The organism is Coleofasciculus sp., from assembly GCF_046565525.1.
GTDB lineage: Bacteria > Cyanobacteriota > Cyanobacteriia > Cyanobacteriales > Coleofasciculaceae > Coleofasciculus.
Genome location: NZ_JBKHUP010000040.1, coordinates 1 through 57,671 on the forward strand (window position 1 = coordinate 1; position 57,671 = coordinate 57,671).

The following is a 57,671-nucleotide window of genomic DNA, read 5'->3' on the forward strand; positions in this document are numbered from 1 at the left end:
AACGGTTCGACGCTATATTGAAAACCAGAGGAAATGACGGCGAATGAATTCGCCGTGTCGGACTTCATCCCCGATTTAAAAATACGGGGCTTCCGTCCTCCCGCTTTTTCTCTGTGATAGGGATAACAATTAAGCGTGAATGAGGGGAGAAACAAACTGATGTCGCAATCCTAAATGAGTTAGGAAATCTTCTGTTGCCAGTTAAGAGTTCGTTTGACTCACCGAAATGCTTCCGACTCCAGTCGAATCGCTATAGGTTATTGTTGGGATAAGCGTTTAACAGTTGCACCTCCTAAGCGCTGATCCGCATCTTCGAGTAAAGTAGGAATTGTATCAGCATGGGGACTCCGGTGTAAACATGGCTGAAGATCAAATTTTCCGATTTTATCGGCTTTAGCACCCGGAAACCAGTGTCCCGCATTGGTTAAGAGGTTGTAACGCATTTTAGCGTATTCAACCATATCATAGGCGAACGCTAAATTTCTCAGCCACAAAATTACCGGGATATTCACTCCACCAGGGGTTTCCTCGTGGCTGGGTAAACCGATGTGCCAGGTTTTGAACCAGTCTTCACCGAGTCGTGCGATCGCGGCTTCTTCTAATCGTGCGACAATGGGGGGTAATAGTTCATCAACCTGATCCAATAATTCAACCGCTTTCAGGTGTTCATCAAAATCACTGGGGCGGGATGCACCTAAACTTAAGGTATGTACTTGGGGATGGGAAAGGCAAAATAAGTCATTAAATACCATTGGACTCAACGGTTGACACAGTTCAACTAACCGTTGCGGCGGTTTATACAGCATTCCTCCTTTATCCGACGGACTAATAATAAAAACACCCATATCGTGACGGGTGGCGGCTTCAATCGCCGACCAATTAAACTGATTGATGTAGTACCAGTGCAGATTTACATAATCAAATTGATCCGTTTCAATCGTTTTGATAATTAAATCAGTAGCGCCGTGGGTAGAAAAGCCAATAAACCGCACTTTTCCTTGGGCTTGCAACTGACGAGCCACATCCAGACAGCCCCCAGGACGAATGCTATCATGGAGCAATTGAGGCGTGTTTATTCCATGAAGTCCGAGTAAATCAACATAGTCCAGTTTCAGGAATTTCAATGATTGTTCAAACTGACGCCGAAATTCTTTGGGGTCTGATTTAGGACTAACTTTTGTCTGGACAATTAATTGGTCACGGAGAAATGTAGGCAAAATCTTGCCTAACTGCATTTCTGACGTGCCGTAACCCCGCGCCGTCTCAATATGATTAATGCCGACTTCAATCCCTCGACGAATCGTTGCGTCTAAGTTGTGTTGATTATCTTGAGGAATTAACCAGGCGGGCATATCTTTCCATTTAAATTGATACCGCATTCCGCCGCAGGAGAGTACTGGCATTTGTAGTTCGGTACGCCCAAATCGTCTGTACTGCATCATAAGTGTGATTAGAAGTCGCTGAAGTCCAGATTCTGTGAACTAAATCCGGGTTGACTAACCCCTTTATCATCCAGTCCGCGCAGGCGGACTTGGTTTGTGTAACCGCGATTAAAATCGCCCGATCTCAAGGGGGGCTTAGGACAAAGGGAGAATCCTACCAAATCCCCCCTTTGTTAATCAATAATGCCCAAACCTCTAGGCTTTGAAAATTAAACGTTATTCAGTTGAATAATTTCCAAAATAAACGCCATAACCGGGAACTTCTACAACGCCATCATACCGTCGGTTAGTAAAATCAGACTCATCGGCTCTCAAACAATTGGGGTAGGGCGATAAATCAAAATGAACAGGTAGTGGACTCAAATTAAACAGACAAAGGAGGTTTTGTTCCTCACATTGGCGGGTAAATCCCACTAGCGGTTCATCTGTATCCAGCAGCGTTAAATTCCCTTTAAGTAAAGCCGGTTGTTGCTTGCGCCAATGAATCAAACGGCGATATTTATTCAAAAGAGACATGGCTTCATGATCCTGCTGGTCAATCGCCTGATCGCGATGTTCCTCTGCAATGGGTAGCCAGGGTTCTGCTGCTGCGGTAAAGCCAGCATTAGGCGCATCTTTGAGCCAGGGTAGGGGGGTGCGTGAGCCATCTCGACCTACAATTGATGGATACCCGGCTAGTCCAAAGGGGTCTTGCATTTTTTCAAAGGGAATCGTGGCTTGGGTTAAACCCAGTTCATCCCCTTGATAAATACAGCAACTTCCTCGTAGCGAAAGCTGTAGCGCGATAAATAAATGGTCAAAGATGGCATGAGTGAATTTATCATCAATGAGAAACTTCAGCCAGCGGCTTTTGAGTCGGGGAAAATCATGAGTACCCCCTGTCCAGCAGATCACCCCCTCTTGAAAATGAGCTTCTACCTGCTCGATCATGTCGCGCACTCGCTCATAACTCAACGGTTCATCATGCATCAAGACTGAGTTATAGGCTGTATGTAAACGTTTCTCGCCTTTAACATATTCACTGGAGGTGAGAATCGCATCTTCCGCCGAACTAATTTCCGCTAACGTCATTGTTCCGGGATATTGATCCATCAATTCCCGAATTGGTTCAAGAAATTCCAAGGTTTCCGGTTGGCAAAAGTTATATTTATTCCACTTTGAGAAAAATGGATCGTAGGGATCTGCTCCAGCCGGTCGCTTCATATTTTTGGGTCGGGGTGGATTATCCCGTAGTTGGCGATCATGGGTAAAGAAATTCACCACATCTAGGCGGAAACCATCGACACCCAAATCTAGCCAAAACTTTGCCACATCCAGAATGGCTTGTCTAACCTCTGGGTTATACCAGTTTAAATCGGGCTGTTCGGCTAGGAAATTGTGCAGGTAATACTGTTCCCGTTGAGAGTCCCATGTCCAAGCACTCCCACCAAAGGTTGAAAGCCAGTTGTTTGGCGGTGTCCCATCTGGCTTTGCATCCGCCCAAATATACCAGTCAGCTTTGGGATTATCATGACTACTGCGACTCTCTAGAAACCAGGGATGTTCGTTTGATGTGTGGTTCCATACCTGATCAATGAGTACCTTTAAGCCCAACTCATCTGCCTTCTTCAGGAGACGCTTGAAGTCTTCCATTGTGCCAAAAATGGGTTCTATCGCACAATAGTCGGAAATATCATAGCCAAAGTCCTTCATCGGGGACTTGAAAAATGGTGAAACCCAAACCGCATCAACGCCCAGGGAGGCGATATAGTCCAGTTTTTGCGTGATCCCCTTCAGATCACCGATGCCATCCCCATTACTATCCATGAAGCTGCGGGGATACACCTGATAAATAACGGCACTACGCCACCACTCATTGGATTTTTGATTTGGGTTGGGTTTTTCAACCTTGTCTAAGGTGGTAGATTTGGGATTGAGGGTAGATTGTTCAATCATACGCGATTAAATTTATTTGTTGTTACCTCTTGTGGCTTTACTCTCTAAGCCTCTAAGTACAGCGTGACTTGAAGAACTAAAACTAAGCTAACGCTATAGTTTTAGATTCGGGAAGCAGGTTTCACCTTGTTTCCCATTCGGTTTTCAGGTTAAACAAATCAAATTGAACATATTTAACCTTATATTTAACCTTAGATGACGGATTCCTAGGACTCACGAGCAACCCCAATGACTCCCTCTTTTTTGGAGAACCTGTTATTTCAGGTTTAGGCGTGACTTTCCGATTGACCAACGGTAGAGAAACTATTCCAAGCTTTTCTTTTGCACGATTAGCTATCACTATTGCAGCATCTATATCCGCGCCTGCATAGTGACCGCAACATTCGCATACAAATTTTTCTTTATCCCTATTTTTCGGAGAAGTAAACCCGCATTCTGAGCATTCTTGAGATGATTTACGCGGATTTACATTTATGTATGTTTCAATATCAGACCTTAATGTTGTAACCCAGTATGTTTGTTTGTTGTAAAGAGAGCAATAATCACCTAAAATAAAGCGAGACTGACAAGTAAATTCTCTGTCACCTATCATTCGATTTTTAACATACCGGATGTTAAGCCTATCTTGCTCGAAGGCTTTTTCTTGGTGCTTGTTTGGTTTCAACTTAAACTTGTAAGTAATTTGCATACGCTCTCGACCTCAGCGAATGTCTATAGTAAAATTCTAACGTATTCGCTTAGCCCTGTCAATGAAAAAGCTTAGTGGAGGGACTGTTTACTCGATCTCAATCCATTTAGTCCTAGTTACTAAATACAGACAGAAAGTAATAACAAGTGTAAATTCAGTAAACAGTGTTCAGTGAACAGTTATCAATAGCAGTGCTAAGTCGGTGATAACTGATAACTGACAACTGATAACTGATGAGGAAACTAAGATAAATTTAATTCCCCAAAAAAGACGCCATAAGCGGGAATTTTTAGCCGATCGCCTGATCGGTCTGTGGTAAACCCAGAACCCTTGACTTCCTGGCAATCTGGATAAGCTGACAAATCATACTGTTCTGGTGTATCACTGAGATTGAAAATACACAGTAAACGCTGTTCCTCTGATTCCCGAATAAAGGCAAATAGAGGTTCGTCTGTATCCAGTACTTTAGCATTAGTCATTCCCTGGATTAAAGCGGGTTGATCTTGACGCCAATGCGTCAGACGTCGCCAGGTATTTAATAGAGAGTTGGGATCAGGTTCTTGGACATTTACGGCTAGACCCAAATGAGACTCGGAAACAGGTAACCAGGCGCGTTGGGCGACAGTAAATCCGGCATTGGCGGCATAAGATTTCCAAGGCATCGGTGTGCGGGAACCATCGCGCCCAGGAACTTCTGGATACAGGGCTTTACCAAAGGGATCTTTAATTTCTTCGGGGGGAATATCCTCTGGAATTCGGGCTTCGGGTAAGCCTAACTCGTCTCCTTGATAGAGACAAAACGCTCCGGGTAGGGAGAGTAACATTGCCGCGATCGCATGATAAAATTCCTCTGGATAGGGATTCCCTTCAGCATCTTTTCCTGTCCAACAGGATTTGAGACGACCATAATCATGATTTCCGACAATCCAGCAATTACCCCCTTCGCTGAAATACTGTTGCACTTTCTTCAGGGTATCGCGCATTAATTTAGCGCTAATCGGTTCATCAACCAGCAGAACCATCGTCTTTGGCGTCTGCCCAAACATACCAATCGGCTTTGGGATTATCCCGACTTTTTTTACTTTCCTGGAACCAATGATGCTGATCTGAGGTGTGATTCCAAACCTGATCAATCATCACTTTCAGACCCAGGGTATGGGATAGGTTCAGTAATCGCTCAAAGTCTTCCAGCGTCCCAAACATTAGATCAACCTTACGCATGTCGGTAATATCATAAGCTAGATCGTTCATCGGGGATTGAAAGATGGGCGTTAACCAAATGGCATCGACGCCAAGGGCAGCTATATAATCGAGTTTCTCAATAATCCCTTCTAAGTCTCCTTTGCCATTTTCTATGGTGTCTTTAAAACTCCACGGCGAAATCTGATAAATGACAGCGTTTTTCCACCATTGCTGGCGTTGCATGAAACCTCCTTTTTTTCACAGAAACAGCACAATAAATCTCAGGTTGAATTAACCCGATTTCAGGTGGAATGCCAAATAGTATGGCGTTGTTCTCGCTTAGCCTCTCTAGGCGATTGCCTCTTGAATCTACACAGCTAACATTTCAGCAGCAGCCTTGTGCCATTCCTGCGGCGATAGTATCAGGATTGTCTCGTTAACTGGTAGCCACCATGTCTACAGGAATATCCTGACAGGGGGTAAGCTGATGATTCATCCTTCTAGGGTAGGAATCAATGATGAACGTTTTTCCCAGATTCAGCTCATCTCACGCTTTGATGTCGTGGGTTTCCAGCCGCCTTTTCTGTATAAACTTGGATAGGAGCCTTATGAGAATGCCCTGTTGCCTAAACCATGACCCATTCCTTCGATCGCACACAAGCCTGGTATCCCGTTCATTACCTTAAGGATTTAGATCACTCCCAACCCACTCAATTCACTCTGCTGGGTCGAGATCTAGTCATCTGGTGGGATAAAGTTGCCGATTGCTGGCGTGTTTTTGACGATCAATGTCCCCATCGACTTGCTCCCCTGTCACAAGGTAGAATTGCTGAAGATGGGCTGCTGGAATGCCCCTATCATGGTTGGGCATTTACAGGAGAAGGAACGTGCGATCGCATTCCTCAACAAACTGAAGACAGTACCGCCCAAACCTCCAAACGCGCCTGCGTTACCGCCTTACCCACCACTGAACGTCAGGGTCTATTATTCGTTTATCCCGGCAACCCAGAAAACGCGCCCAATGTCAAGGTTCCCATCGTCGAACCCTGGGACGATTCCTCAGAGGAATGGGTATGCATTGACACGTTTAGGGATTTGCCCTACGATGCGTTGACATTATTGGAAAACGTGCTAGATGTGAGCCACGTTCCCTTTACCCATCATCGCTCCGTCAGCGATCGCGCCTATGCCAGTCCAGTTGAGCTAGAAGTTACCGAATCCGGGAAACAGGGGTTTAAAGGAGTTTGGGAACAAGGACCCCGCAAAGGAACTCTCGGACGCCAAGACACCACATTTATTGCCCCCACATTAATGTGGCATGACCTCACCTCGAAACAATTTGGCAGAACCATGACGGTGGTGTATGCTACGCCGATTCGCAAGGGAGAATGTCGCCTATTTGCTCGCTTCCCCTTTAAATTTGCGGCTAAACTCCCCGGTTTCTTCATTAAACTCACTCCCCGTTGGTACTCTCACATTGGGCAGAATGGGGTTTTGGAAGATGATCAAATTTTTCTCCATTATCAGGAACGTTACCTCGATGCTAAAGGCGGGAGTTCCAATTTCAGCAAAGCGTTTTATCTACCCACAAAAGCCGATCGTTTTGTGTTCGAGTTCCGCCAGTGGGTGAATCAATATAATGCAGATTCATTCCCTGACGAACCCCTACCTCCCCGATTATCACAAGAAACGCTACTGGATCGGTATCACTCCCATACGATAAAGTGTAAAAGTTGCAGCACCGCCTTAGCTAAAATTCGGCAGATTCGTCGTGGTGTTGCTGTCGTGGGGGCAATTGCTTGGGCGATTATCCCGTTACTGACGCTGTTTTTTGACAAAACGGCAACCATCTCAGCCATTTTCTCCAGTGGGGTTGCGTTAATTGCTAGCATCGGCTGGTTTGGATTGGGTAGGTTGGAACGACGATTCTATGAAGGGCGAACGGTTCCACCACGTAATCTTCCCTAGGGTAGGGGTGGGTTTTACCAATAACGTTTTGGCACTGATCCCGCCCTTCTTAGGCAGCCGGGAGATAAAAATTCCCCGATAATATACTGAGAAGCAAATTGTCGCTCAATTAGTTAGTCGAACGTGTGAGGGAAAAGAGTTGATTAGCCCAATCATCTGTTTTGTTCTGGCATTTGTCCTCGCTTCTTTCGTGGAATACTGGATGCATCGCTTGATGCACGCTAATGCCCGCATTGGTGAACGTCATCGTGATCATCACCGCCGCAATGAAGGACAGGGGGTGCTGTGGGAGTTCCGGGATTATGTGCGGGGTAGCTTTATTGTCATGTGCCTCCTATTCTTCTATTCTTGGCAAGTTGGACTCGGTTGGTTCCTGGGTGGACTTTTTTATGCTGCCTTTTGTGCCTATGCCCATCAGCTACAGCACGAAAATCCAAGACGGTGCTTCTGGATGAAAATGCCTGTTCACTATGTCCACCACAAATATAAAATGTGGCATCACAATTTTGGTTTAGCTGTAGATTGGTGGGATCGGGTTTTCGGGACGTATAAGCCTGTAGAATGGCTAACCGATGAGGAATTGAAGCAACCCGAACGCGGGTATTTACAATTGCGATGGTGGTAGATGGGGCAGATGAGGAAGATGGGGGAGCATAATTATAGAGACGTAGCAGGCTACGTCTCTACAGCTAACCTTATCGTCGTCGCAACACCATCACCGATCGCGCGGTGACAGAGATCGGCTTATCCTCGGTATAGCTGATCTCCTCCTCGATAAAGCGAGGCTTATCGGTGTCAATCAAAACCAGCCATTCCCGGTCTTGCAATCCTGGGGGGAGCGTAAATTCAATCATCTCATAGTGAGCATTGAAGCAGAGGAAGAAACTATCATCCATGACTCGTTCTCCCTCATCCCCCCGCGCGGCAATTTCTTCACCGTTTAAGAAAATACCGATCGCTTTGGTATATCCTGCCAGCCATTGATCCTCTGTCATATCACCGCCATCGGGGTTGAACCAAGCAATATCCTTAACGCTAGAACCGTAGATAGCGCGACCGAGGAACCACTTGCGTCGCCGGAAAATCGGATGCTGGCGGCGGAAGTAAATCAGTTGACGGGTAAAGTTGAGAAGTGAGGCATTTCCCTCCGGTAAATCCCAATCAAACCAGGAGATTTCACTATCCTGACAGTATGCATTATTATTCCCGTCTTGGGTTCGCCCAATTTCATCGCCGCCTAAGAGCATGGGGACGCCTTGGGATAGCATCAGCGTCACCAGAAAGTTGCGCCGCTGTCTATTCCTTAACTGGAGAATCTCTGGATCATCAGTTTCTCCTTCCGCCCCACAATTCCAGGAACGGTTATGGCTTTCCCCATCCCGGTTTTCTTCCCCATTGGTGTCGTTATGCTTGTCGTTGTAGCTTACAAGGTCATTCAGGGTAAATCCATCATGGGCGGTAATGAAGTTAATGCTAGCACTAGGTCGGCGTCCGTTGGACTCATACAAGTCAGAACTTCCGGTGAAGCGATAGGCAAATTCAGCTAAACTGCTATCTTCACCTCGCCAAAAGTCTCGCACGGTATCTCGATATTGCCCATTCCACTCTGACCACAGCAGGGGAAATTTACCCACTTGATAGCCTCCCATGCCCACATCCCAGGGTTCAGCAATCAGCTTCACATTTGAGAGGACAGGGTCTTGGTGAATAATATCAAAGAATGCCGCCAGACTATCCACCTCATAGAGTTCTCGTGCTAATGCCGAGGCTAAGTCAAAGCGAAAACCATCCACATGCATCTCTAGCACCCAATACCGCAGGCTATCCATAATTAGCTTCAGGACTTGGGGATGACGCACGTTCAGGGAATTACCACACCCGGTAAAATCCATGTAATAGCGGAGGTCATCTTCTACAAGGCGGTAGTATGCCACATTGTCAATTCCGCGCAGTGAAAGGGTAGGACCGAGATGATTTCCTTCGCCGGTATGATTGTAAACGACATCCAGAATCACCTCAATGCCCGCTTTATGCAGCGCCTTGACCATTTCCTTAAACTCACTCACCTGTTGCCCTTGAGTCCCACTGGCACTGTAGTTGGCATGGGGCGCCATATAGGCAATTGAATCGTAACCCCAGTAATTCTTTAACCCTTTATCCACTAAATGTCCCGGTTGGGACAAGAAGTGATGTACGGGGAGCAATTCCACCGCCGTAATCCCCAAAGTCTGAAGATACGCGATCGCGGCAGGATGCGCCAGTCCAGCATAGGTGCCGCGTAAGGGTTCAGGGATGTCTGGGTGTAGCTGAGTGAAGCCTCTAACATGGGTTTCGTAAACAATAGTTTCGTGAGCCTGTCGTTGCAGAAATTCGTCATCTTCCCAGTCAAAAGACTCATCAACAACGACGGCTTTGGGAATGAGGTGAGAATCATCAATTTCAGACAATATCAAGTCTTTCTCTGGATCATCCCACGGATAGCCAAAGATTTCCTCTCCATAGCCAATCTCGCCATCCAATGCCTTAGCATAAGGGTCAATTAGCAGTTTATTCGGATTGAAACGATGACCCTCCTCCGGTGCATAGGGACCATGGACTCGGAAACCGTACCGTTGTCCCGGACTAATCCCCGGTAAATAACCATGCCAGACGAAGTTGCTGACTTCCGTCAACTCCAAGCGTGTCTCCTGATTCTCATCATCAAATAAACAAAGCTCGACAGCCTCTGCGTTCTCACTGAACAAAGCAAAGTTTGTGCCTTTGCCATCCCAAGTTGCCCCTAAAGGGTAACTTTTACCGGGCCAAACGGGTACGTACATACATGAACCTCCTTATCCATCAATATAAAATACTCAAGCTCAAGGCAACCTTTCTCCTAAGCCGTAAGATGGATCTAATTACTTATCGCATTTGCACCTGATCAGGATTAACCAACAATGAAAGCAGATTATTCCCTCCCCCCAGCAATGAATGCCCTTGATTGGTAATAGGTAGATCAGCAAATCAATGGTTTGGGGGATTGCCAAGGTCAACTACTGTTTTTAGAAGTGAACTGGGATAAGTCAAACATCCAACAGAATTGGTAAGCGGTAATTTTGAAACTTTTATTGCACCCAATGGTATACATTTAACCTATCCCATCTCCAATCTCCAACGTTTAAGTAATTTTAACCGAACATGAATGTCCAAGACCATTATGTCGCATTGATGATTGGTAACTCTCGGCTGCACTGGGCTTGGTTTGCGGGAGATACTCTCCAAGATGCTTGGGATACCCAGCATTTTCCAGCAGCAGAGGTGGAATGGCTCCTCCAACACTGGACATCTGGTCTTCTACCTACCACCGTTTTCGGTGAACCCTTCGTTTCCTGGTATTCCTCCAATCAATACCTACCCCTTTATATCGCTTCAGTCATTCCTGAGCAAACCCCATTGTGGCAAACCTATCCTGCTGCCCACGTCATTACTCTAGAGGATGTACCGCTTTTAGGCGTCTATCCCACCTTGGGCATTGATCGCGCCCTCGCTGTGTTAGGGGCAGGGGAAACCTATAATTATCCAGTGCTGGTGATTGATGCGGGGACAGCACTAACCTTTACGGGTGTCGATGATCATCGCCATCTCGTGGGTGGTGCTATTTTACCAGGACTCAAATTACAACTAGAATCATTAGCCCACAAAACAGCCGCCTTACCTTCTATCTCACCTAAGTGCCAATTACCCAACCGTTGGGCAGTGGACACGTCTGAGGCGATTGAAAGTGGCGTTATTTATACTCTACTAGCAGGAATTCGAGAGTTTATTGCCGACTGGTTGCATCGATTCCCTAACAGCCCGATTGCCTTAACTGGCGGAGACTCTGACTTGTTGCTAAACTATTTACAGATTCAGTATCCTCAAATTTCCACTTATGTTTTTGCCGATTATCACTTAATCTTTTGGGGAATTAAAGTTGTTGCTTCAAAGGGAGAATAAAGGAGGCAATATGTATAGTCACAAAGACATAAATTTTGGGAAAATTAATTATAAGAAGCATTGAGGTAGATATAAGAGCGCAATTTGAGAATATTTTATCCACCAAAAAATCGTTTTATATATGTTAAGCACCTAAAAAAACCAGATTAATTCGTTCTCTGGCAAAAAATGGATTAGATTGACCCGCCCTTGACCCTAGTCTAATTACGACTTATTTTTTAATTTTTCTCGACATATTTTTATGAAAAAAACCTCTTGAATAATTTTCATCAGAAGAGTATTAGCTTTACCATTTTTTAGCAACAACTTCATCAAAAAATTATAAGTAATACACGGAATTTAGCTTTGTACTTGGAATACTAGAACTAGGTAAAAGTAAACCATTCAGACCCTAAATAAATGTCCTTTTCCAACCCAATCCAGCTATTTGAACTCAAAGATATGGAAGAAAATCTGGCAGAACTCCTGTCTAGATGTCGTCAATTACAAAAGAGTTTAGTCGATGACCAAGACACCGAGGTGCAAAATCAGACGGCTTCTCCTGACCAAGAGCCGGACTCAGATGATACATTCTGGAGTTGAGCATTTCGCTAACCCTACCTAAATCAAGATACCATCTAGGGACTGCGCTCAACTTTCGTTCAAAAGCGCGATCGCATTATTGGATAACCTTGACCAGGAGGTGTATAGAGCGGCAAGATTAATTGTCGATTATAGTATTCAGTCCTAATCGGCAGGTAGACGAAAACTAAGGGAAGGGGGAGTTTCGCCCTGTTGTATTTACCACGTTTTTCTAGAAAAAACCCTCAACGCGAAGGAGAAATAAGCGCTGAGGGGAGTCATCAGGGTGCATCTACTTTTTCCTCATTCTCTATCTGCCTAAGAGCATCCGGAAAAAATTGAATTCAATGTGCCAATTGCCACTCATCCCAGAAAACCTAATTACCTCCTGCTAGCCACGAGAAAGTTTAACCAAGAACGGCAATCAGACCGGAATTTAGGGGAATCAATTAAATTTAGGTTATATTAAATGAGGCAAAATCGGCTCATGAAAATTTTCAATTTTTATGAAAATTGCATCACTCGTGTCTCCCGCGATCGCAGCTAGTGTGATCCTGTTCCTCAACCCCGCATTGGCAGCCGTACTCAACGCTTCTGCTCGCTTGGCGGGATTCTCCCCTGATAATCGTCATTATATTTACTTAGAAAGTTATCGGGATTCAGTGACAGAGGTTCCCACGGCTCATCTCCAAATTATCAATATCCCCAATAACTCTTGTGTTAGAAATGGTTGTCTGCGAACAGACTATGATCGCGATGCCTATAGTCTCAGTAATCAAGCGGCTGAAAATGACTTGCTGCAAGATACATTAACACTCCGACAAGATTTGGGACTGAATCAGCTAAAAGTAGGCATTAAACTCCCTGTCATTGATAGCACCCGTCAGTCAGATGATATCGAAACCGTTACATTTCGCCTCAAAAACCAGCCGTTACAAATTCGTCTAGAGCAAAGGCGTATCCCCTCCCTGTTATCTGGAGGCACTTCTCCAGTCGCACGGGCGTCCATGCGCTTAATCATAAATTATCAGAATCAGCGCTTGACTCTGGGTAATCTGAACAACTACCGGGATGCCGTGAAAGGCTATGGGATTCGAGAGGTGCGGCTATCTCCTAACGGAAATAACATCGTGGTGCTGCTGGATATGCTCCAACCCACTCATGAGGATATCGTCAAAACCACATTAGTGCAAAGCTTTTCCCTGGAGCCGTTTGGGGATTAGTCACAGAAGTTATACTCTTGATTTAGACTAGAGCAGGTACTCTCATCAGTTTAAAGTTAAATTTCGATAGGTTATGGATTGAAAAGAAAAGTAAAATAAAATTTCAATTGCTTGTACTTTGCACAGAGAGTAGTAAAGTAGAAATTGAAGCTAATCAGAAAGCTTCACTGACAGATATTAACGTTACTTGCAAAACCGAGAAAGGAGGAAAGGCGAAGAACCTGTTAAATCTAATATCTGTCTTGCCAAAGACGCAACTTCTAACAGCAACACTCAACGCGAAGACTGATACATCCTCTAACTAGAAATGTAGGGAGCAATGCATCTGAATTATCGAATTTAGAGCAACTCTATTTAGGATTGATTACGGAGAGGAAGTCACTCAGAGAGCAGTTTGAGTGTTGTTGTCATATTATGCATAGATGTCCTGTCCTATCGTTCCCAGGCTCAGCTGTACCTCGTTCCCAGGCTCAGCCGTACCTCGTTCCCAGGCTCAGCCTGGGAATGCCACTTGGGAGGCTCTGCCTCCCCCTCACCCGACACTCCAGAGGTTCCACCTCCTCAAATCAAATCCACTGATAGCAATCCCGGTTGACCGATATAATTGCGGTAACTCGAATAGCGCCAATGAGCTGGATCATCAATATAGCCACGCTTCACAGGATTATGATGAATATACTCTAGCTTTTGCTTTAACATCTGTTCATTTACAATCATTTGCGGATGAAATCCTTCCTGCCAAACCTGATAATTTTGATCATGTTTATGGGCAAGTTTAGCACTTTTGAGTTGAGTCAGAAGAAAATGACTCTGGTGTTCAATCAACCAATCTATAATTGTTCGAGCTGTGAAGGATTTGAACGTCCTGATTTCTTTAGATAAGTTATCAGCAGAGGCGAGCAAATGCAGGTGATTTTCCATGAGAACGTAACCGTGTAGAGCAATTCGCTGCTGACTTTGTAGAAAGCGGAGAGAGTCGAGAACAATTTGCGCTAATTCTGGCTTGCTGAAAAGGGGAATCCAATTAACACTCGTGCAGGTGAGGAAGTGAGGTTGTTTGGCTATAACGCGGTAGCGCGATCGTCCCATCGTGACGGTGAGTGATAGCAGGTATAGGCTCGATTTTACCATTCAGGCGGAGTCAGGGGATAGAGCTTTAGAAAAGCGCGATCGCAACTTGAGGAAGAGGGAGGCAGAGCCTCCGGGGTGGCATTCCCAGGCTCAGCCTGGGAACGAGGGGGCGAGAGGGCGAGGGGAGGAGGGGAGAGAGTACAATAAATAAGCATTGCGATCGCACCCCTAAGTCCCTCATGCCTCAACCTCAACCCCAATGGCAGGTTCAACCATCTCCTGATGTTCCTCAATGGTTTCTTGACGCGATTAAATCCTACACCCCAGCCTCAGAAGGATACTACGCCGCGCAGGTATTATGGCAACGTGGAATTCGCGAGTTAAACCAATTAGCCGCATTTATTAATCCTGATCTATATCAACCCGCTAGTCCCTTTGAATTTGGTCAGGAAATGAAGCGAGCCGTGCAGCGATTGCAGCAAGCGCGGGATAAGGGAGAAAATGTGGCGATTTGGGGTGACTTTGACGCCGATGGGATTACGGCAACCAGTGTTTTATGGGAAGGATTGGGACAGTTTTTGCCTCAGAATCAACAACTCACCTATTACATTCCTAATCGTATCACGGAATCTCACGGGTTAAATTGTTCGGGAATTGACCAACTGGCACGATGGAAGACCCAACTGATCGTAACCTGCGATACGGGAAGCACGAATCTCAGCGAAATTGATTATGCTCAACAATTGGGGATAGACATAATTATTACCGATCACCATACATTACCAGATGATCGCCCTAAGGTAGTTTCTATTATTAACCCCCGCTATTTTGCCGGAACCCATCCCCTGTTTCATCTATCTGGTGTGGCGGTGGCGTATAAGTTAGTTGAGGCACTTTATCAAACATTACCCGATATTCCCCAACAACCTCTAGAGGACTTATTGGATTTAGTGGCGATTGGTTTAATTGCCGATTTAGTCCAGCTTAGTGGTGATTGTCGCTATTTAGCCCAACGGGGAATTCAAACGCTACAGCAACAATTGAAAACCCGCACCCGTCCCGGTGTAGCCAAGCTTTTAGAACTCTGTCAGCGCAGTGGTGATCGCCCCACGGATATTTCTTTTGGCTTAGGTCCAAGAATTAATGCGGTGAGTCGCATTCAAGGTGATGCTTCGTTTTGTGTGGAGTTATTAACCCGTCGCGATGAAGCCTATACTCAAACCTTAGCCCTAGAAACAGAATTAGCCAATAGTCGCCGCAAATCCTTACAGAAAGATATTACGGAACAGGTTAAACAGAAACTAGCACAACTTGACCTTTCGACAACTTATGTTATTGTCCTAAACGATCCCCAATGGTCAGCGGGAGTTTTAGGCTTAGTCGCCGGTCAAATTGCTCAAGAATATGGACGCCCGACAATTTTATTAAGTACAGGTGAGGATGGGGTAGCACAGCAGCAATGTAGAGACGTGCCATGGCACGTCTGGGAGCAGAGGAGCGAAGAAAACAAGGGAGAGTTTTTCCAATCAACCATCAACCATCAACCCTTAACCATCAACCATCAACCATCAACAATCGCCCGAGGTTCTGCCCGTTCGGTTAATGGAATTGATCTGTATGAATTAGTCCAATCCCAAGAACACCTATTACACCGATTCGGCGGACATCCCTTTGCTGCTGGGTTAAGTTTGCCTGTGGAAAATATTCCCTTATTTACCGAAGCGATCAATCAAAAGTTACGCCAACAATTAGCCGCCCAAGACGCCTTATTAGCCCCTGTCGTTACCGCTGATATTGTCGTGACAGTTGCTGCTTTGGGAAAAGCTTTATTCCAAGAACTTAAACTATTGGAACCTTGTGGAATGGGCAATCCGGTTCCTAAGCTGCTGATTGAAAACTGTTGGTTTGAATCGGTTTGGAATCGCAATACTCAGGATTTGAAGGGGAAAAAGGTACAATATATTAAAACCGAATTGGAAATCTGGGATGATTCTACAAGTATGGGCTTTCCGGGTATCTGGTGGGGACATTATCGAGATGAAGTTCCCAAAGGTCGATGTAATGCGATTGTGGAACTGGACTATAATAACTTTAAAAAACGTTTTGAAGTGCGCTTAGTGGCGGTTCAATCGGGGGATAGAATTTCCTCGTTTAATCTTCCCAGTCAACTGGATTGGATTTTAGATTGGCGCGATGGGATGCAGGAGGATAGAGGTGTAGGGGTGGGGTTTACCGATAACGTTCTGTCAATGTCCGATCATTTGACTAAACCAGCCCTGGTTGGGGAACAGGAGGAAACGCTCACGCCTGAATCAACTGATCCGTTAACCGTTCTCGAATGTCCCACCAGTTGGGATGAATTGCAACTCTGGTTTAGACGGGCGATGCAAAGCGAACGAAAATTAGCGATCGCGTATCCGCCACCGCCTCAACTCCCACCCCGCCAGGTTTGGGAGAAATTAGTCGGACTGGCTAAATTCCTCAGTCGCACCGGGAAATCCGCTACCCTAGGGCAATTGCAAGAAAAGTTAGAATTAAGCGATCGCACCTTACATTTGGGACTAGCCGCCCTTTCGGGTTTGGGGTTTCAGGTGAAACACCAAGGCGGATCAATCCAAATCAGTGGCTCGATTGGGGAATTGGATGGGGACGCGATCGATCCGATGACAAAGGAAAAGATTCAAGTCTTTTTATCTGCTGTAGAAGAAGAGCAGTTTTTGCGTCACTATTTTTATCAGGTTCCCTTGTCCACAATTCATGGAATGTTGGCGCTAACAACCAATACTACCATTTTTCCTTGATCCCAACAAAACCGTCAAATTTGACGAAAACGCAGCATCTGCAAAAGTTCATCGGTATCCATTTCTAACGCTTCAGCGATATCCTCTAATTCAGCATCTGTTGGTCTTGCGCCATCTTTGATTTCCTGGAGTCGTTCATCTGAAATGGGTGGATTATCTTTATACTCTTCAGTCCATTCCACTCCTGCTACTAAGTCGCTCAGTAGTGGCTTACCCAAGGCATCAACATGGCGTTGAATCCGCTGATTTATCGCCTTTTGCAGAGTCCGCAGTTCATCCATCCTTAAATTGTCCAAGCCATCAAGGATTTTTTGCAGCGTTAGTGGTTGTTTATCTGAATCAGTCATGGGATTTGTAATTACCCCTTCAGAAATAAGGGGTGCAGGGGTGCAGGGGTGCAGGTTTGTCGGGGCGGATTTGACAGATAACGTGATTTAAAAAACTGATAACTTGACTAAATCCGCCCTCTTTAAGGTGCAGGGAAGCCAAGGATAGTTGAGCCGCTCAGTCAGTAGTGTGAGCATCTGACTCACATTTAGAAGTACGCGATCTAAATGTTTGCGCTTCGCTTTCCACACGACTTTTGCTGATATGGAGATGCTCCCTACTGGCTTTACCCTTATGCCAAAATCTTACCATTTTTTATTTGAATCGTTGACAAAGGACAAATGACAAATCACGAATAACACTTAAAGCGATTTCAAATACTCAATCAACGCCTGCTTATCCTCAGCCACCAACTCTGTACCATAACTATGACCTTGATTGCTATTTGCCGTCACCATCGTATCATATCTAAACCCCTCTTTCTTCGCCTCTACTCCTTCAGCAATAAACCCTACTTTTTCCGGATCATACACATCATATCCTCGATAAAACACTTTCGTCCGCTTCTGTGGGATCTCCAATAAATCTGTTAAATACGGGACTGAACCATTATGCAAATAGGGCGCTCTTAACCACAAACCATCTAACGCCACCGCCACATATCCATTAGTTTTGCGAAGCTGATCAAAATCCCAATCATATCCTTCGGCAAACTCGTTATACGCATCAGCCGCTTCTTGCGTCCACATATCTAAACGATAGCGGTCAGTACCAATCTCATCAATAGGAATAACAGTTCCAATTCGTTCGCCGCCTAACCCATGACAAGAGGCACAGTTATTTTCAAAAATTTGACTCCCTTGTGCAGCTAAAGCTTGATCAATGTTATATGGATATTTTGGCGCGGGTAATTGACGAATATAATCCTCCACCCGCTGTAATCCCTCAATATTAATTGACTCCTTCGTCGCACCATCACCAATCGCTCCAGTATTCACAGTTTCTGTGAGTGATGTTTCTAACCCATCCCAATGTAAGGCAAATCCTTCATGTTGATTTTGATTCCAAATCGACATCATATCGGAATTGCCAATTGTATCATCTAGGGGTAGTCCTAAAACTCGAAACTTCACCGGATTAAACGGAGCAATGCGTCCCGATCCTTGATCCGGTCGTTCTTCCATCCAGGCAAAGGATTCTTTAAGATCTAATAACTCTTTCCGGGTGCGGGGAATAATAATAAACCGATAGAGTAGCTTATCAAACCAAGACAGGTCATAATTATATCTAATTTCATCTAAAATATAGTCCGGATTAAATCGGGGATCAGTGGCACAATCACTGAGAAAGCGAATATAACCTTGCAAATTAAATTTATTCGAGGGTCCCCCTAGAACAATGGTTGGTTTATCTTTTGGGGTTTGGCGATAGGTTGCACTATGACACAGCGCACAGGTTATTCCTTGGCGGGGAAAGCCGATAATTTTTTTAGAAAAGCCAACAGGTAATTCTTGTCCTTCTTCCCAGGTAATTCCTAGGGAGGTATAGCCACCAGGTTTTGGGAGTTTATCCGGGAAAACCCGGGGTAATACTAGCCAAATCCAATAGGGAACGCCTTCGGCATTTTCGGTACCTATTGAACCGTATTTAAAATGATCTTCGACTGATTCGTAATAGGTGTCTACTTCGCGAAAAAGGTTATACCATGCCAGATATCCTACACTACCAATTAGCAGAATTATAATAATTACAATCGCTGTAATTGTTTGTCCAATTTTTGAGGTTTTACTTTCCATAAAATTCTCCTTTTGTTTAGTTTAATCCTATTGCTTTTAATGAAAAAAGCCCTAGAGAGACGTGATAGTCTAGGGCAACCCACTCCAATTGAGTGGGCTCCCAGGTTAATTGGTGCAAGTGGGTCACTGCTACCCGTCTAATTTCTCCGAAAATGACCGATTTAGGAAAATTACTGGGCTGTTTCTGGCATTTCAGGCTGTTGATTCCGCATGGCTAAGAATAACAGAATCCCTTGCACAATCATGAAAAATACATCCACTAAAGCAATCGTGAGAAATCCTAACTCTTGCCCAAAGAACAAAACAGCACTTAGGAAAAAAGTAGCGCCCGCGCCCCGTGTAAGGAATACTGACATCCAAGCCGTTGCTTTGTAGCGATAAGGATCAATTGCTCCCGGAATATACAAAATACTAAGTTCCAGTAGCAATAGTCCAGCCGCCCTTACCCAGATAATTGGCACGGGTATTCGCATCTTTAATAGCGAAAGTAGAACTTCTGGAAAAAAGCAGAGGGGAATTATAAAAAACATATTCACCACAATGCCTAGCCAGACAACACGACAAAACCATTTTGCATAAGAATTCATGATTTTTTCTCTTGATTCTAAAAAATGGGGGACATAGGGGAGATAGGGAGACAGGGGGGATAAGGATGTTAATTCAAAACTCGGTCGAGGCGGGTTCAGCCGCATCTGGGTAAAAAAAGGTGATAGTAGTGAACCCTGTCTATACACAAAACTATCGCACTTCTCCAATATCCAAAAATTAAAGCGTTTTCAAATACTCAACCAATGCAGCTTTATCCTCCGCAGCAAGTTCGATGCCATACAAATGACCCTTGTTACTATTGCCAGGTACGGTAGTGTCAAACTTAAAATACTGCTTTCCCTTCTCCTGGGCAACCGTTGAGACAAAACCGACATTCTCTTGATCAAATACATCATACCCGCGATAGAATACCTGAGGACGGTTTCCTGAATCCTCTAACAAGTCTCGTAGCGTCGGTACAGACCCATTGTGCAAATAAGGCGCTCGCAACCAGATTCCATCTAATGGCATATTGGCATAACCATCAGTCTTACGGAAATTCTTGAACCGTTCCGGCGTCCCCGCAAACAGGGTATTTTGATTAGACAGTAACTTGTAGGTATAAGAATCCAACCGATGCGGGTCAGTACCAATTTCCCCAATCGGCGTCACCTTACCCAGCTTCGCCCCACCAAAGGCATGACAACTGGCACAATTATTTTGATAAATTGGCTGACCCTTAGCCGCTAATTCCCGATTAATCGGGTACGGATAAGTCGGTGGAGGAAGTTCCCATAACCAATCCTCAATCCGCTTAATCCGTTCCAAATCCGCCGTAACCGGAGTCACTCCTGCACCCAACGCTGCACTTAAATTACGTTCATGAACTGATTTGTTATCCCCATCCCAATGCAGTTGCAATCCTTCACGGGGTTTTTGATTCCAGATAGAGGGTAAATCAGCCGTACCAATTTTTTCATCTTCTTCTAACTCATCCATCGGGAAGTGAAACTGAATCGATTTATAGGGATTAAACGTATCCACCCGTCCTGGACCCCAATCCGGTTGTTCGTTTAAAAAAGCCAGTTGACTCCCTTGAGTAATCAACGCATCCCTCGTTTGGGGAATAACCAGATAGCGATAAATTAACGTCTGAATCGGATTAAAGTTTCCCCCTTGGGCATCAATTTCGGCTAAAATTCGGTTGGGTGTGAATCGTTCATCCAAAGCCGTTTTTCCCAGAAACTGAATATACCCTTGCAGATTCACTGTATTTGATGGCATCGTGGGGATAATTTGAGACTCACTCTCAGGCGTATCCCGCAGCGAACCGACATGACAAATCGCACAATTCAAGCCAACGCGGTCAATCAAAACGCGACGCTGAGAAAACCCAATGGGGCGGTCTTTTCCCGTCTCGTAAAGAAAACCTAGGGACTGATACCCTTCACCGGGCAATTTGTCAGGAAATACGGCGGGTAGAACTTTCCAAATCCAATAGGGTACTCCATTTTCTGGTTCACTGCCAATTGACCCATATTTAAAATGGTCATTAATATCAGCATAATCCACAGGATTATTCAAAAATAGGGGAGAAATTAAAGCAATAATTGCAGCGATTATAACTCCTGCAATCACAATCCATAATTTCTTAAAAGCCTTCGCCGTTGACTTCAATGGCGTTGAGTTTTCCATAATTGTTCATTGATGATTGATGATTGGTGATTCTGGAAGACCCTTCGCTTCGCTCAAGGAACCTGGTTTCTGTCGGGGAGGTTTCACTGTTGTTGTTTATCAACTCACTCAGATGGGACTAAACCTACCCCGGTAGAGACTTAGCCGCCTACACCTGGAACCCCCATATCCCGGTTTACTGAAACGGTGCAGGATCAAACACAGTCATAATTTCTGCAATCATTTCATCCGAGTTATTATAGCGGTGTAACTCATAACAACCGAGGGGATTTTCTAAGGCATTGAGTAAACATTTGTTGCAGTAAGTACAAGGACGTTCTGGCAAGTCTTTTCCTGCCTTAAACTGGTGAACTAAGTCATTATTTGCGACTAAGGGACGGGCAATACTAACCGCATCGCAGAATCCCTCCTGAATTGCCCGACGAATATAGGACGCCTGTTGAAACCCTCCCGTACAAATAACTGGAATATTCACCTGCTTTTTAATCTCAGCCGCGTGATTAATGCTAACCCCCTGATACTTCTGCAACAATTCCTGCATCTGTTGGGAATTCACGAACGTCTGGAACGACTCATTCAATGCTTGCGCCTTTACCTCTAATCCCTGAATCGGTTGATCCTGGGTCTGTTTCTGAACTCGATTCCATAAGAATAAGAAGATTGGATACAACAGGGGAACCCGAAACAGTAAATAGTTGCGAAAGGTATGAATCCCACTGGATAACATCAAATCATACCAGCGCATTGCCTCCATTCTGGGAAATTCACCGGGAGGGTTCAAGGGATGAGGAAATAGACTCCCCGTGGAAACATGAATCCCATCAACTCCAGCCGCTTCCATCCACTTACAAACTTGAATCGAATCGTCTAGGGTATTCCCCGGCTTTTCCCACGGAATCACGGCATTATTATAGTCCACCGCACTAATCTTAGCTTGTAGGTGAAAATCATCACCCACTTCTTGACGAATTGCTGTAATAATCTCCAATAAAAAGCGAGCGCGATTTTCTAAGGAACCCCCATATTCATCATTGCGGTCATTAATCCCAGAACTGAGAAATTGGGTAATTAAATAACCATTGGCGCTGTGCAGTTCCACACCATCCAATCCCGCCTCTCGCGCCCGTCTCGCTCCCGCCGCAAACGCCTGAATTATTTCTTTAATCTCAGCCTTTGTCATGGCTTGACATTCAAAACCATGAAACGATTCCGTGATACTGGTTGAACTGAGGGCTTTTGAGTAAAGGTTTTCCACGCCACTCACATCCTGCTGACGCCCTGAATGGCTCAGTTGCATGATAAATTTGCAGTCATACTCATGCACAACCTCGCCAATTTTACGCCAGAAGGGAATGCGGTCATCTCGGTCAATCGTGGCATAGTTTGGCAGGATTCGTCCCCGAATTTGCACGGGCGTAAACGATGAAATAATTGCACCTACGCCTCCTCTGGCAAACTTCTGTTCCCAATTGATTCGGGCTTGGTTACCGGAACCATCATAATTATCGAATCTGCCGGAAATATTCGAGCGAAAAATGCGATTGTTGACAGTGAGGTTCCGGAATGTTATTGGTTGAAAAATGATATCGTTGTCATTTGTCATTTGTCATTCGTTATTGGCGGCAAGGGACGTTTATATAAGATAATGATAAAAATCCAGAATATTCTAATTTTTCAATTATGGCAACTCCTGGGACAACTGAATTTATTTTAAGATTTGTTAAAAGTATCCGGGTTTTGTGGCGAACAGGCTGAGGCTGGTTATCATCAATGGAACAAACAGAGGCGGTTTGAACCAACTCAATCGCCTCTGTCGTTGCTCAGACTCTCTATTACTGGTTTCAAAATGTCTTCCCTCAATCCCCATCACCCCCAAACTGCTCTGATTACTGGCGCATCCAGTGGTATTGGTTATGAGTTGACGAAACTATTGGCTCGCGATCGCTATAATTTAGTCTTAGTTGCCCGAAGTGCCGATAAGTTGCAGCAGATGGCTGACTCATTCACCGATAAATTCGGGATCACGGTAAAAACAATAGTCAAAGATTTGTCTGACCCGAACAGCCCTCAGGAAATCTTTGCCGAACTTCAACAAGAAACCATGACTGTTGATGTTTTGGTAAATAATGCTGGCTTTGCCACCTACGGATTTTTTGAGCAAACTGACCTGATGACGGAACTTTCGATGATGCAGGTTAATATGGTTGCTTTAACCCATCTGACCAAGCTATTTATACCTCAAATGATCCAAAATAAGCAAGGAAAAATATTAAATATTGCCTCCACTGCTGCCTTTCAACCCGGACCTATGATGGCAGTTTACTACGCCACCAAAGCTTATGTCCTGTCCTTCTCAGAAGCCCTCGCCAATGAAGTCAAGAAATCCGGAGTAACCGTGACAGCCCTTTGTCCTGGACCAACAGAATCGGGATTTCAAAAACGGGCAAATATGGAACAATCAAAATTGGTCAAGGGACGCCAGATTATGGATGCGAAAACGGTTGCTAAGATTGGCTATCAAAGCATGGTGGAAGGCAAACCAGTCGTTATTCCTGGTGTGAAAAACAAACTGCTGGCTTTATCGGTTCGCTTTCTTCCCCGAACAATGGTGACTCAAGTTGTCAGAAGTATGCAAGAGTGATGAGAGAGAGTTGTTAATTATTGTATCTAAATAATAAGGAATTTAAATCATGGCTAAATCATCCAAATCGGCTCAAGGTCGGCAAAAACCTTGGCATCAATTACCCGTTCCACTGGCATTAGTAAAATTATTCCAGTTCCGGAACCGAATGCGGCAAGAAAACCTACATGATACAGCAAAATTACCTAGCCAAGGTGATGGAACACAACCTACACCCAGTCCAGATGGTCACCATCTCAAGATTCGTACAGCCGACGGGAGTTTTAATAGCCTAGAACAGCCAGAAATGGGTCAGGCGGGTTCCCGTTTTGGACGCAACGTTCCCCTACAATACACTCATCCTGACCAAAAGAATTTACTCGAACCCAATCCGCGTACAATTAGCCGCAAATTACTGACACGGGATAAATTTGTACCCGCTAGCACCTTAAACTTACACGCCGCATCTTGGATTCAATTTCAAACCCATGACTGGTTCGCCCATGGGGGTACGTTAGAGAAGAAATTTGAGATTCCTCTAGAAGCAGATGATCCGTGGCCCCAAGAATATCGACCTCTAGAAGTGGGCGCGACTTTACCCGACTCCACTCGTCCCGACGGAGATACAAAAAATCCCCCCACCTTTCTGAACCGAGTCACTCATTGGTGGGATGCGTCACAAATTTATGGTAGCGATCAGGATACCATTGATAAGCTGCGGACTCATGTCGATGGTAAGCTAATTATCGGTGACGATAACTTATTACCCATCAACCCAGACAATGGCATCGACCTAGTGGGTTTTGATGAGAACTGGTGGGTAGGCTTGAGTATGTTACATACTCTATTCGTCAAAGAACACAATACTATTTGCGATCATCTCAAAAACGAATATCCCGATTGGAAAGAGGATGATCTGTTTAATCACGCCCGACTAATTAACGCCGCCTTACTCGCCAAAATCCATACCGTTGAATGGACGCCTGCAATCCTGGGACATCCCGCCTTAGAAATCGCCATGAACGCCAACTGGTGGGGATTTTTAGGTCAACATGTCAAAGGATTATTTGGGCGTATCGGAGAGGGAGAAGTCCTCAGTGGTATTATCGGATCACCGACAGATCATCATACTGCCCCCTACTATCTCACCGAAGAATTTGTCTCGGTCTATCGGATGCATCCCTTAATGCCAGATGAGTTTGAATTTTACTCTCTCAACAATGGGGAATTACGGTTAACTCAAAATCTATTTGAAGTATCAGGGAATCGTAGCCGGACGCTAGTCGATAAAGTAGGTATGCCCGATTTATTCTACTCATTTGGGATCACTCATCCTGGGGCAATTACCTTACATAATTACCCGCGTTTTCTACAGCAATTAGTCCGGGATAACGGCGAAGTCTTCGATCTAGCCGCTGTTGATATATTACGCGATCGCGAACGCGGCGTTCCCCGTTATAATCAATTCCGTGAACTCATTGGTCGTGAACGGGTCAAAACCTTTGAGGACATCACCGAAGACCCGCAATGGGCAAAGGAACTACGGGAAGTTTACAACAACGACATCAACAGCGTTGATTTAATGGTAGGCATGTTTGCCGAAAACCCACCCGCCGGGTTTGGCTTCAGTGATACAGCCTTCCGTATCTTTATCCTAATGGCATCCCGACGACTCAAGAGCGATCGCTTCTTCACCAAAGACTACACCGCCGAAGTCTACACTCAATGGGGTTTAGATTGGATTGACAACAACAGTATGTTAACGGTTCTGCGCCGCCATTATCCTACAGTCAGCCCTGCTTTATTCGGCGTGCAAAATGCCTTTGCCCCCTGGCGTAAAGTTGGTGTTTCGGGATATTAATCATTAAGATTGGGAGTCGGGAACAGGTAATAGGCAATAGGCAATAGGTAATAGTAACTAGCGAAGCGTTGCGGCGGGGGTGTGGGGGGTCGCAACGCCCCTTATAGATCCCCCTTCTGTCCCCCTTCTGTCCCCCTTCCGTCCCCCTTCCGTCCCCCTTCTGTCCCCCTACCCCCCTCATTCCCCCCTACAAGAGGGGGGAGACCAGAGGATGCTTCGCTTTTTTTGCATGGGGGAGACCAGAAAAAACTAACGCATTTAACCCATAAGTTGAAGCAATCAAGGATAACTTTTTGGACTTCCCCCATAAAACTTAAAATACACTACAAACCCCAATACTTTTTTACCCAGTTACCCCAATGAAAAAGCTGCAAAACTTTTGGCATAATGCCCACAATTTAGATCCACTCCCTAACGACTATGAATCTTGGAATGCTGCAAAAAAGCAGGACTTTATTTGGCAGCAAAGAATTTTAGAATCCAGATACGATAACCTACCGCCACTCAAAAAAATTGACGTTATCGGTTTATTTTTTACTCTCTTAAGCATCAAAATGGATCGCTTAGCCGATGAAGCGCCCCGCAAATGGAACAAAGCCATTCACGCCCATGCAAGTGTGGCTAAGGTTAAGTTAGTCCCCACCCCGACCAGTCCATTTACCGGTTTATTCAAAGGAGCCGACTATGGTCTTCTACGATTATCCCTCACAGGTGATCCCAGCGATCGCGGATTTGCCCCAGGGTTAGCCCTTAAGCTTTTGGTGGATGGCAAACCCTCCGAAAACTTCTCGGCGTTGGTTTCCCTCACAGGTCAAGGCAATAACTATAATTTCTTTGCCAATGAATTGTCTAATATCGTTCCCGAAGAAAACGATTTAGGTCCTAAATTCATCAATTTAATCTTCCGCCGCGTCAGCAAATTTCCCCGCAAACTCTATTTACAAGGCTTTGCCCAAATAGACCAAACGGGTCATCCAGAACCTGATCCCTTTTATCCCTATCGCCTTTTTATGGTTCCCAATCCCACTATTCAGTTTCCTGAACAACCACCCCATGATTTCAGAGATGACCTTGCCACAATTCCTGTTGGAACCTCTTTATTTTCCCTCTATGCCGTTGATCCCAAAAACGTAGGAGACGAAAACGCCAACCAGAACGCTGATATTATAGACCAGCCAAGTTATCGCCAAAACGCCCAAATTATCGGACATCTGGAAACCACCTCGGAATTTGTGGCATCCTACTATGGTGATAGCCAACTCTTTTTTAGACACCAACGCTTTGCCAATCAATAATCCAGCTTTAACCACCATTGATATTCACAGTTGAATCCTGACTTGCGCCAAGCGTCTAAATCAACCTCCGTTAGTGGTGTTACCTCAGAACAGTGCGGCTGAATCCCCTGACTCAACAGCGCCCAAACCAGACTGCGCGTCATATCCAGTCCCGTCTTCAACCACGATTCCTGATTACCTGGAATCCCCCGTTCCTGTACCGTATCCACATCCACCCAAATCCCATTCGCCCCCAAAAGAATTTGCGCCATCCACCCAGCTCGTGGTAAATGGCTCTTAGAGGTAATTAACTGAACATGACGCACCCCCCAGAGACGTAAAATGGGAATACCGAAGTAGAAATTACCAAACGTGGAATCCGCACATTTTTCTAACCAAACCTGACCTATTGGCGCGTTATACTTTTGAAAGATGAGCCAAATACAGGGTTCCTTAGAGCCTTGAGAAATCAAAACGGGAGTTTGGGGATGTTGTTTCACTAACTGAGCAACATAAACCTCTCGGCGAATACTTCCCCCCAAAACAAAAAACGTATCCACAGGTGCAGAGGCTCCTACCTGCAACCTCAGGATATTGGCAAGTAACCCTATACTAAGAATAACGACTAGGCTTAATAGCCCTAAGCCTAACCAGCGTAGTCGTTGCTTAGACAGTAGCCAACGCAGAAACCCTAGCCAATGGCGTGTAATCAATCGTCTCACTCAGGCTTACCACTTGATGCACTCTTACTGTCCGAGGCGAAGAGATTGTCTTCATCAACAGGACAATAGGTAAACTGGCACAAAATTTCTGGAAATTAGCCAGATAAGTTGAGTATAGTAGCAATAGACGGATTTGATGCCGCCAGAACCATGCTATCCCTACTCAGGGAATGCTAACGGTAGAAGCCAACGACTGGGTACGCTTTGACTGTCCGCTTTAAACTCACCCATAGTCTGTTCGACGTATTTCCCATGAATCAATATCCCAAAACCTTCCCTTGGCTCAAAAGCATCCTCTTAACTGGTGCGATCGCAACAACAGCCACATTATCATGGTTAGCCCCAATTGGCAGCAATCGCTCCGTCTCTGCGGCGCTTCAGGATAGTCCCAAGACGGTTGTTGATGAAGTTTGGCAAATTGTTAATCAGGAATACGTCGATCCCTCGTTCAATCAAGTGGATTGGCAAGCGACCCGTCAACAGCTACTCAACCGCAATTATACGTCTGTCGAACAAGCCTACCAAGCTATTCGCGACGCCCTAGAACCTATTGGTGATCCCTACACTCGCTTTTTAGAACCCGAACAATTTAAAGCCCTCACTGATCAAACAGCGGGTGAACTATCTGGGGTAGGAATTCGCATGGGTGTTGATGAGAAAACCCAGAAGCTGGTTATTGTTGAACCGATTCAAAATTCGCCGGCGTTTGAAGCCCAACTTAAGTCGGGAGATAAAATCCTCGCCATTGATGGCAAATCCACTCAAGGAATGAGTGCTGAAGAAGCTTCGGCGTTAATTCGGGGAGAAGTCGGCTCATCGGTGATACTGCAAATTTCTCGTCAAGGGCAAAGTCCTTTTGATGTCACTCTAACTCGCGCCCAAATTGAGCTACCGTCTGTACACTATACCCTCAAAAACGAAGGTCAGATGCAGGTGGGTTATATCAGCGTCGATGAATTTAGTTCCCATGCGGCGGAACAAATGCAACGGGCAATCCGCAATCTGGATAGTCAAAAGGTGGATGGCTATGTTTTAGATTTGCGTGGAAATCCTGGAGGGTTATTATACGCCAGTATTGAAATTGCCCGCATGTGGATTAATGATGGTGAGATTGTCCACACAGTTGATCGTAAAGGCGGAGAACAAAAATTTTCTGCCAACAAAACCGCCCTGACTCAACTTCCTCTCGTTGTTTTAGTTGATGGCAATTCAGCCAGCGCTAGTGAAATTCTAACGGGTGCGCTCAAGGATAATAAACGGGCAATGGTTGTCGGTTCGACTACATTTGGTAAAGCCGTCGTGCAGTCTGTCCATTCCTTATCCGATGGTTCGGGCTTAGCTGTTACGATTTCCCGCTACTATCCTCCTAGTGGTATTGATATTAATCACAAGGGAATTGCCCCTGATGTGAAAATTGATTTAACTCGCGCCCAACAGCAGCGTTTAGTCACACAACCGATGTTACGTGCCACACTCGAAGATCCTCAATATAAGCAAGCGATTACCATTCTCGAAAATACAGTATTAGCACAACGGGGTTTGAATAAACCGACTGAACCAATTAGTGTTCGGTAAGACTATCAATTGGGTTTGTTATTAGTCATTGGTGATTTGTTTTCTACTAATGACTAATGGCTCTTTACAAGAGTTTGAGCTTAAACCTGCCCCTATCATCAGACAGACGTGCCATGGCACTCTAATTAGGGTCTGCTGAATAAGTCTTTTGGTGGGGGTAGGGAGCAGGGGAAGCTGGGGGAGCTGGGGAAGCTGGGGAAGCTGGGGAAGCTGGGGAAGCTGGGGAAGCTGGGGAAGCTGGGGAAGCTGGGGTAACAAAGGCGGATTTGGTATCACAAATCAATTGGGTCTAACCAAAGAGGTTAGACCCAACCGATCGTTCTATTAGGACTTTTCAAGCCGTTAATTTTTCAGGTTTTAATCTGAGCTTACTAAGGGGTTTACATATTCCACAGGTTCACTGCTTATTGACCCGCATAAATCTGTCTTTCTGGACTTGAGTTGGGTTTCGGTTTCCACCGAATCTAACCCCTTACTGCTACGCTAGGTTAGTTACTTCTGTGGCAGAGTCAAAGATGGGGGATGATCGTCATAACCTCTGACTCTTCGTTGGTTTTTCTCCAGTTATTATGACTCTGGAGGACGACCTCCATATTCAAAGTAACATGATTGTCCCTAGTTGCCAAACAGGATTTACTAAAGTTTAGAAGTTGTTACAAATAGCAATTTTTTTCGGTAAGCTTTACCTGAACTCCCAGTAAACGGTAATATTCACTACAGTTCTAGATCCAATTTAGACCAATCTTGTAATACGTAGGGTGTACATCGAGGAGGGGTGTAGTCAACGTGGCAGTACAATGGGATCTCTACAATCCAGAAGAATTCTATGATGAGCTGTTCTCAGCCAAAGGACAGCCACGACCGTCAGCAGCCGCCCTGATTAATTGGATGCAGGGATTGCGCCCTGATGAACTCCAGCAACACCGGGAAACTGCTCAAGTCGCCCTGCTGAAGTTAGGGGTAACCTTCAGCGTCTACAGTGATAATCAGGGCATTGAACGGGTGTTTCCCTTTGATATCATTCCCCGGATTATCTCAGCTCAAGAATGGGAAATACTAGAGCAAGGACTGAAACAGCGGATCACAGCGCTTAATCTCTTCCTCAACGACATGTATGGGGAACAGCGCATTCTCAGCGATGGCAAAATCCCCTACGAAATTATTTTTTCGGCAAAAGGATTCCTCAAACCTTGCGTAGGCTTAAAACCCCCAGGCGATGTCTGGTGTCACATTACCGGAACCGATTTAGTTCGCGATCGCGACGGTCAGTGGTATGTTCTGGAAGATAACCTGCGTGTGCCTTCTGGTATCTCCTACGTCCTAGAAAACCGTCGGGTGATGAAAACTACATTCCCGGCAATATTCCAAACCATGGCAATTAAGCCAGTGGATGACTATCCCAGCCATTTGCTAGAAACCCTGCTCAATTTAGCGCCACATCAACTTCCTGACCCCACCGTCGTCGTCCTTACCCCTGGTATTTACAACTCTGCATACTTTGAACATTCCTTTTTAGCCCAGCAAATGGGTGTGGAATTGGTTGAAGGTCGGGATTTAGTCGTCGTGGATGGCTATTTGCAAATGCGAACGACTAAAGGATTGCGGCGAGTGGATGTGGTGTATCGCCGTGTCGATGATGACTTTTTAGATCCCCAAGTCTTTCGTCCCGACTCTTTGTTAGGTGTACCTGGACTCATGGATGTCTATCGCCAAGGGCGAGTCGCATTAGCTAATGCACCCGGAACAGGTGTAGCCGATGATAAGGTTGTCTATGCTTATGTCCCAGAAATGATTCGTTATTACTTGGGAGAAGAGCCAATCTTATCCAATGTCCCCACCTATTTATGTTGGCAGGAAGAAGACCGAAACTATGTCTTGAATAATTTAGAGAAAGTCGTGGTTAAGTCTGCCAATGAGTCGGGGGGGTATGGGATGCTAGTGGGTTCGAGTTCCACTGAGGTGGAACGGGCGGAGTTTGCGGAACGGATTAAAGCCAATCCTCGCAATTATATTGCCCAACCCATCCTTTGCCTGTCGCGGGTACCCACGTTGATTGATCATCAGGTAGAAGGACGACATGTCGATTTGCGCCCTTACATTTTGCATCGGGGAGACGATGTTTATGTTCATCCCGGTGGATTAACCCGTGTGGCTCTGAGAAAGGGTTCTCTGGTGGTGAATTCATCCCAAGGTGGAGGAAGTAAGGATACGTGGGTGCTTAACCACTCATAAATTATGAAGTAGGAATTTCTATTTCCTCTCCCCTGTTAAAAAGTTCCTTGAAAAAGGACTAATGACTAATTAGCAATAACCAATCAAAAATACTTATGCTAAGTCGGGTTGCTGATTCTATCTACTGGCTCAATCGCTATATCGAACGTGCGGAAAATATCGCTCGGTTTGTGGATGTTAATTTAAATTTAATGCTGGATATGCCACCGGGAGTGACCCAGCAGTGGAAACCGTTGGTGATTACAACTGGGGATTCAGATTTATTCCGCGATCGCTACGGGGAAGCTACCTCGGACAACGTTATCCGCTTCCTCACCTTTGACCCAGATTATCCCAACTCAATTTTATCCGTACTCCAGCTCGCTCGTGAGAACGCCCGTTCGATTCGGGAAGTGATCTCCTCAGAAATGTGGGAAGAGGTCAATGAATTTTTCCTGATGGTTAAAGAGGCTTCCCAAGGAGGAGCGTTACAAGCCTTACCTGATTTTTTCACCCAAGTCAAACTGGCTAGCCATCGCTTTGCTGGAGTTATGGATGCCACGATGACTCATAATGAGGGATGGCATTTTGGGCAAATGGGCAGATTGCTAGAGCGGGCAGATAAAACGACCCGAATTCTAGATGTAAAGTATTTTGTGTTACTCCCGTCTGTACAGTGGGTGGGAACACCATTGGATCAAATTCAATGGATGTCACTGCTCAAATCTGCCAGTGCTTATGAAATGTATCGCAAGTCCCAGCATCGGATTACACCCACCAGTGTCGCCGAATTTCTGATTCTCAACCGTCAGTTCCCCCGCTCAATTCACTTCTGTCTGGCGCAAGCGGAACAATCGCTGCATCAAATTACTAGCACTCCTCGGGGAACGTGGTGTAACCCAGCCGAACGTGCTTTAGGTCGTTTGTGTTCTCAACTCGGATATCTAACGATAGAAGATGTTTTCGAGCAGGGTTTGCATGAATTTTTAAATCAAATGCAAATCGAAATTAATCAAGTAGGTAACCAAATCTCGACAACATTTTGTGCGGTAAAACCTGTAGCCTAGTACCCCTAGGCGGAAGTCAAAAGTCAAAAGTCAAAAGTTAGTGGTGACAAGCTAGCTTTAGTTTATAAACCCGTCCCTACAATTAACTTAGGATTTATTACTTAAGACTTATTACTTTTTTGATGAATTATCGTGCGTTACAAAATTTGCCACACCACAACCTATACATATAATCAGCCCGTTATTCTAAAACCCCATATCTTGAGGTTAAGTCCCCGCTGTGACGGGACTCAGAAACTGCATTCGTTTACACTAGACGTTGAACCCAAACCCACAAGCATTTCCGAGATTATCGAACTAGATGGGAATGCGATCGCGAAACTTTGGTTTAATACCAGCACCGAACAATTAACGATCAGTGCTACATCCGTTGTCGAAACCTGTCGCACCGATCCCGATAACATTCAACTGGAACCTTGGGCAACTCAATTACCCATTGACTACCCCGACTACTGGTCATCTCAGTTACAGCCTTATCAGCAATTTTATGATCCCCTCTTAGTGGACGCAATAAAGCAATTAGCGCAGGACATTTACCAGCAAGTCAAGGGTGATACCGTTAACTTTGTCAAAACACTCAATCAACATCTCTACAGTCATTGTAAACCTAAATATCGGGAAAAAGGGGCACCTTGGTCTCCCAGTAAAACGTGGCAATTAAAGCGCGGATCTTGTCGAGATTTAGCGGTGCTATTCATGGACGTTTGTCGGGTGATGGGATTAGGCGCACGGTTTGTCAGTGGGTATCAGGAAGGTAATCTAGAACGATCGCAACGATACCTTCATGCTTGGGTAGAGATTTACTTACCTGGTGCAGGGTGGCAAGGCTATGATCCCAATCAAGGCGTCGTTGTCACGGATCGCCATATTCCCCTCGTGGCTTGTGCTTTACCCCGTTATGCTGCCCCTATTTCTGGTGCGATCGCGACGACTAAATCGGTGGGTGAAGGCGCTAGGAAAATTGAGTCTGATATGAAAATTAATTTGTCTATTGCCAGAGATGAATATAGCGGTTTTCAGTCCGAGACAATACACCTCTCATCTTAAACGCGGTTCGACAGATCCCCTAAAATATGATTAAATCTATGCATAACTCTTTAGGCGCAAGCTATGCATAGATTAGAGCATCTAGTTGAGGAAAAGTAACGATGCCACGCCGCAAGAAGCAACAGAAAACTCAAGAAATTTACACTCAGGTTATTCCTGTTGCTTCAAGTTCAGATGAAGCGCAGGTGAGGAGAATCATGCACCTGTGTGGCATCGAGAGAGCATTAACGTACAACTTACTTGGAGCGCTACAAGGATGGGGACTCAACTGGAGAAAAGCCGCTCCTATCGTGAGAACCCAACTGAGCCCAACTGATATTGGATTACCTGCGAAGCTTTGGGAATGGTCAGTTAATGACGCTATGAAGGCTATTTTAGCGCAACAAGAAGCCGCGAAAACCTTCATGATTCGAGCAATTTACCGCCGCACTCTAGACGAACCATCGCGGTCTAAGTTGCTGGATTTGATGCACAATGACCCAACTTCCGATCCTTGGCTGCATCGGGTGTTTCGTACTCAATACCAGCGCGGACACACCTTTGTTCGTAACCAGATCGTTTACCAAGGTGGCGGTTACACCTGCAAGCGACTTACCCGCAATACAGTCAAGCTGGAAGTTCAAGGGTTAAAGAAAGGTAAGCGGATTACGCTAAAACTGAAATGCCGTCATACCGTGTCTGGGCAAATTCGACTAATCTGTAATCAAGACGATAAACTATCCATTGTCAAATCACGTAAGCTAAGAAAAGAAAAAGCAACCATTCAGAATTTCATTCGCAAAGACTTAAGACTCCTGATCACCTCACCGACTCGCATCTTTGCCGAAGACCTCACCTCGCCGATCAAAGGGAAACAGCAAGCCAAGCAAATTAATCGCAAGCTGAATCAATGGATGAAAGGTGAACTACAAGCTTCAACCCTTGAAGATCGCATTGGAGACTGGATCAACAGTGTCTGTGGTGAATCCAGCTTATACGTCGCAAATGTGTTCTCGTACCGGGACGTTATTGGGTCAACGGGATGGGGATCGTTTTATCTGTTACACAGGGGACGTAATTCAAGCAGACAAAAATGCCGCAATGAACATTCTGCATCGCGGCGGTGATCGTGAGATTACTCTCTGGATGAAATATGCAGAAGTCCGCACCATTTTACTGATGCGGACGGTTCGATACTTAGCTTCGATTGGAAAGTCTGTAACTGAAGCTTTAGATTTGGGTTGGCTTAACCTCAAGTTTAAAGCAGAAGCGTTACGACTTGAAGATGAGTATCACCTAGCGGGGTGCTAGGTACGGTTAAGCTCCGGTGGGTGGGAGAAGTGCCTTGCTTCACCAACGTCCCTAACGACAACCATCAACGGATGAAACCAGCAATATGAGACACTTCTAGCTTGTCTGCATAGATTTGCACAGATTTAGTTCACCCCTCTGAACCCTGATAGCCAGAAATATCTGCCAATCGTTCTAACGGTTGCACCCCTGGATAAAACTGTCCCTGAATTTCCCAGGTGGGAACTCCTTGAATATTAGCAGCTTGACAGCGTTCGGGTTGGGCATTTTTGCCACGAGGATTACATTCAATGTAATCAATTTGATTAAATGCGGCTTGACCAAAAAGTTGTTTTTGTTCGTGACAATGAGGGCAAGTAAATGCACCATACATTTTTGCCCCTACTGTGTTCAGATGACCGGCTAAAGCGAGTTCAGCCGCACCGGAGATATGGGTAATGGGTGGACCCGATTCTCCTGTAGTAGCGCTAGCGCTAGGAACATCAGTATAGACTCCCAGTATCCCAGTAAACGTGACCAAACCAACCGCCAATCCTGTCAGCGTGACTTGTCCAATATCTTGCCAATCATGACCGATGGTAGTCCACAGAAATAGGGTGAAGGACAACAGCGCCGAGGCGATGCAGTAGGGACAAACTCCCTTGACAATAAACAGCATCACGTACATCAGATAGCTGCTACTCACCAGCATACAGGTGGTAATTGCCAGCATAACCAGCCAACTGGATTGCACCCACTCGGATGACAAAGATTTAATAGCTAAGGGTGCTAGGGAAACCCCCAACAAAGTGGTATAGGCAAGAAATCCCCATAGGGGTAGAGGGAGTCCAAAAAGCTGGGCATAAGGACTTTCTAGCACCGCTTGACAGCCATGAGTGGGACAAATTTCCGCCACTTTTCCCAACCATTCAACCACTGTGAGGAATGCCGTTTCCAGCATTCCCAAAACGGCGAGCGCACCAATCCAATATCGATTTGTCTTATGTACTTTGTCATTCGTCATTCGTCATTCGTCCTTGGAAGAGGAACAGGGAACGGGGAATAGGGAATTCAATCAATCAGAATATCTTCTTGCTGATTATCCTCTACTGGATGCTGCCATTCAATATTCGGCATAGATTCAAAGGCACGCCGTAACGAGTCCTCCCACAACTTGCGAATTTTTGCCAAATAGGGATCACCTAGACGCAGTTGCAGTTTCTGGCGAGTCATAAAGGTGCCAGCTTCATACATAACTAAGTTAATCGGTGGTCCGACTGAAATATTTGATTTCATGGTTGAATCGATAGAAAGCAGAGCGCACTTAGCAACAGCTTCTAGTGGCATATCATAAGTAAGAGTTCGGTCGAGGATGGGTTTGCCATACTTGGTTTCGCCAATTTGCAAAAACGGCGTTTCCAGCGTGGCTTTAATAAAATTACCTTGGGTGTAAATTAGATAAAGTTGGGGGTCTTCGTCACGTTGGGGGTCTTCGTCACGTTGGGGGTCTTCGTCACGTTGGGGGTCTTCGTCACGTTGGGGGTCTTTTCTGCGAATTTGACCCCCGACTAACAAGCTACAGTTAAAATCAATGCGATCGCGTTCTAGCCAAGGGCGGTCTTGATCTTGAATTTGCCGCAGTTTGCTGCCAATGTAACGAGTCACCTCATACATATTGGGTAGGGAATGGATATTCAGTTCTTCCTGAGTCTCGATATCCCAATTCAACCGATTGATTACCCCTTGGGTAATCGAAAGGTTTCCCGATGTACATATAATAATCGCTCGTTCTCCTGGCAGGGAAAAATCAAAAAGCTTATTGTAAGTAGAAATATAGTCTACCCCGGCATTGGTGCGAGAGTCCGCCGCTAAGACTATACCAAAACGGTTAATAATGCCCAGACAGTAAGTCATCGTCAAATTAAGTCCTCTTGAATTCGACTGGGAACCTGATGCAAAAACCAGGATTTACTCCCATTAGCCAATTGATGGCATGGCGTAGACTGATGTTGCCTGGGCTGGATTGGTGAATCGTCCCTTTGGTAAGGTTTTATACTACTCCTACGCATCTTCATTGGTATATGGATAAATTCTCTAATTCCAGCGTAATCCTCCTGAGGGACTTCTGGAATAAAAAAATCTCCCCCATCTCCCCATTTCCCTTGTCTTTTCCACCCTTGAAGCCTCTGCGCTCCCATCAAGGGGCTATCCCAGAATGAGCAGGCTGAGAGGCTAACGCCGCCGACTGACAAGTTCCAGGTATCGGGGATTGAGTGTTCACCTGCACCTGTTTATACCCGGCTGTTGTTAACAACTGACCCACGACGAGTTCGGCGCGTTCGTTGGCTTTTTCTAATACCCCTTGCTCACAAGCATTGAAGACAATTTTTTTCAAGGTTTCTTGTTGCGCCAACATCTGCAACTGGGGCGCCGTATCGGGTCCTAATCCCAAGAAGCCGCGATCGTAGTCATACACCTGAGACCGATTCACGTCAATTTTGCTATCTAAAATTTTGGGGGGTGGGAGTTGAAGTTGGAGCGTATCATTGACAATTTGCACATTTTCTGGTTTTAATTCTGCCAAATCGACACCAGCCCGCACCTCACCATAAGCAATATAAAGGAGTGTTGTTTCCGCGATCGCATAACCTGCCAAAGTCCGAGCTTGACGGCTAGGAACTACCGCCTCCATCGTAAAAACAGCCGTGGTCAAGTCGCTAACCTCCCGCACCTGCTGGACAATCAAAGAGCGCACGTCAACTTCGGGTGCGGGTTGAGGGGCGTTAAACAGGGTAGTCACTTGCCCCAAAAAACGAGACCCAGTTCGCCACAACCCAATGCCAAAAATCAGGGCGACAACCACCGTAGCGCCTGTGGTCATCATCATCAGGTTTCTCAGTATCCCGAACGTATTGGGACTGAGCTGATATTTGTCAAACGGATTATTCATCGTAAATTGGGGTTGGTAAGGGGGCGAATGGAAACCCCTGTCATTTATGTATGGGGAGAAAGCAAGCCCTCTTACATAAACAGCAGTCCGACAGGACTTCCTCTCTTAAAGAATGTATCGGCTCCATTTCCCGTGTACACGACTGCAATTTAAGGTCAAAACCCTTACCGCCTTGGATTTACTTGCTCCGGTGACATCTTGCATTTGTATGCCAGCTTGGGCAATTACAAGCTCAAAGTTTTCAACCTGTACGCATAAGGGTTAGTTTTTGGGGTATGGTTGCCCCTAACTCCCATTGCTGGGGTGACGTTAGCCTCGCCAATGTTAACGGTCGGTACTTTCCAAGTGGCACTGGCTTAACTCTTGTACACCTGTTTAACCACTCGGTTCTAGAGCATGGGACTGGCGCAAGCATCCCAAGGTAGGAACTTTAACGCTTGCCGTTAACGTAGACCTCGTAGGTCTTAGGCTGGTCAGGTACGGGCTAAATTCCAAGCCCCCGGCTTATAGCCGTGGGGTTCCTGACGGCATTACTCCTTCAACCGGGCTGTCTGGGTGGCTCTAACTATAAGATTAGCGCTTTGCCAGAAGCCGGACTTTTTGATTAAATGTATCTGAGCGTACAAAAAATTCAGTCAAATCTCTCCTCTACTCCTCTATAACACTAATGCAGCAATCCACTCATCGACTCAAATTCCTCAAAAAGGTAACATAAACTAGAACTTGTGTACACGGGAAGGACGGATACCAATATAGCTTCTCAAGGTAAGTCCTGTCGCAGTGCTATTTATGTAAGGGGGCTTGCTTCCTCCCCATACATAAATGACACACTCCTACAATTGAATCAGGGCGGTTCTTGTTAAGCCGTTATTGGCTCTTCAGCTAGCGCTAGTGCCTAAAACCGCCCCGACAATTGATTTCTTTAGCCAGACAAGGTGTCACCCATGGGTTTCAAATTCGTCAAACCAGTTCAACGATTCCTGCTGAGTACAGCGTTACTTTCTTTGGGACTCTGGAGTTCCCCGGTATACGCTCAAGTCTCTGATGCTCAAGTTTCAGCGCTTGTGGAAGCCTTGCGACTAGCCGCACCGCAAACGGGGAGGGCAGATGATGGACTCTATAGTGACTGGCAAATTAAACCGGGTAACATTCCCCGATGGTCAAAGCAATGTACTGGACGGGAACTTTCACCTGCCGATTTTGAAGCCTCTCCCGTAACGGCGCGGGCTATTTTGGTTTGCGTGATGCGGGATGTGTTGAACGAACAGTATCGCGCCAGTAATAATAATGAGTCCGTGGCAATACAACGAACAGCCGCTTGGTGGATGACTGGGGATGGGAGTCAATATAATAGCGTTCCTCGAAACTCTTACACCTACACTTACATTCAGAATGTTCTGAAAAATTACCAACAGCAACGCCGCAATCCCCAGGCGCAAAACCCAGCGACTCCCGCCCAACCCACTACTACTCCCTCTGCAACAAAACCAGCATCGTCTTCGCAACGGACGGAAAATCAATCGTCAGCCGCCTCTCAACCTCAAGCCGCCCGTTCCTCAGCTAATAACGCGATTTCTGATACTAAAGTCGCCGCTTTAGTGGAAGCACTACGACGAGCAGCACCGCAAACGGGAATAGAAAATGATGGACTTTACAGTGATTGGCAAATTAAACCAGAAAATATTCCCCGTTGGTCTAATCAATGTATTGGAGAGGAACTTTCACCCGCCGATTTTGAAGCGAGTCCAGTGACTGCCCGTACTATTTTAGTTTGCGTGATGGGAGATGTGTTTAATGAACAGTATGAGGCGAGTGATAATAATGAGACAGTAGCGGTACAGCGGGCTGCGGCTTGGTGGATGACAGGTGATCCCCAGCAATATAATCAGGGTTCAACGGCGGCTTATACTCAACGAGTTTTAAATTTTTATCGGCAATCTTTATTGAATTCATTCCCACATTTGTAAGGAATAGGCATAGCGACTAAGATGGTCGCACGACTAGAGCGATCGCGTGTGAGATGATGAGCGTGGGAGAACAGGGAAATCCGGGAAAAAACACCCCCTTTTTCAGAGGCTCTCTTTATTTGTAGAGAGCATTGGTGTCAACTTAAGCCAGAAACCCCTCACCCCCAGCCCCTCTCCCACTCTGGGGAGAGGGGAGAAAGAAGGATTTTATATTACAGACATAGCCAGCTACATCTTTTCCAGCGTATTGCAAGTTCGTGAGGTACAGTATTTTTCCCTGATCAATTAGTATCACTATAAGGATACAAAGAACCTGTTTCAATTTGACAAATCAGAAGTCACCTGAGTTCGATAGGCAGGATTATTGTGAGCATCCCAGTAGCTACGGGCAACCCGAATCCGCCGACAGACTTCCTTGATCAGTGCTTTTCCCGTCAGGGGTTGTTTCTGTTTTGCCATATTTTAATCAGAATGCACTACTCTCAATCCTAACCTTTAGGATGAAAGCGTTTGCCCTTACTTGGGGGGCTGAATACCATGACATCCCCGAAAAGCTCTGTCAAAATAGAGCTATTCAGCATAGGGGATGGTATGACGCGGGAAGAGTTGCTGTCACTCATTAACCAGGCATCGAATGAGGGATGGAAAGAATTAGATTTATCAGGAAAAGGGCTAACAGAATTGCCTCCAGAGATTGGCAAGCTAACGCAACTTGAAACATTGATTTTGGGAACTTGGGCAAAAGAGAAAAAGGGTTCTCAAGGGCTGAAAGGCTACGAGTTGATAGGGCATCGACTTGTTCCCTTGATTTTGGGTAATCGCTTGAAGTCTTTGCCGCCTGAACTGGTAAATTTGGTCAACCTGCGGAAGCTGGACATAAGTGGCAACCCTTGGGAAAGAATTCCCGATGTGGTCACTCAACTCCGGCATCTGGAGCAATTAACTCTAATTCGCTTAGAGCTGAATGAGTTTCCCGAATCGATTAGTCAAGCCGTAGTGCGAGCGTCTCGCTCGCTATTTTGCCTGGTTTTGAACCGATAAAGGCTTAAACCCTTGCATTTCAATGTTTCTTTTATCGACGCAGTGAAGCATCTGTTCAGATTCTGACACTACATCAACCCAGAACGAATCGCCTGAACTGCTGATTGTGTAGAACCATCACCACGTAGTTTTTCCAAAACATTTCGGACATAAACTTGAACTATTTCCACTGGAATATCTAACCGTTTAGCAATCATGTCATTATCGTACCCCTCAATAATGAACTGCAAAACGGCTAACTCCTTTTCAGTCAAAGGACAAGCTGATATAAGTGGGCTGGACTCGCTAATAGAAGCCTGAATGGGTGCTGTTTCTTTGGCGGCTGCTATCTCAGGTTGAGCTTGGGTTAAACTGGCATGTTTTAGGACAGTTTTAGCAATTTCGGGATCGAGCCAAACATCGCCTCTATGGGTAAGTTTAATCGCCTTTAATAATTGATCTCGGTTAACCGTTTTTATGCAATAAGAATTCGCCCCCGCTGCCAATGCAGCCATAACAGTTTCTTCATTTCCCTGTAGGGTTAATATTAAAATTTTTGTAGAATTATCTTGCTGATGCTCTTTAATATTTTGGAATCGTCGAGTTAACTCAATGCCATCCATATCAGGAAGTCCAATATCAACAATCCCAACATCCGGTTTAACCGTTTCCAGTAAACTTAACCCATCAGAACCGTTTGTCGCTTCACCAACCCATTCAATCTCATGACTCTGTTGCAAGGCTGTTCTGAAGCCCATCCGAGTCAGTTCATGGTCTTCAATCAAAACGACTCTAATTTTACTCATTATCAATCTTTAATATCAGGTTTGCCAATAATCAGGTATTTTTTTCGCGTCGCCGAACATTTGTGCTAATTATGTCCTAGAGTGTCTTTAAGCCGTCGTGCATTGAAATTAGGTTATACCCGCGAGCAAGATGTTTGTGCTTCGTCCATGCTTTGCTGTCCTCCCAAGGGGGATTTCACGGTTAGGGAATCGCTCATTGAAATGCATCTTAGCTTACCCCGAACCCAAAGCGCGATCGCAACCCCGGTAACTGCTACGCTTAAGCTAGGCGTATCTGGACTTCCAGAACCTTGTACCCTGAATAATAGGACATTCACCCGTCAACGCAGGAACTCCTATGCAAAAGTACCTCCCTCTAGTCGCTCGTATCTTCCTCTCTGCTATTTTTATCAAATCAGGGATTGGAAAAATTTTCGGTTTCGCTAGCACTCAACAGTATATGGCTGCTAGCGGAATTCCTTTGGCTGGTCTAGTTCTCATTCCTACTATTATTGTATTACTAGGAGGGGGACTCTCGGTTTTATTCGGATACAAAGCTCGTTGGGGAGCATTATTACTGATTGGTTTTTTAATTCCCGCCACCTTGATTTTTCACACTAATTTCCCTGAAGAAGAAATTGCCTTTTTCAAAAATTTAGGATTGATGGGAGGATTATTAATGGTTGTCTCCTTTGGTGCGGGTGCAATTAGTTTTGATGAGCGCACAGAATCCTCAATGAACTCGGCGAAATCAAGGGATGATGTAATCAGAACAAACGGGTGAATAGAAAGAGTCCACAGCCGTGCTACCTGGCAGTAATAAAATCCGCTCGCACCCCAATAGTTGAAAGGAATCATTACTCTTCTACCCTTCTACCTTTTTACCCTTTTATCCTCCTACCCTTTTACTCTTGAGCTACTGTATTAATCCAAACTGTCCAAAACCTAAAAACAAAACCGAGCAAAACTTCTGCCAAACTTGCGGCACAAAACTGATAGTAGCAGAACGATATCGTCCGCTTCGGCTTTTGGGTACTGGGGGATTGGGTAGAACGCTGTTAGCCGAGGATGAATCCCAGCCATCAAACCCTTACTGTGCTATCAAACAGTTTTACCCTCAAGCACAAAACAATTCCCCAAAAGCTGCCCAATTATTTCATCAAGAAGCTGAACGATTAAAAGAATTAGGCAACCATCCCCAAATTCCGGAATTTTTAGCCTATTTTGATCAAAATAATTGTCAGTACATTGTCCAAGAATTTATCGATGGACAAAATCTAAATCAAGAGTTAGCAGAAGTAGGCGCATTTTCAGAGGGTCACATTCGCAGTCTGTTGAGTGATTTACTCCCCGTACTGCAATTTATTCATCAGGGAAATGTTATTCATCGAGATATTAAGCCAGAGAATATTATTCGGCGTCGTCGCGATAGGAAATTAGTCCTCGTCGATTTTGGTGCGGCTAAATATGCCACCTGGACGATTTTAGCTAAAACTGGCACAACAATTGGTTCTGCGGGATATGCGGCACCCGAACAGACGTTTGGTAAAGCTGTCTTTGCCAGCGATATCTATAGTTTGGGAGTTACCTGCATTCATTTGTTAACTCAGATGCAGCCGTTTGACTTATATGAACCTTTAGAAAATGGCTTTGTCTGGCGACAGTATTTAGTGAATAATCCCGTCAGTCAGAAACTTGCTGATATTCTGGATAAAATGATTCATCCTCTATTGAAACAGCGGTATCATTCTGTTGAGGAAGTCCTCCAAGATTTCCGTCAATTGGGGATAATTCAGGCAATAATTCAATACCAAACTAATTATCCAAAACCTGAAATTAATGCCTCTTTTGTTCATACACTCCAAGGGCATTCTGGGGGAGTTGGCACTGTAGCCTTTAGCCCAGATAAAAAAAGTCTTGCTAGTGGTAGTGTCGATAAAACAATTAAGTTGTGGCAAGTGAGTATGGCATGGGAAATTCGTACTTTAGGGGGATGGTTTTCCGGACAACATACCCAGGATGTGAGTTGTCTGGCGTTTAGCCCTAATGGAAAATATCTAGTGAGTGGGAGTCGGGATACAACCCTGAAGTTATGGCGGGTACGAACCGGAAAAAAACTGGTTAGTGTCAAAAGTCATAACGGTGGAGTCTATTCAGTAGCATTTAGCCCCAATAAACCCCTATTGGCAAGTTGCGGTAGAGATAGCACAATTAGAATTTGGCAGAGTCGTAGGTTGACAACGCTACAGGTTTTATCAAGTCATTCCAGTGGGTTTAATTGTGTCGCATTTAGTCCCGATGGGCAAATCTTGGCGAGTGGGAGTTTGGATGGGACAATTGAACTGTGGCACGTTCCCCATTGGCAAAAGCTGGAGACTCTAGCGGGACATCTAAACTCAGTTGATGCGATCGCGTTTAGTCCTGATAGTATAACTTTAGCCAGTGGCAGTTCTGACGGGATGATTCTGTTGTGGGATATTCGTACCCTTACCCAGACTTCTATCATTAAGGGTAATTTACTCCAGGTGCGTTCTCTCGCCTTTAGTCCCGACGGGCGTCTCCTCGCCAGTTGCGGTGGCGATAACAGGATTAGGATTTGGGAGGTTGCGACTGGACAAGACTGTTGTATTCTCGAAGGACATACGGACACAGTTCAAGTTGTGGCATTTAGCCCCGATGGACAAACCTTGGCGAGTGGTAGTTGTGATAGAACGATTAAAATTTGGCGAGTATGGTTGTTGTAGGGGCGAAGCATTCTTGCCAAAAACTTACTCCGAAGAGGATAAATATTCTTCAAGAATGCTGCGCCCATCTCCCAGCTGCGCCCATCTCCCAGCCCCAAAATTACCAAGGATTGAATATCGTTCCGGGTTTTCCCTGTTCCCTGTTCCCTCATTCTATGACTCAACCTATTAATCTTTTCGAGTACGAATCATTAGCTCATCAGCAGTTATCTCGAATGGCTGTAGATTATTACACCAGTGGCGCTTGGGATGAAGTAACGTTACGTGATAATCGTGCGGCGTTTGAGAAATTCAAACTTCGCCCCCGGATGTTGGTTGATGTGAGTCAGCGGGATTTAAGTACAACCGTTTTAGGTCAATCTCTCTCCCTACCGATTCTAATTGCACCGATGGCATTTCAATGTCTGGCACATCCAGAGGGGGAAATAGTGACAGCAAAAGCAGCGGCTAAAGTAGGATCAGCAATGGTGTTGAGTACCCTATCCACTCAACCTTTAGAAGAAGTCGCATTGGCATCAAAACAGGTGCAGTCAGAATCTCAGATAGATACTCATTCTCCATTATGGTTTCAACTCTATATGCATCGCGATCGCGCTTTGACTCAGAACTTAGTTGAACGGGCTCAAGCCGCAGGTTATAATGCCCTTTGTCTTACTGTAGATGCGCCTGTTTTAGGGTGTCGAGAAAAAGATAAGCGCAACCAGTTTACCCTACCTATGGGTATGGAATTGGCAAATTTAGCCCATCGAGATATTCCTGAAATCGTCGGCGAGTCGGGCTTATTCGCCTATTTTGTCCAGCAGCTTGACCCGGGGCTGACTTGGCAGGATTTGGACGGGTTGCAGTCCTTGACAAATTTACCAATTATTGTTAAAGGAATTTTAAGGGGTGATGATGCGCTGCGGGCAGTGGAACATGGGGCAAAGGCAGTGATTGTATCCAATCATGGGGGTAGGCAATTGGATGGTGCGATCGCGTCGATTGATGCTCTTGCTGAAGTTGTTGCGGCTGTCGGCGATAAGGTTGATGTGCTTATGGATGGAGGGATTCGCCGTGGCACAGATGTCCTCAAAGCCTTAGCATTGGGGGCTAAAGCGGTGTTGGTGGGGCGTCCGGTTTTGTGGGGATTAGCCGTGGCGGGAGAAGCTGGCGTGCAGCATGTCTTAGAATTGTTGCGGGATGAGTTGGATGTAGCAATGGCGTTGAGTGGTTGTGCCAAAGTCGAGGATATTGATCAGAGTTTACTCAAGTTAGGTTTTAAGGGGACAGATTAAAATTGCTCCCCTTCCCTGGTAGGGAAGGGGTTGGGGTTTAGGTTGGTAAAAGTCTTAAGCCAACTTATCGAACTGTATTTCGCTTATCAACGATAACGACATCTGGATCACCATCGCCTTCTATGTCATGAGCTTCAACAACTTCTCGCTCATTTACCCTTGGCTGCTTAACCGTTGACACAGGCTTTTGTTCTACATACTCTTCTTTCACCTCAACCTCTTCTCGACGCTCATGTTTAACTGGCTCAGGCGCCTCAAAGATTTCTAACTCTTCCGCATGGCGATCGCGCATAATTGACGCCGCACGTTCAACTCTGTCGTCACTTCCGCTGAACATCAACAAATAGTCGCCGGCTTTGATGCGCTCATTATACACCTTGGCTCTTTCTTCCGGAATACCCAGACCAATCAAAGCGCCAACAATACCGCCTGTTGCTGCACCAATTCCGGCTCCAGCTAACGTTGAGCCTAACGCCCCTATCTCAGCTCCGGCGGCGAGGATAGGACCAACACCTGGAATCGCCAGTAAACCGACGCCAATCAAGAAACCACCGACACCACCAAGAACAGTACCGGTAGTCGCGCCTATACCTGCTCCTTCTTTGGCTTCATTCCCGTGTTTTTCGGTAATTTCCTTAGCGCCTTCTACGTCGTCGATATTCCGCGCTAGGAGAGAAACTCTCTCCATATCAAAATTCCCATCCTTGAGCGCCTGGATCGTATTTTGAAGATTTTCGCGCTTGGGGAAAATACCAACAACACGTTTGTATTCACGGCTTTCGGGGACAAACTTTTCTTTTTCTAGCATTACTGCTCCTTTGAATAAATTAAACAACGTTAGGCTTGACTTAGCCCTTTTTCTTTGTTGTGACTAAAGCACTTTGAACGAAGACAAAAGCATAAAATTAATGTCACACTTCATCATTCAGAACAAAACTTTTATTTATTATCGACAGCAGAAGGGAAAATATCTTCGGCTACGATAACGGGTCTGTCTACATATCTCGACCCAAACTCCTCAATCTTCTGCGCGTCCCAACCGAGGTCAGAATCCTGCAATAGCTTCGGGTCAAACTTACGCGCTACACCCGTCACGACGACTCGTTCGCCTTCTTGAACAACGCTATCTTCAGCTTTAAGATTGCGATTGATACCGATAACTAAAACGCCGATATCATCTACCCAACCATCTTCAAATAGAGAGATTGCACTGGGAGAGTAAATATCTCTAACATCACCCTCGACAGCAATAACTTTGTCGAAATAGCCCGTGGGCGCTTCCGCTAAGTCTTCAGTAGTCGGAGCCAGGGCGAGGGATTCAGCGATAATAACAGGTTGAGCTTCATACTCGGCATATTCGTCACCTAACTCTACACCGTATTCGGTCTCGATATCGGCAATTACCAATTGCGCGACTTCACCCGTTACTTGAATCGGAATCTCTTGATCCTCTGGCAGATCGAAGGGAGCTTCTGTAACATTAAGGATCAGAATAGGTTCGCTGCCCAACTCCTCCGCCTGTACGACATAGCCAAGGTCACCCACTTTTTGTTCGACTTTGTTTCTAATCGTGACCTCTTTGCCGATGATGTCTTCGGTATTTTCAGCAACATCTTCGGTGGTAACGTTGGTTTTTCCTTCCTGAATTTCCTCGTTATCAGTAGTGCAGCCAGGAAGGAGCAAAGCGGCTAGAGCAAATGCCATCACTCCTAAGTAAGTACCTATTCGTTTAGTCCATAAGGGGACGGAGTCTCCTTGATTCAACATGATTATTCCTATCTATAGAACAAAAGTTGCTGCTTATCTTGATCGCAGCAAACTAAGCTATCTAACTCGTTGATGGTTTAGATAGAGGTTGGAAATTATTTGCTATGTACTAAACCATAGTCGCCCTAAATAGTCGTTGTGGAATCTATCAGGAGAGTGACTTGCTCCCTCTAACTAATTGCAGATTTTTTCAGAAGGGTGAGCGGTTAGGCTTTCTCAGCCTAGACGCCAGGGGAGATTGAGCGGGTAATGAATCTCTGCCATAATGGTTCAAATGCAAACACTAAACACCCTAGCTATAACCCTCATTGTAGGCGTCACACTAACGGTTTCACCCTTTGCCCAACCCGTTCAGGCACAACCCTGGCGTCCTGTGCGTGGTAGTATCCTCTTTGGGATTAGTGGCATGGCATTCTTAGAACAGCAACAGGGTTCCACTTCGTTTCTAATTGTTCATGACAATAAAAGAGTAGGGGAAGGGCGTCTGGCGATGATCAGGATTACCGGCGAACAAGCCCCTGAATATTTTCCGCTCAACTGGTCAAACCAACCCTTACCTATAGATTTAGAAGCACTCACGGCTGTTCCTGGACAATCGGAACCAACATTCATGGCGTTAACCAGTTCGGGAACAGTCTATCATTTTCGGCTCAGCGCCAATCATCAGGATGTATCTTTTTTAAACATATTTAATTTGCCAAATTTGCCTGAAGGGACTAACTTAGAAGGGTTTGCTTTGCAACAAATTAATGATAAGCTGCTCGCGGTTTGGGCGCATCGGGGTAACACTGAAGAACCTGGAGTCCTGTACTGGGGATTTTTGGACTTGAAAAATGATGAGATTACGCCTCAAGGTTCAGCTCGTTTAACTGTACCGTTTCCAGTGAGTAATGTTCGCCATATTTCTGATGTAAAGGTTGATTCGGCTGGCATTGTTTACATCACCTCGGCTTCAGATAATGGTGACGATGGACCCTTCCAATCCGCCGTTTACGTAGCAGGTGTTTTGAGTCTACAGGATAACCGCATCGTATTTCAGCAAAACCAGACAATGGTTCCTATTTATCGCTTAAATTATCATAAAGTAGAAGCGATTGAACTCGTACCTGGTACAGCCGGAGGCATAATTTTAGGCACAGATGATGAAAATATGGGTTCATCAGTTTGGGGCTTTGACAGAATGTTTTAGTCCCTAATGGTAAATGCCCTTTGCCTTCTTGGAGCTTTTTTGGACTAGCTATTCGGCTCAATTTTTTTAAACAGTCTCAAAATTACTAAAATAAATAAGGCAGAAATTAAACTTAAAACCCATAACCCACACCCCGCCGCAATTCCCAAAGCTGATGACACCCAAATCGCCGCCGCCGTAGTTAGTCCCCGAATTCTATATCCTTGTCGCTGCGGCTGAGATTCTTGTACGATTACTCCTGCACCTAAAAATCCTACGCCACCGATAATGCCTTGAATCACGCGAGGAAGAGCATCTGCACTTTGTTCAGCCACACCAATTAATATGGGTATCAGGGTAAAGAAAGCAGAACCAAAGCTGACTAGAATATGAGTTCTCAACCCAGCAGGTTTGTCTTTGATTTCCCGTTCAAAGCCGATAATTCCTCCCACCAATAAGGCAATCCCGAGTCGGAGTCCTATCCCTAACCAATCGTTTGGCGAAAGTAAGTAAATGTTTGACAATGGTTTGGAACATATAGTAGGTTTGGTTGATGTAAGAAAACTCAACAGAATTTCAATCTGAATTCAAACGCTTGGTAATCTGGTTCATCAGTCCAGTCAGTAGCGCACCTGCCATTAAAATACCGATCGCAGGAGTAAAGACAGGATTCCACAGGCTATACCACAAGTCTAATCCTAGGGAAACACCAACCCCTCGCCCGATGAGTGCGATCGCGAACCAGAAGAAGCTAAATAAAACTAGGAAAAAATCAGCGACTAATAACTGATTGATCCAATAAATAAGTTTATCTTTCATAATTAATAGGGATGTTATCTTCACAGAATAGGACATGAATGGCGCAGCGTAAATGCTTGCTCGACAATCAAGGTCTTGTACCTTATACTATCGCCTGGGAACAACAGCGATCGCTCCTGTCACAACGGGTTAACGATCCCACCCTTGATGATGTTCTCTTATTAATGGAACATCCGCCCGTCTATACTTTAGGTCAAGGTGCTTCTTTAGACTTCCTCAAGTTCAACCCAAAAGAAGTCAACTGGGAAGTTCACCGTATAGAACGGGGAGGTGAAGTCACCTACCATTGTCCAGGTCAACTCGTGGGCTATCCCATTCTCAATTTACGCTATTATCAGCAAGATTTACACTGGTATCTGCGACAGTTAGAAGCCGTCTTAATTGAGGTTTTAGCGGTTTATGGACTTAAAGGCGATCGCGAAACGGGGATGACAGGGGTTTGGCTAGAGGGATGCAAGGTTGCAGCTATTGGCATTAAAGTCAGTCGTTGGATTACTATGCACGGCTTTTCCCTAAATGTTTGCCCAGACTTAAGCGGGTTTAAGCACATTGTCCCTTGTGGAATAGCCGATAAACCCGTTGGTAGTCTTGCCCAGTTCATTCCTGATATTACCGTAGACCAAGTCCGCCCAGTGGTCATTGCCAAGTTTGCCGAGGTTTTTTCGGTCAGTTATCGCGACTCATACAGGTTGAACCTAGTTTAGGTCAGTTTTTCCGAGCAGCGAATCGCTAAAAACTTATTCAGATCCGCATAAGTTCCCGCATAGGTAGTGGTTGGCGTATCATACCCTTTCAGGCTAACAACATGTTGTTTAAAGCCCAGCTCGTTGTATCCTAACTCTTCGAGATACTTATAGGTATCTTCTCCCAAAGCAATATCCAGACCAATTTGTTTCGTCGCCGACTCCAGACGAAACGCCGCGTTCACTGTATCGCCAATGGCGGTATAATCAGGGCGATCGCCACTACCTGTATTTCCCACCATCGCATAACCTGTATTCACTCCCGTACCAATGCGGAGCGGGAAGGGTAGGGGGTATTGACTCGAAAGCGACGCCGTCATGCTGTGCAAATCGCTAACCGCTTGCAACACGTTCAAGGCTTCGTCTTTACTCATCCCTTTATGTCCATGAAACCAAATTGCCATCACCGCATCGCCAATGTATTTATCCACCCAACTCCCTGATTTGCGGATAATATTTCCCGATTGGCGAAACCAGGTGCCAATCACGGCGGAGAGAATTTTTTCATCCAGTTGGCGAGTCAGAACCGTAAAGTCGCGGATATCCACCACCATCACCGACATCAGGCGGCGCACATGTAACGTAGAGGTTAGGGTTTCACTACTCGGAGGTTGGCTATAGTCGCGATCTCGGGTATCGGATGGCGAGTGAAATTCCAGTTCAGTCTGACCAAACATCAGCCGATCACCATTTCGTAATGTCACCGGAATACTCACTCGGCGTCCATTGACGAAGGAACCATTGCGACTTCCTAAATCAATCAGATAGAAATCACCGGTTTCAGTACACTGTAACATCGCGTGATTTCGGGAAATCCAGCGATCTGAGAGGACAAAATTGTTATCATCTCCGCGACCAACCGTCCAGCAGTTACTACCCACCAGGGGGAGGTAGCGGTTACCAGTCTCAGTTGGTAGAAGTAAATAGGGAGTGGATCGTAGAGTCACCACAGGCACAGAAGCAACGACGGGTTAAAAAATAAACAGGAACTTAAATCTATATCCTAGTAGATGCATTCTGAAGCCAAACGAGTGATTCCGGAAACTTCACTGCCCACATTCTCAAATGTCAATAATTGTTTACTGTAGACATGCATTAGGACTTATTGCAGTGTAGCTGCTAGCCAAAATAGGCTATCTACCCAAATTGTACTCAATACCGCCCCGCTAAATGCCCACCACGGCAATTGTCCTCTCGTCAATGCCCCACATCCTACTAGTCCTAGTGTACATCCTAAAACCGCCGCCCAGCTAATTCCCCAAGGGGTTTGCACTTGTGCGATCGCCTCTTGCAAGATGGGTGTGATTAACGCTGGATCAACGTCCATGATCTGACGCCAGTATGGAATCAGATCGGTTAAATAAAAATATACATCAGTTAGAACTGTCCCGAACAGAGAACCCAGGTAAAATAAATTACCCACGACTCCTTTCCCCCGCCATAACCCCCAAAGGGCAAAGGGTAGACCAATTGCTTCGATGGGCAAATGTAGCAGGGGTTCACTCCGCAGCCAGCCCCAATAGATTGAACCCGCTAGCCAACACCAACTAAAACCAAGTACCAAATCGCCCCACACTTGCATCCCAGGACGCGCCATCAGCTTAACCCCCAGCCATACCCACCCTACGGTTAACACTACACTTAACCAGGGCAGTTGCCGGACTAATGGTGCTTGGACAAACACAGGTACAGATACCAGAAATGATGCAGCGGCAAACAGCCACCAGCCTTGACCTCTGGCTTTTGAGGCTATACCTAGGCAACTGAGGACGCGACCGATTGAGCCAGACAGCCAAACCTCTGCGGATGGGTGGGAGTAGTTGGAGGAGGTATCAGAAAACACACTATTGCGAAACACGATTTCTTTAATTTTCTTTACTTATGTTTACAGTTCTCAATATATCATGAGCAATATCCCCCCTAGGGGGATATGACATATTATAGTGTACTGCTAGCACCGCACAAAGTTTGCGATCGCGATTAAGCTATGCCAAAATGCCGATTAATGCTAGTGACTGGTGATTAGTGATTGGGGATTGGGAATTTTACAGACATACATGATCAAATTGCAGTGGCGGTGGTTCAAATTTTTAAGTATTAGCCTCCTGAGCGCCTTACTCATCATTCAGTTGAAGAGTTTCGGCACCACCTTACCGACAGACGTAGCCGTACCCACCACTCCATCCACCTCCGAGATGAACATTCCTCAAGCATTGGTACTGGGAATCGTGCAGGGGTTAACGGAGTTTATCCCGATTAGCAGTACGGCGCATTTAAAAGTGATACCCGTGGTATTCGGGTGGGGTGATCCGGGGGTGGCATTTACGGCGATTATTCAACTAGGGAGTATTGCTGCGGTGCTGTGGTATTTTTGGTCAGACTTATGGCAAATTTCCACAGGTACGATTAAAGCGATTCAGAGGAGGGATTACCAAGCCAACGATTTTCGTATGGCGGTGGGTATTGGCTTGGGTACTTTACCTATTGTCTTCTGTGGCTTGTTAATTAAGATATTTATTCCCGATTTTGATAATTCTCCCCTACGGAGTACCGTCGCGATCGCTTGTGCTTCAATTTTTATGGGGCTGCTGTTGGGCGTTGCGGAAAAGATGGGTAGGAAAGAGCGCAATTTCGATAAGTTGGGGATGCAGGATGGCGTCTTGATGGGATTTGCTCAAGCCTTGGCGCTGATTCCTGGGGTGTCGCGATCGGGTTCAACGATTACAGCGGGCTTGTTTATGGGATTGGAGAGAGGAACAGCCGCCCGATTTTCCTTTTTGCTGGGTATCCCAGCGATTACTCTAGCGGGGTTAGTTGAGTTAAAGGATTTATTAGAATCCGGAGTCGGGGAGGGGGGATTCATGCCCCTCACCGTGGGAGTGATATCATCAGCCGTATTTTCTTATGCCGCGATCGCGTGGTTGATTCGTTACCTACAAACCTCAAACACTTGGATTTTTGTCTGGTATCGCGTCGCCTTTGGTTTGGCAATTTTGGGTGCGGTTATCGCCGGGGTATTGCCAAATAGTTAGCCTTGTGGTATTGGAAAAAATATTAGTAATGAAATATGTGCCAGGGGCAGGTTTAGTCAAGCTGTTCATTAACCTCTGGTAGTGAGTTGTCTTCTTCATTCGTGCGCTGAGAAAATCCCCAAAGGAAGATCAGGGCAATACCAGTAATCATTAACCATTCTGGCGGCACTAATTCTGGATTAATTGCCCTAGCCAAAAGTCGCAATCCGACTAGACCAACCGTAATGTAACCTGCATCCTCCAGATTGGCATACTCCTGTAGCCAGCGGATGAATAATCCTGCCATAAACCGCAGGGTAATCACACCAATGGTGCCACCAACCAGAACCAGCCAGATTTGGTCAGAAATCGCGATCGCGGTGGTAACGCTATCTAAGGAAAAGGCTAGATCAGTAATGGCGATCAGGGGAATCACTTGCCAAAGCGACGTAAATCGCGGTCCATGATGGTGATGTTGTTCGTCTTCCTCTGAGGTAAAATGCTCGAAGACTAACCAGAGCAAATAAGCAGCACCGAGGAGTTCAAATTGCCAAAACTTGACCACCCACGTTGCCGTCAGAATCAGACTAATCCGCAGAACGTAAGCTACCCCTAAGCCAAAGTTCAGCGCCTGTCGCTGGATTTTTTTGTCTTCTAAACCTTGAGCGATTGTTGCCAGCGCGATCGCGTTATCGGCTGAGAGCACTGCTTCGAGAGCGATCAGAATCAGCAGGACTAAGGGGGCTTCTATTCCTAGATTGAACGGTAAGTTAAAAACTTGATCCAGCATTAATGAAATGAATAATGATTTCGACTATGGACGAGGGCGTAAGCTGCTCTTGCTCGGCAACTGTGACCCTTCTGTTAACTAATCTTAACGTGTTGACCGAAATTTCTGCCGAAAACGGAGCAATAGCCAGTAGACTAAAGGTCATATTGATGTCTAATTAGGAGCTTGTAAACCATGTCCCTTTCAGATACCCAAGTTTTCGTCGCTCTCGTCGTAGCGCTCATTCCCGGTATCTTAGCCTTCCGTCTAGCTACGGAACTCTATAAGTAGTTCTCATTCTTAATCGAACCGGGAATTGGGACATATAAGGGGTGCGACGTCAACCCTTATCTTGTAGATACAGATACGGTTTGAGTCGCCCCCCTGATATTCCGGATAATTGCAGTAAAATGCTGTAGGTTATCTGTCTGTACACACCTACAGATGCTCCCGGCAGTTGGTAGCACGGTAACTGAATGGTTAGTGCTAGTGTATCGGGTAATTTGCAGCGTGCTATTTACGAAAGTACCGATCGTGATGATAACGGGAGTCTTCAGCAAGTTTTTTTTGAGATGAATGCAATCCCAACCCCTCGACCAACTCGGCAACCTCTACCAACCCGCCGCAGGGTTACTCGCCAAGAACGTCGTCCTCGGCGGCATTCCTACTCCGTCGTTGCTGGTGAAATTACAGCTAAGTTAGTGGTAAATGTAATTCTTTGTACTGCCGCGATCGCTGGATTGGCGCAACTGTTGCCCTATCATTTTTCCCAAAGAGCGAAGTTACAAGAAGTACGCGCTGAAGTGAAACGCACCCAAAGCCGTGTCAAGAAACTCCGCAATGACTTCGGCGAAGCCTTTGATCCGGCACAAGCTAGACAAGTTATGCAAGATCAAAGTTATCGGGTTGATCCAAATCAGCGTCAGGTCGTCTGGGAAGATCGACGTCGTATGCCCGATAACTAAATAACGATCAAGTTTCCTGGGATAGTACACAAAGGATAATTCGAGTTTAAGCGGTTAACGGATCGAGCAACTCGCTCATCCAGGTTTCAACTTTCCGGCGTAGACGACCTGAGGTTCCTGATACAGGGAGTTGAGAGAGAGCGCGTTGATAGTCAGCGATCGCGCAGTTCCAATCTCCCCGTAGATGATAGGTACGACCTCGTTCGGCATAGATGTGGTTTTGTAGGCATCCCAAAATTAAAGCCAAGTCGAGGTTTTCTATGGCGAGGTCATAAAGCCCCAATTCCCGAAAGGTGATGGCTTGGTTAACCCAAGTGCGAACATTACGCGGATTGAGATCCAATGCTTTTTCATAATCCGCCAGGGCTTTAGCTAATTGTCCCATGGCAGCATAGTAATTGCCGCGATTATTGTAAGCACTGTCCAATTCAGGATTGAGTTGTAAGGCTCGGTTGTAATCGTCTAAGGCTTTTTGACGCTGACCCATTTGGAAGTAAATCAAGCCCCGATTGTTATAGTCAATGGCATGGGTAGGATGATGTCTAATTGCCTGACTCAAAAGCGCGATCGCACTACTGTACTCTCCCTGTTTGGCTTTGCGTTGTGCGCCGGTGCGTAGACTTTTAATCGAAAGGTGGTCTGGGGTTCGAGGTGTCAGTTTAATCGGGGGTAAAGGCTGGGGTTTGCGGCGGGACATGGGAATCCATTGTCTATTCTCTTCATCGCCTTTGATAAATACATGAGTGTTCATAATCGTCCTCCAACAACACCTGCGGTCTATCTACAATCAACCTTAAGTCTGGCTGCACCCCGCGAGTTGGTGTCGGTGTGTCACTTCCTGAGGCGTCTTTACTCCTCTTCATAATCACCAGCCAACCCAACGTATTGATGTTCTATGAGAAATCTACAGCACAGCTTAGCTGCTTTCCTGAAATCTTAGTGAATGAAGCTGAGTCATTCCCTCTATCCTGAGTGTTGTTCACTCCGCTAGCTGTGTGAACCTACAAAAATTGGCACAATCGGACACGAGTTCATATAGCTGGCGATCGCACTGAAATCTTTATTGCCATCTGGCGATGCTCTGTCTCCCAACCTTACCGGGCTAACGGTAACGCGCCAGAAATCTGCAATGTTTCTTTACATTCCCCGGCAAGTGATTGTCTAGTCTAACCCATCTATTAAGGATGTCCAGTCTAGAAGGTGGTAAAATGCAACCAAAGTAACTGATTGGTTTGGGTTGGGATATCATTAAGGACACTCAAAATATGGCAACGGCAACAGCATTACAGGATGCTCCTGACGTTAGTGCGGATAATTATTTAGTGGTAGGCTTAGCCACCTGCTTCTTGAAACAAGAGGGTGAAGTTGAGGAGGTAAAAATCCTGGAACCGATTCCTTCAGCGGCTCTGGAGGCAATTCTCAAAGGAATTCCAACGTCTTATTCCATGGCGCGTGGCACTACACTGGGCGAGGTTATCAGTGGTGACACCCCAGAAAAACCGCCTGAATTTCCCGTCGAGGCTCATTTTTGCGATGATTTTATCGTCCGCGCGATCGCAGCCGCTCGCACGTACAAAACTCGTCCGGAGGCACAATCCCACATTCCTCCTGGTACAATGCGCGATGATTTCAATTACTCCATCGAACGCAAGCGGGTGCTGAATCAGATACGAGTTGTGCGTAAGGAAGACGACGTTAAACAGCACGAATACACTCACAAAGTTCTTTAACCCAAACGACGATGCTAAAACTTTATGGTGGCTCCCGCAGTCGGGCGTCAATTGTCCAGTGGTATTTAGAAGAACTGGGCGTTCCCTACGACTATGTGCTGTTGGATATGCAAGCCGGGGAACATCGCCAGCCGGATTATCTGGCGATTAATCCCATGGGTAAAGTCCCAGCTATTGTGGATGGGGATTTCCCACTTTGGGAGTCGGGGGCAATTTTGCTCTACCTGGCTCAAAAATATGGCAACCTGAACGGATTGGAAGAGCAAGCAACCATAGCTCAATGGATTTTGTTTGCCAATGCGACCCTTGGTCCGGGAATTTTTGTGGAGGCGAGTCGAGAGCGGGAAATGCCGAAATTGTTTCCCCCGCTTGAGCAACGTTTACAAAATCAACCGTTCTTGTTGGGAGATCAGTTTAGCGTGGCTGATGTGGCGGTGGGAGCGTATTTGAGTTATATCCCGATTATGTTACAGCTTGACCTGAGCGAGTACCCAGCTATCTCACACTATATCAAGCGCCTTGGTGAGCGATCGGCATTTAAGAAAACGATTGGTGGACGCAGCTAAGAAGATAAAGCATCATTCTTAATCTGGCGGTGCAAGATCTGAGAAACTAAGGAATGGACGCGCTTACATCCGCAACGGATGAGAGAAACATCCTGTGTTTCGGAGTCTAGGGGCGACCCGTCCCTTGCACCAATTAACAACCGTATTCACCCAATTTGATCGGGTCGCCCTCTACTCAACCCCCTGTGTCAGAAACTGTTTCTTGAGGGTTTAACGGAAACCTACAGCAGCTTGCCAAACAAACGCTAGCAGCAAGAAAAAGACAGGGATGACCGGGAGAACATCTACGATAGGGTCAAAGATAGAATAAGCTTCAGGCAATTTCGCCAACAGCATGGCTGCTTCCATAGTTAAGTCTTCCTTTCTAAGCGAATTTTCAGAATTGAAATGGATCTTAACATGAACTGGGTTACAACTGAGCTAGCTTCAGGGGGTAGGTTGGGTCTAGGGAAGAGACCCAACCTACAAATCTAAACCTGAGCTGTTGCCAATTCAGCTTCAGCCGCAACTGGATAAATGCTCACTTTCTTGCCAGATTTACCCTTTCTCTCAAAC

The 57,671-nt window shown here is 45.6% G+C and carries 53 protein-coding genes and 2 pseudogenes (1 of these 55 running past the window's edge); 27 read left to right on the forward strand and 28 right to left on the reverse strand.

The genetic code is table 11. The features are described 5' to 3' along the window. Positions 1-257: 257 nt before the first annotated feature. From ACLGGO_RS15695 to ACLGGO_RS15715, 5 genes are all read right to left on the reverse strand, one after another. Positions 258-1,439: an aldo/keto reductase gene (locus tag ACLGGO_RS15695; protein ID WP_446420034.1), complete on the reverse strand. Its 1,182-nt coding sequence runs from the start codon at positions 1,437-1,439 to the stop codon at positions 258-260. A 219-nt stretch (positions 1,440-1,658) separates the two neighbouring features. Further along, the gene (locus ACLGGO_RS15700) at positions 1,659-3,377 is read right to left on the reverse strand and encodes an alpha-glucosidase (RefSeq protein WP_446419997.1); all 1,719 of its coding nucleotides are present in this window, start codon (positions 3,375-3,377) and stop codon (positions 1,659-1,661) included. 121 nt (positions 3,378-3,498) lie between these two features. Beyond that, positions 3,499-4,065 (reverse strand): zinc ribbon domain-containing protein, encoded by a 567-nt coding sequence (locus tag ACLGGO_RS15705; RefSeq protein WP_446419998.1) that lies wholly within the window; start codon positions 4,063-4,065, stop codon positions 3,499-3,501. A gap of 242 nt (positions 4,066-4,307) precedes the next feature. After that, a complete protein-coding gene (locus ACLGGO_RS15710) occupies positions 4,308-5,087 on the reverse strand; it encodes an alpha-amylase family glycosyl hydrolase (protein ID WP_446419999.1) in 780 nt (259 codons plus the stop codon). Continuing rightward, complete coding sequence (locus ACLGGO_RS15715; protein WP_446338892.1) at positions 5,071-5,490, reverse strand: alpha-amylase family glycosyl hydrolase; 420 nt, start codon at positions 5,488-5,490, stop codon at positions 5,071-5,073. Before ACLGGO_RS15715 ends, ACLGGO_RS15710 begins: the two co-directional genes overlap by 17 nt. Positions 5,491-5,880: 390 nt before the next feature. On the opposite strand from ACLGGO_RS15715, the gene ACLGGO_RS15720 reads away from it, so the two are divergent. Both ACLGGO_RS15720 and ACLGGO_RS15725 read left to right on the forward strand, forming a co-directional pair. Then, positions 5,881-7,215 carry an aromatic ring-hydroxylating dioxygenase subunit alpha gene (locus ACLGGO_RS15720; protein ID WP_446420000.1) on the forward strand — a complete coding sequence of 445 codons (1,335 nt, stop codon included), beginning with the start codon at positions 5,881-5,883 and terminating at the stop codon, positions 7,213-7,215. Positions 7,216-7,354: 139 nt separating this feature from the next. Continuing rightward, a complete protein-coding gene (locus ACLGGO_RS15725; protein ID WP_446338894.1) occupies positions 7,355-7,840 on the forward strand; it encodes a sterol desaturase family protein in 486 nt (161 codons plus the stop codon). A 70-nt stretch (positions 7,841-7,910) separates the two neighbouring features. Here the strand turns inward: ACLGGO_RS15725 and glgX are convergent, their stop codons facing one another. Continuing rightward, positions 7,911-10,034 carry a glycogen debranching protein GlgX gene (gene glgX / locus ACLGGO_RS15730; protein ID WP_446420001.1) on the reverse strand — a complete coding sequence of 708 codons (2,124 nt, stop codon included), beginning with the start codon at positions 10,032-10,034 and terminating at the stop codon, positions 7,911-7,913. A gap of 358 nt (positions 10,035-10,392) precedes the next feature. Between glgX and ACLGGO_RS15735 the strand changes: the two genes are divergently transcribed. From ACLGGO_RS15735 to ACLGGO_RS15745, 3 genes are all read left to right on the forward strand, one after another. Continuing rightward, positions 10,393-11,190 (forward strand): pantothenate kinase, encoded by a 798-nt coding sequence (locus ACLGGO_RS15735; RefSeq protein WP_446420002.1) that lies wholly within the window; start codon positions 10,393-10,395, stop codon positions 11,188-11,190. A gap of 399 nt (positions 11,191-11,589) precedes the next feature. Further along, positions 11,590-11,772 carry a hypothetical protein gene (locus tag ACLGGO_RS15740; protein WP_446338897.1) on the forward strand — a complete coding sequence of 61 codons (183 nt, stop codon included), beginning with the start codon at positions 11,590-11,592 and terminating at the stop codon, positions 11,770-11,772. 485 nt (positions 11,773-12,257) lie between these two features. After that, positions 12,258-12,974 (forward strand): DUF2259 domain-containing protein, encoded by a 717-nt coding sequence (locus tag ACLGGO_RS15745; protein ID WP_446338898.1) that lies wholly within the window; start codon positions 12,258-12,260, stop codon positions 12,972-12,974. Positions 12,975-13,535: 561 nt separating this feature from the next. On the opposite strand, the gene ACLGGO_RS15750 is transcribed toward ACLGGO_RS15745, so the two are convergent. Further along, positions 13,536-14,063 (reverse strand): REP-associated tyrosine transposase, encoded by a 528-nt coding sequence (locus ACLGGO_RS15750; RefSeq protein WP_446338927.1) that lies wholly within the window; start codon positions 14,061-14,063, stop codon positions 13,536-13,538. A 221-nt stretch (positions 14,064-14,284) separates the two neighbouring features. On the opposite strand from ACLGGO_RS15750, the gene ACLGGO_RS15755 reads away from it, so the two are divergent. Then, positions 14,285-16,846 (forward strand): single-stranded-DNA-specific exonuclease RecJ, encoded by a 2,562-nt coding sequence (locus ACLGGO_RS15755; RefSeq protein WP_446420003.1) that lies wholly within the window; start codon positions 14,285-14,287, stop codon positions 16,844-16,846. A gap of 14 nt (positions 16,847-16,860) precedes the next feature. Here ACLGGO_RS15755 and ACLGGO_RS15760 read toward each other — a convergent pair whose 3' ends face one another. The 5 genes from ACLGGO_RS15760 to ACLGGO_RS15780 form a co-directional block, all read right to left on the reverse strand. Next, positions 16,861-17,193 (reverse strand): hypothetical protein, encoded by a 333-nt coding sequence (locus ACLGGO_RS15760; RefSeq protein ID WP_446420004.1) that lies wholly within the window; start codon positions 17,191-17,193, stop codon positions 16,861-16,863. Between the two features lie 342 nt (positions 17,194-17,535). Continuing rightward, positions 17,536-18,969: a c-type cytochrome gene (locus tag ACLGGO_RS15765; protein ID WP_446420005.1), complete on the reverse strand. Its 1,434-nt coding sequence runs from the start codon at positions 18,967-18,969 to the stop codon at positions 17,536-17,538. Between the two features lie 170 nt (positions 18,970-19,139). Further along, on the reverse strand, positions 19,140-19,556 hold the full coding sequence (locus tag ACLGGO_RS15770; RefSeq protein WP_446420006.1) for a hypothetical protein: 417 nt from the start codon (positions 19,554-19,556) through the stop codon (positions 19,140-19,142). 178 nt (positions 19,557-19,734) lie between these two features. Next, positions 19,735-21,192 (reverse strand): c-type cytochrome, encoded by a 1,458-nt coding sequence (locus ACLGGO_RS15775; RefSeq protein WP_446420007.1) that lies wholly within the window; start codon positions 21,190-21,192, stop codon positions 19,735-19,737. A gap of 175 nt (positions 21,193-21,367) precedes the next feature. Beyond that, the gene (locus ACLGGO_RS15780) at positions 21,368-22,795 is read right to left on the reverse strand and encodes an NADH:flavin oxidoreductase (RefSeq protein WP_446420008.1); all 1,428 of its coding nucleotides are present in this window, start codon (positions 22,793-22,795) and stop codon (positions 21,368-21,370) included. 243 nt (positions 22,796-23,038) lie between these two features. On the opposite strand from ACLGGO_RS15780, the gene ACLGGO_RS15785 reads away from it, so the two are divergent. From ACLGGO_RS15785 to ACLGGO_RS15795, 3 genes are all read left to right on the forward strand, one after another. Next, positions 23,039-23,833: an SDR family NAD(P)-dependent oxidoreductase gene (locus ACLGGO_RS15785; protein WP_446338905.1), complete on the forward strand. Its 795-nt coding sequence runs from the start codon at positions 23,039-23,041 to the stop codon at positions 23,831-23,833. A 49-nt stretch (positions 23,834-23,882) separates the two neighbouring features. Then, a complete protein-coding gene (locus ACLGGO_RS15790; RefSeq protein ID WP_446420009.1) occupies positions 23,883-25,673 on the forward strand; it encodes a peroxidase family protein in 1,791 nt (596 codons plus the stop codon). Positions 25,674-26,032: 359 nt separating this feature from the next. Beyond that, positions 26,033-26,968 (forward strand): hypothetical protein, encoded by a 936-nt coding sequence (locus tag ACLGGO_RS15795; RefSeq protein ID WP_446420010.1) that lies wholly within the window; start codon positions 26,033-26,035, stop codon positions 26,966-26,968. On the opposite strand, the gene ACLGGO_RS15800 is transcribed toward ACLGGO_RS15795, so the two are convergent. Next, positions 26,962-27,669 (reverse strand): YdcF family protein, encoded by a 708-nt coding sequence (locus ACLGGO_RS15800; RefSeq protein ID WP_446420011.1) that lies wholly within the window; start codon positions 27,667-27,669, stop codon positions 26,962-26,964. The genes ACLGGO_RS15795 and ACLGGO_RS15800 overlap by 7 nt on opposite strands. Before the next feature lie 252 nt (positions 27,670-27,921). Between ACLGGO_RS15800 and ctpB the strand changes: the two genes are divergently transcribed. The 6 genes and pseudogenes from ctpB to ACLGGO_RS15830 all read left to right on the forward strand — a co-directional run bounded on the left by ctpB (position 27,922) and on the right by ACLGGO_RS15830 (position 34,859). Then, complete coding sequence (ctpB, locus tag ACLGGO_RS15805; protein WP_446420012.1) at positions 27,922-29,244, forward strand: carboxyl-terminal processing protease CtpB; 1,323 nt, start codon at positions 27,922-27,924, stop codon at positions 29,242-29,244. Between the two features lie 786 nt (positions 29,245-30,030). Then, on the forward strand, positions 30,031-31,476 hold the full coding sequence (locus ACLGGO_RS15810; protein WP_446420013.1) for a circularly permuted type 2 ATP-grasp protein: 1,446 nt from the start codon (positions 30,031-30,033) through the stop codon (positions 31,474-31,476). 95 nt (positions 31,477-31,571) lie between these two features. Further along, positions 31,572-32,522 carry an alpha-E domain-containing protein gene (locus ACLGGO_RS15815; RefSeq protein WP_446420014.1) on the forward strand — a complete coding sequence of 317 codons (951 nt, stop codon included), beginning with the start codon at positions 31,572-31,574 and terminating at the stop codon, positions 32,520-32,522. A 132-nt stretch (positions 32,523-32,654) separates the two neighbouring features. Then, a complete protein-coding gene (locus ACLGGO_RS15820; protein WP_446420015.1) occupies positions 32,655-33,569 on the forward strand; it encodes a transglutaminase family protein in 915 nt (304 codons plus the stop codon). A 984-nt stretch (positions 33,570-34,553) separates the two neighbouring features. Continuing rightward, positions 34,554-34,598 (forward strand): annotated as a pseudogene (locus tag ACLGGO_RS15825) (hypothetical protein); the annotation flags it as partial. A gap of 51 nt (positions 34,599-34,649) precedes the next feature. After that, entirely contained in the window at positions 34,650-34,859 is a 210-nt protein-coding gene (locus ACLGGO_RS15830; protein WP_446420037.1) for a hypothetical protein, read from the forward strand. A gap of 130 nt (positions 34,860-34,989) precedes the next feature. On the opposite strand, the gene ACLGGO_RS15835 is transcribed toward ACLGGO_RS15830, so the two are convergent. From ACLGGO_RS15835 to ACLGGO_RS15845, 3 genes are all read right to left on the reverse strand, one after another. Beyond that, positions 34,990-35,862: a vitamin K epoxide reductase family protein gene (locus ACLGGO_RS15835; RefSeq protein ID WP_446420016.1), complete on the reverse strand. Its 873-nt coding sequence runs from the start codon at positions 35,860-35,862 to the stop codon at positions 34,990-34,992. A 47-nt stretch (positions 35,863-35,909) separates the two neighbouring features. Beyond that, the gene (locus ACLGGO_RS15840) at positions 35,910-36,752 is read right to left on the reverse strand and encodes a peptidase (RefSeq protein WP_446420017.1); all 843 of its coding nucleotides are present in this window, start codon (positions 36,750-36,752) and stop codon (positions 35,910-35,912) included. Positions 36,753-37,035: 283 nt separating this feature from the next. Then, positions 37,036-37,788 carry a DUF4230 domain-containing protein gene (locus tag ACLGGO_RS15845; protein ID WP_446338916.1) on the reverse strand — a complete coding sequence of 251 codons (753 nt, stop codon included), beginning with the start codon at positions 37,786-37,788 and terminating at the stop codon, positions 37,036-37,038. A gap of 944 nt (positions 37,789-38,732) precedes the next feature. Here ACLGGO_RS15845 and ACLGGO_RS15850 point away from each other — a divergent pair. Next, a complete protein-coding gene (locus ACLGGO_RS15850; RefSeq protein ID WP_446420018.1) occupies positions 38,733-39,755 on the forward strand; it encodes a hypothetical protein in 1,023 nt (340 codons plus the stop codon). A gap of 348 nt (positions 39,756-40,103) precedes the next feature. On the opposite strand, the pseudogene ACLGGO_RS15855 reads toward ACLGGO_RS15850, so the two are convergent. Further along, a pseudogene (locus tag ACLGGO_RS15855) lies at positions 40,104-40,214 on the reverse strand (Precorrin-3B methylase); the annotation flags it as partial. 78 nt (positions 40,215-40,292) lie between these two features. On the opposite strand from ACLGGO_RS15855, the gene ACLGGO_RS15860 reads away from it, so the two are divergent. Then, complete coding sequence (locus tag ACLGGO_RS15860) at positions 40,293-40,796, forward strand: leucine-rich repeat domain-containing protein (protein ID WP_446420019.1); 504 nt, start codon at positions 40,293-40,295, stop codon at positions 40,794-40,796. A gap of 68 nt (positions 40,797-40,864) precedes the next feature. Here the strand turns inward: ACLGGO_RS15860 and ACLGGO_RS15865 are convergent, their stop codons facing one another. Further along, a complete protein-coding gene (locus ACLGGO_RS15865; protein ID WP_446420020.1) occupies positions 40,865-41,581 on the reverse strand; it encodes a response regulator in 717 nt (238 codons plus the stop codon). Positions 41,582-41,918: 337 nt separating this feature from the next. Between ACLGGO_RS15865 and ACLGGO_RS15870 the strand changes: the two genes are divergently transcribed. From ACLGGO_RS15870 to ACLGGO_RS15880, 3 genes are all read left to right on the forward strand, one after another. Next, entirely contained in the window at positions 41,919-42,344 is a 426-nt protein-coding gene (locus ACLGGO_RS15870; protein ID WP_446420021.1) for a DoxX family protein, read from the forward strand. Positions 42,345-42,471: 127 nt separating this feature from the next. Then, positions 42,472-44,304: a protein kinase domain-containing protein gene (locus ACLGGO_RS15875; protein ID WP_446420022.1), complete on the forward strand. Its 1,833-nt coding sequence runs from the start codon at positions 42,472-42,474 to the stop codon at positions 44,302-44,304. Between the two features lie 155 nt (positions 44,305-44,459). After that, positions 44,460-45,578: an alpha-hydroxy acid oxidase gene (locus ACLGGO_RS15880; protein ID WP_446420023.1), complete on the forward strand. Its 1,119-nt coding sequence runs from the start codon at positions 44,460-44,462 to the stop codon at positions 45,576-45,578. 64 nt (positions 45,579-45,642) lie between these two features. Here ACLGGO_RS15880 and ACLGGO_RS15885 read toward each other — a convergent pair whose 3' ends face one another. Continuing rightward, complete coding sequence (locus ACLGGO_RS15885; RefSeq protein ID WP_446420024.1) at positions 45,643-46,386, reverse strand: histidine kinase; 744 nt, start codon at positions 46,384-46,386, stop codon at positions 45,643-45,645. Between the two features lie 131 nt (positions 46,387-46,517). Next, on the reverse strand, positions 46,518-47,345 hold the full coding sequence (locus ACLGGO_RS15890) for a hypothetical protein (RefSeq protein WP_446339749.1): 828 nt from the start codon (positions 47,343-47,345) through the stop codon (positions 46,518-46,520). Positions 47,346-47,619: 274 nt separating this feature from the next. Between ACLGGO_RS15890 and ACLGGO_RS15895 the strand changes: the two genes are divergently transcribed. Further along, positions 47,620-48,534 carry a hypothetical protein gene (locus ACLGGO_RS15895; RefSeq protein WP_446420035.1) on the forward strand — a complete coding sequence of 305 codons (915 nt, stop codon included), beginning with the start codon at positions 47,620-47,622 and terminating at the stop codon, positions 48,532-48,534. 44 nt (positions 48,535-48,578) lie between these two features. On the opposite strand, the gene ACLGGO_RS15900 is transcribed toward ACLGGO_RS15895, so the two are convergent. Together ACLGGO_RS15900 and ACLGGO_RS15905 are read right to left on the reverse strand one after the other, a co-directional pair. Continuing rightward, positions 48,579-49,037 carry an MgtC/SapB family protein gene (locus ACLGGO_RS15900; RefSeq protein WP_446420025.1) on the reverse strand — a complete coding sequence of 153 codons (459 nt, stop codon included), beginning with the start codon at positions 49,035-49,037 and terminating at the stop codon, positions 48,579-48,581. A 52-nt stretch (positions 49,038-49,089) separates the two neighbouring features. After that, positions 49,090-49,332, reverse strand: a complete 243-nt coding sequence (locus tag ACLGGO_RS15905) for a hypothetical protein (RefSeq protein WP_446339747.1) — start codon at positions 49,330-49,332, stop codon at positions 49,090-49,092. A gap of 38 nt (positions 49,333-49,370) precedes the next feature. On the opposite strand from ACLGGO_RS15905, the gene lipB reads away from it, so the two are divergent. Next, the gene (gene lipB, locus ACLGGO_RS15910; RefSeq protein WP_446420026.1) at positions 49,371-50,036 is read left to right on the forward strand and encodes a lipoyl(octanoyl) transferase LipB; all 666 of its coding nucleotides are present in this window, start codon (positions 49,371-49,373) and stop codon (positions 50,034-50,036) included. Here the strand turns inward: lipB and ACLGGO_RS15915 are convergent. Next, positions 50,033-51,025, reverse strand: a complete 993-nt coding sequence (locus ACLGGO_RS15915; protein WP_446420027.1) for an FHA domain-containing protein — start codon at positions 51,023-51,025, stop codon at positions 50,033-50,035. The two genes, lipB and ACLGGO_RS15915, sit on opposite strands and share 4 nt — an antisense overlap. 152 nt (positions 51,026-51,177) lie before the next feature. Beyond that, positions 51,178-51,855, reverse strand: a complete 678-nt coding sequence (locus ACLGGO_RS15920) for a DUF3120 domain-containing protein (RefSeq protein WP_446339754.1) — start codon at positions 51,853-51,855, stop codon at positions 51,178-51,180. Between the two features lie 277 nt (positions 51,856-52,132). On the opposite strand from ACLGGO_RS15920, the gene ACLGGO_RS15925 reads away from it, so the two are divergent. Then, a complete protein-coding gene (locus tag ACLGGO_RS15925) occupies positions 52,133-53,107 on the forward strand; it encodes an undecaprenyl-diphosphate phosphatase (protein ID WP_446420036.1) in 975 nt (324 codons plus the stop codon). Between the two features lie 52 nt (positions 53,108-53,159). On the opposite strand, the gene ACLGGO_RS15930 is transcribed toward ACLGGO_RS15925, so the two are convergent. After that, positions 53,160-53,876: a TerC family protein gene (locus ACLGGO_RS15930; RefSeq protein ID WP_446339744.1), complete on the reverse strand. Its 717-nt coding sequence runs from the start codon at positions 53,874-53,876 to the stop codon at positions 53,160-53,162. A gap of 174 nt (positions 53,877-54,050) precedes the next feature. Here ACLGGO_RS15930 and psaM point away from each other — a divergent pair, with 174 nt between their 5' ends. Together psaM and ACLGGO_RS15940 are read left to right on the forward strand one after the other, a co-directional pair. Next, positions 54,051-54,146 carry a photosystem I reaction center subunit XII gene (gene psaM, locus ACLGGO_RS15935; protein WP_071777246.1) on the forward strand — a complete coding sequence of 32 codons (96 nt, stop codon included), beginning with the start codon at positions 54,051-54,053 and terminating at the stop codon, positions 54,144-54,146. Between the two features lie 185 nt (positions 54,147-54,331). Beyond that, on the forward strand, positions 54,332-54,820 hold the full coding sequence (locus ACLGGO_RS15940) for a slr1601 family putative cell division protein (protein ID WP_446420028.1): 489 nt from the start codon (positions 54,332-54,334) through the stop codon (positions 54,818-54,820). 46 nt (positions 54,821-54,866) lie between these two features. Here the strand turns inward: ACLGGO_RS15940 and ACLGGO_RS15945 are convergent, their stop codons facing one another. Beyond that, positions 54,867-55,571, reverse strand: a complete 705-nt coding sequence (locus ACLGGO_RS15945) for a tetratricopeptide repeat protein (protein ID WP_446339742.1) — start codon at positions 55,569-55,571, stop codon at positions 54,867-54,869. A gap of 514 nt (positions 55,572-56,085) precedes the next feature. Here ACLGGO_RS15945 and ACLGGO_RS15950 point away from each other — a divergent pair. Beyond that, positions 56,086-56,550 (forward strand): hypothetical protein, encoded by a 465-nt coding sequence (locus ACLGGO_RS15950; RefSeq protein ID WP_446339741.1) that lies wholly within the window; start codon positions 56,086-56,088, stop codon positions 56,548-56,550. An 11-nt stretch (positions 56,551-56,561) separates the two neighbouring features. Further along, positions 56,562-57,116: a glutathione S-transferase family protein gene (locus ACLGGO_RS15955; RefSeq protein ID WP_446420029.1), complete on the forward strand. Its 555-nt coding sequence runs from the start codon at positions 56,562-56,564 to the stop codon at positions 57,114-57,116. Positions 57,117-57,326: 210 nt separating this feature from the next. On the opposite strand, the gene ACLGGO_RS15960 is transcribed toward ACLGGO_RS15955, so the two are convergent. Next, complete coding sequence (locus ACLGGO_RS15960) at positions 57,327-57,464, reverse strand: photosystem II reaction center protein K (protein WP_006103223.1); 138 nt, start codon at positions 57,462-57,464, stop codon at positions 57,327-57,329. A gap of 122 nt (positions 57,465-57,586) precedes the next feature. Then, on the reverse strand, positions 57,587-57,671 hold the final stretch of the coding sequence (gene rpmA / locus ACLGGO_RS15965; protein ID WP_446339739.1) for a 50S ribosomal protein L27. It continues 203 nt past the right edge of the window; only the last 85 of its 288 coding nucleotides appear in the window; its start codon lies off the right edge, out of view — the gene reads right to left on this strand; the stop codon is at positions 57,587-57,589.

Coding starts and splice junctions, on each gene's coding strand:
- ACLGGO_RS15695 (WP_446420034.1), bottom strand. CDS start 1,439: ATGCAGTACAGACGATTTGGGCGTACCGAACTACAAATGCCAGTACTC.
- ACLGGO_RS15700 (WP_446419997.1), bottom strand. CDS start 3,377: ATGATTGAACAATCTACCCTCAATCCCAAATCTACCACCTTAGACAAG.
- ACLGGO_RS15705 (WP_446419998.1), bottom strand. CDS start 4,065: ATGCAAATTACTTACAAGTTTAAGTTGAAACCAAACAAGCACCAAGAA.
- ACLGGO_RS15710 (WP_446419999.1), bottom strand. CDS start 5,087: ATGGTTCTGCTGGTTGATGAACCGATTAGCGCTAAATTAATGCGCGAT.
- ACLGGO_RS15715 (WP_446338892.1), bottom strand. CDS start 5,490: ATGCAACGCCAGCAATGGTGGAAAAACGCTGTCATTTATCAGATTTCG.
- ACLGGO_RS15720 (WP_446420000.1), top strand. CDS start 5,881: ATGACCCATTCCTTCGATCGCACACAAGCCTGGTATCCCGTTCATTAC.
- glgX (WP_446420001.1), bottom strand. CDS start 10,034: ATGTACGTACCCGTTTGGCCCGGTAAAAGTTACCCTTTAGGGGCAACT.
- ACLGGO_RS15735 (WP_446420002.1), top strand. CDS start 10,393: ATGAATGTCCAAGACCATTATGTCGCATTGATGATTGGTAACTCTCGG.
- ACLGGO_RS15740 (WP_446338897.1), top strand. CDS start 11,590: ATGTCCTTTTCCAACCCAATCCAGCTATTTGAACTCAAAGATATGGAA.
- ACLGGO_RS15745 (WP_446338898.1), top strand. CDS start 12,258: ATGAAAATTGCATCACTCGTGTCTCCCGCGATCGCAGCTAGTGTGATC.
- ACLGGO_RS15750 (WP_446338927.1), bottom strand. CDS start 14,063: ATGGGACGATCGCGCTACCGCGTTATAGCCAAACAACCTCACTTCCTC.
- ACLGGO_RS15755 (WP_446420003.1), top strand. CDS start 14,285: ATGCCTCAACCTCAACCCCAATGGCAGGTTCAACCATCTCCTGATGTT.
- ACLGGO_RS15760 (WP_446420004.1), bottom strand. CDS start 17,193: ATGACTGATTCAGATAAACAACCACTAACGCTGCAAAAAATCCTTGAT.
- ACLGGO_RS15765 (WP_446420005.1), bottom strand. CDS start 18,969: ATGGAAAGTAAAACCTCAAAAATTGGACAAACAATTACAGCGATTGTA.
- ACLGGO_RS15770 (WP_446420006.1), bottom strand. CDS start 19,556: ATGAATTCTTATGCAAAATGGTTTTGTCGTGTTGTCTGGCTAGGCATT.
- ACLGGO_RS15775 (WP_446420007.1), bottom strand. CDS start 21,192: ATGGAAAACTCAACGCCATTGAAGTCAACGGCGAAGGCTTTTAAGAAA.
- ACLGGO_RS15780 (WP_446420008.1), bottom strand. CDS start 22,795: ATGACAAATGACAACGATATCATTTTTCAACCAATAACATTCCGGAAC.
- ACLGGO_RS15785 (WP_446338905.1), top strand. CDS start 23,039: ATGTCTTCCCTCAATCCCCATCACCCCCAAACTGCTCTGATTACTGGC.
- ACLGGO_RS15790 (WP_446420009.1), top strand. CDS start 23,883: ATGGCTAAATCATCCAAATCGGCTCAAGGTCGGCAAAAACCTTGGCAT.
- ACLGGO_RS15795 (WP_446420010.1), top strand. CDS start 26,033: ATGAAAAAGCTGCAAAACTTTTGGCATAATGCCCACAATTTAGATCCA.
- ctpB (WP_446420012.1), top strand. CDS start 27,922: ATGAATCAATATCCCAAAACCTTCCCTTGGCTCAAAAGCATCCTCTTA.
- ACLGGO_RS15815 (WP_446420014.1), top strand. CDS start 31,572: ATGCTAAGTCGGGTTGCTGATTCTATCTACTGGCTCAATCGCTATATC.
- ACLGGO_RS15830 (WP_446420037.1), top strand. CDS start 34,650: ATGAACATTCTGCATCGCGGCGGTGATCGTGAGATTACTCTCTGGATG.
- ACLGGO_RS15835 (WP_446420016.1), bottom strand. CDS start 35,862: ATGACGAATGACAAAGTACATAAGACAAATCGATATTGGATTGGTGCG.
- ACLGGO_RS15840 (WP_446420017.1), bottom strand. CDS start 36,752: ATGACTTACTGTCTGGGCATTATTAACCGTTTTGGTATAGTCTTAGCG.
- ACLGGO_RS15845 (WP_446338916.1), bottom strand. CDS start 37,788: ATGAATAATCCGTTTGACAAATATCAGCTCAGTCCCAATACGTTCGGG.
- ACLGGO_RS15850 (WP_446420018.1), top strand. CDS start 38,733: ATGGGTTTCAAATTCGTCAAACCAGTTCAACGATTCCTGCTGAGTACA.
- ACLGGO_RS15860 (WP_446420019.1), top strand. CDS start 40,293: ATGACATCCCCGAAAAGCTCTGTCAAAATAGAGCTATTCAGCATAGGG.
- ACLGGO_RS15865 (WP_446420020.1), bottom strand. CDS start 41,581: ATGAGTAAAATTAGAGTCGTTTTGATTGAAGACCATGAACTGACTCGG.
- ACLGGO_RS15870 (WP_446420021.1), top strand. CDS start 41,919: ATGCAAAAGTACCTCCCTCTAGTCGCTCGTATCTTCCTCTCTGCTATT.
- ACLGGO_RS15880 (WP_446420023.1), top strand. CDS start 44,460: ATGACTCAACCTATTAATCTTTTCGAGTACGAATCATTAGCTCATCAG.
- ACLGGO_RS15885 (WP_446420024.1), bottom strand. CDS start 46,386: ATGCTAGAAAAAGAAAAGTTTGTCCCCGAAAGCCGTGAATACAAACGT.
- ACLGGO_RS15890 (WP_446339749.1), bottom strand. CDS start 47,345: ATGTTGAATCAAGGAGACTCCGTCCCCTTATGGACTAAACGAATAGGT.
- ACLGGO_RS15895 (WP_446420035.1), top strand. CDS start 47,620: ATGCAAACACTAAACACCCTAGCTATAACCCTCATTGTAGGCGTCACA.
- ACLGGO_RS15905 (WP_446339747.1), bottom strand. CDS start 49,332: ATGAAAGATAAACTTATTTATTGGATCAATCAGTTATTAGTCGCTGAT.
- lipB (WP_446420026.1), top strand. CDS start 49,371: ATGGCGCAGCGTAAATGCTTGCTCGACAATCAAGGTCTTGTACCTTAT.
- ACLGGO_RS15925 (WP_446420036.1), top strand. CDS start 52,133: ATGATCAAATTGCAGTGGCGGTGGTTCAAATTTTTAAGTATTAGCCTC.
- ACLGGO_RS15930 (WP_446339744.1), bottom strand. CDS start 53,876: ATGCTGGATCAAGTTTTTAACTTACCGTTCAATCTAGGAATAGAAGCC.
- psaM (WP_071777246.1), top strand. CDS start 54,051: ATGTCCCTTTCAGATACCCAAGTTTTCGTCGCTCTCGTCGTAGCGCTC.
- ACLGGO_RS15940 (WP_446420028.1), top strand. CDS start 54,332: ATGGTTAGTGCTAGTGTATCGGGTAATTTGCAGCGTGCTATTTACGAA.
- ACLGGO_RS15945 (WP_446339742.1), bottom strand. CDS start 55,571: ATGAACACTCATGTATTTATCAAAGGCGATGAAGAGAATAGACAATGG.
- ACLGGO_RS15950 (WP_446339741.1), top strand. CDS start 56,086: ATGGCAACGGCAACAGCATTACAGGATGCTCCTGACGTTAGTGCGGAT.
- ACLGGO_RS15955 (WP_446420029.1), top strand. CDS start 56,562: ATGCTAAAACTTTATGGTGGCTCCCGCAGTCGGGCGTCAATTGTCCAG.
- ACLGGO_RS15960 (WP_006103223.1), bottom strand. CDS start 57,464: ATGGAAGCAGCCATGCTGTTGGCGAAATTGCCTGAAGCTTATTCTATC.